This window comes from Lysobacter sp. TAB13 (assembly GCF_052113885.1).
Classification (GTDB): domain Bacteria; phylum Pseudomonadota; class Gammaproteobacteria; order Xanthomonadales; family Xanthomonadaceae; genus Lysobacter; species Lysobacter gummosus.
In genome coordinates, this window is sequence record NZ_JBFRDR010000003.1 from 282050 (window position 1) to 337838 (window position 55789).

General features: G+C 65.9%; 33 protein-coding genes (1 of these 33 only partly in view). 3 read left to right on the forward strand and 30 right to left on the reverse strand.

All coding sequences use genetic code 11. The features are described from left to right. From rfbA to galE, 10 genes are all read right to left on the reverse strand, one after another. Nucleotides 1–178, reverse strand: partial view of a glucose-1-phosphate thymidylyltransferase RfbA gene (gene rfbA / locus AB4Y92_RS05945; protein ID WP_441818784.1) — the beginning only. Its footprint begins 707 nt before the window's first position; 178 of the gene's 885 nt are visible here — the first part of the coding sequence; it begins with the start codon at nt 176–178; its stop codon lies off the left edge, out of view. 22 nt (nt 179–200) lie between these two features. Continuing rightward, the gene (gene rfbB, locus AB4Y92_RS05950; RefSeq protein WP_441818785.1) at nt 201–1253 is read right to left on the reverse strand and encodes a dTDP-glucose 4,6-dehydratase; all 1053 of its coding nucleotides are present in this window, start codon (nt 1251–1253) and stop codon (nt 201–203) included. Between the two features lie 346 nt (nt 1254–1599). Further along, nucleotides 1600–2715, reverse strand: a complete 1116-nt coding sequence (locus tag AB4Y92_RS05955; RefSeq protein WP_441818786.1) for a TlpA family protein disulfide reductase — start codon at nt 2713–2715, stop codon at nt 1600–1602. Between the two features lie 364 nt (nt 2716–3079). Next, complete coding sequence (glk, locus tag AB4Y92_RS05960) at nt 3080–4114, reverse strand: glucokinase (RefSeq protein ID WP_441818787.1); 1035 nt, start codon at nt 4112–4114, stop codon at nt 3080–3082. Further along, the gene (locus AB4Y92_RS05965; RefSeq protein WP_441818788.1) at nt 4114–5847 is read right to left on the reverse strand and encodes a cellulase family glycosylhydrolase; all 1734 of its coding nucleotides are present in this window, start codon (nt 5845–5847) and stop codon (nt 4114–4116) included. The genes glk and AB4Y92_RS05965 overlap by 1 nt, the downstream gene beginning before the upstream one ends. Then, nucleotides 5837–7369, reverse strand: a complete 1533-nt coding sequence (locus tag AB4Y92_RS05970; protein WP_441818789.1) for a tryptophan halogenase family protein — start codon at nt 7367–7369, stop codon at nt 5837–5839. Before AB4Y92_RS05970 ends, AB4Y92_RS05965 begins: the two co-directional genes overlap by 11 nt. 8 nt (nt 7370–7377) lie before the next feature. Next, nucleotides 7378–8403, reverse strand: a complete 1026-nt coding sequence (locus tag AB4Y92_RS05975; protein ID WP_441818790.1) for a cupin-like domain-containing protein — start codon at nt 8401–8403, stop codon at nt 7378–7380. Beyond that, nucleotides 8387–9100 (reverse strand): SapC family protein, encoded by a 714-nt coding sequence (locus tag AB4Y92_RS05980; protein WP_441818791.1) that lies wholly within the window; start codon nt 9098–9100, stop codon nt 8387–8389. Before AB4Y92_RS05980 ends, AB4Y92_RS05975 begins: the two co-directional genes overlap by 17 nt. Before the next feature lie 250 nt (nt 9101–9350). Next, nucleotides 9351–12428, reverse strand: a complete 3078-nt coding sequence (locus AB4Y92_RS05985; protein ID WP_441818792.1) for a TonB-dependent receptor — start codon at nt 12426–12428, stop codon at nt 9351–9353. Nucleotides 12429–12926: 498 nt separating this feature from the next. Beyond that, nucleotides 12927–13892 carry a UDP-glucose 4-epimerase GalE gene (gene galE, locus AB4Y92_RS05990; protein WP_441818828.1) on the reverse strand — a complete coding sequence of 322 codons (966 nt, stop codon included), beginning with the start codon at nt 13890–13892 and terminating at the stop codon, nt 12927–12929. Between the two features lie 310 nt (nt 13893–14202). On the opposite strand from galE, the gene AB4Y92_RS05995 reads away from it, so the two are divergent. Genes AB4Y92_RS05995 through AB4Y92_RS06005 form a run of 3 tightly spaced genes read left to right on the forward strand, consistent with a single transcriptional unit; the run spans nt 14203 to nt 17764 of the window. Then, a complete protein-coding gene (locus AB4Y92_RS05995) occupies nt 14203–15648 on the forward strand; it encodes a lipopolysaccharide biosynthesis protein (protein WP_441818793.1) in 1446 nt (481 codons plus the stop codon). Between the two features lie 11 nt (nt 15649–15659). Next, complete coding sequence (locus AB4Y92_RS06000) at nt 15660–16613, forward strand: hypothetical protein (protein WP_441818794.1); 954 nt, start codon at nt 15660–15662, stop codon at nt 16611–16613. Further along, nucleotides 16610–17764, forward strand: a complete 1155-nt coding sequence (locus AB4Y92_RS06005; protein WP_441818795.1) for a GNAT family N-acetyltransferase — start codon at nt 16610–16612, stop codon at nt 17762–17764. Before AB4Y92_RS06000 ends, AB4Y92_RS06005 begins: the two co-directional genes overlap by 4 nt. 20 nt (nt 17765–17784) lie before the next feature. On the opposite strand, the gene AB4Y92_RS06010 is transcribed toward AB4Y92_RS06005, so the two are convergent. From AB4Y92_RS06010 to AB4Y92_RS06105, 20 genes are all read right to left on the reverse strand, one after another. After that, entirely contained in the window at nt 17785–18894 is a 1110-nt protein-coding gene (locus AB4Y92_RS06010) for a glycosyltransferase (RefSeq protein ID WP_441818796.1), read from the reverse strand. 65 nt (nt 18895–18959) lie between these two features. Beyond that, the gene (locus AB4Y92_RS06015) at nt 18960–20399 is read right to left on the reverse strand and encodes a glucosamine inositolphosphorylceramide transferase family protein (protein ID WP_441818797.1); all 1440 of its coding nucleotides are present in this window, start codon (nt 20397–20399) and stop codon (nt 18960–18962) included. 94 nt (nt 20400–20493) lie between these two features. Continuing rightward, a complete protein-coding gene (locus AB4Y92_RS06020) occupies nt 20494–21936 on the reverse strand; it encodes a WecB/TagA/CpsF family glycosyltransferase (RefSeq protein WP_441818798.1) in 1443 nt (480 codons plus the stop codon). Next, a complete protein-coding gene (locus AB4Y92_RS06025) occupies nt 21933–23099 on the reverse strand; it encodes a glycosyltransferase (protein WP_441818799.1) in 1167 nt (388 codons plus the stop codon). The genes AB4Y92_RS06020 and AB4Y92_RS06025 overlap by 4 nt, the downstream gene beginning before the upstream one ends. Then, nucleotides 23096–24418 carry a VpsF family polysaccharide biosynthesis protein gene (locus AB4Y92_RS06030; RefSeq protein WP_441818800.1) on the reverse strand — a complete coding sequence of 441 codons (1323 nt, stop codon included), beginning with the start codon at nt 24416–24418 and terminating at the stop codon, nt 23096–23098. The genes AB4Y92_RS06025 and AB4Y92_RS06030 overlap by 4 nt, the downstream gene beginning before the upstream one ends. Next, nucleotides 24415–25551, reverse strand: a complete 1137-nt coding sequence (locus AB4Y92_RS06035; protein WP_441818801.1) for a glycoside hydrolase family 5 protein — start codon at nt 25549–25551, stop codon at nt 24415–24417. The genes AB4Y92_RS06030 and AB4Y92_RS06035 overlap by 4 nt, the downstream gene beginning before the upstream one ends. Continuing rightward, a complete protein-coding gene (locus AB4Y92_RS06040) occupies nt 25551–27047 on the reverse strand; it encodes a GumC family protein (protein WP_441818802.1) in 1497 nt (498 codons plus the stop codon). The genes AB4Y92_RS06035 and AB4Y92_RS06040 overlap by 1 nt, the downstream gene beginning before the upstream one ends. Before the next feature lie 12 nt (nt 27048–27059). Further along, nucleotides 27060–27782 (reverse strand): polysaccharide biosynthesis/export family protein, encoded by a 723-nt coding sequence (locus tag AB4Y92_RS06045; protein ID WP_441818803.1) that lies wholly within the window; start codon nt 27780–27782, stop codon nt 27060–27062. Nucleotides 27783–28136: 354 nt separating this feature from the next. Then, on the reverse strand, nt 28137–29582 hold the full coding sequence (locus AB4Y92_RS06050) for an undecaprenyl-phosphate glucose phosphotransferase (RefSeq protein ID WP_441818804.1): 1446 nt from the start codon (nt 29580–29582) through the stop codon (nt 28137–28139). 721 nt (nt 29583–30303) lie between these two features. Further along, nucleotides 30304–30870 (reverse strand): single-stranded DNA-binding protein, encoded by a 567-nt coding sequence (gene ssb / locus AB4Y92_RS06055; protein ID WP_441818805.1) that lies wholly within the window; start codon nt 30868–30870, stop codon nt 30304–30306. Nucleotides 30871–31347: 477 nt separating this feature from the next. Next, nucleotides 31348–31974 (reverse strand): ankyrin repeat domain-containing protein, encoded by a 627-nt coding sequence (locus AB4Y92_RS06060; RefSeq protein WP_441818806.1) that lies wholly within the window; start codon nt 31972–31974, stop codon nt 31348–31350. Between the two features lie 91 nt (nt 31975–32065). Then, nucleotides 32066–33133 (reverse strand): hypothetical protein, encoded by a 1068-nt coding sequence (locus AB4Y92_RS06065; RefSeq protein WP_441818807.1) that lies wholly within the window; start codon nt 33131–33133, stop codon nt 32066–32068. A 48-nt stretch (nt 33134–33181) separates the two neighbouring features. Then, nucleotides 33182–34024, reverse strand: a complete 843-nt coding sequence (locus tag AB4Y92_RS06070; protein WP_441818808.1) for a hypothetical protein — start codon at nt 34022–34024, stop codon at nt 33182–33184. Between the two features lie 2 nt (nt 34025–34026). Beyond that, on the reverse strand, nt 34027–34599 hold the full coding sequence (locus tag AB4Y92_RS06075; RefSeq protein WP_057943819.1) for an RNA polymerase sigma factor: 573 nt from the start codon (nt 34597–34599) through the stop codon (nt 34027–34029). A 116-nt stretch (nt 34600–34715) separates the two neighbouring features. Continuing rightward, nucleotides 34716–36965, reverse strand: coding sequence for a DUF5916 domain-containing protein (locus AB4Y92_RS06080; protein WP_441818809.1), 2250 nt, complete (start codon nt 36963–36965; stop codon nt 34716–34718). 177 nt (nt 36966–37142) lie between these two features. Further along, on the reverse strand, nt 37143–37832 hold the full coding sequence (locus AB4Y92_RS06085; RefSeq protein ID WP_441818810.1) for a HalD/BesD family halogenase: 690 nt from the start codon (nt 37830–37832) through the stop codon (nt 37143–37145). 68 nt (nt 37833–37900) lie between these two features. After that, complete coding sequence (locus tag AB4Y92_RS06090) at nt 37901–39010, reverse strand: hypothetical protein (protein WP_441818811.1); 1110 nt, start codon at nt 39008–39010, stop codon at nt 37901–37903. Between the two features lie 99 nt (nt 39011–39109). Beyond that, nucleotides 39110–40069 (reverse strand): TauD/TfdA family dioxygenase, encoded by a 960-nt coding sequence (locus AB4Y92_RS06095; protein ID WP_441818812.1) that lies wholly within the window; start codon nt 40067–40069, stop codon nt 39110–39112. Nucleotides 40070–40118: 49 nt separating this feature from the next. Next, nucleotides 40119–40886 carry a thioesterase II family protein gene (locus AB4Y92_RS06100; RefSeq protein WP_441818813.1) on the reverse strand — a complete coding sequence of 256 codons (768 nt, stop codon included), beginning with the start codon at nt 40884–40886 and terminating at the stop codon, nt 40119–40121. Further along, nucleotides 40883–55786: an amino acid adenylation domain-containing protein gene (locus tag AB4Y92_RS06105; protein WP_441818829.1), complete on the reverse strand. Its 14904-nt coding sequence runs from the start codon at nt 55784–55786 to the stop codon at nt 40883–40885. The genes AB4Y92_RS06100 and AB4Y92_RS06105 overlap by 4 nt, the downstream gene beginning before the upstream one ends. Between the last annotated feature and the right edge of the window lie 3 nt (nt 55787–55789).

A 55789-nucleotide genomic window follows, 5' to 3' on the forward strand; every position in this document is an offset into this window, starting at 1 on the left:
GCTCGTGCGGGGTGTTGATGATCAGCACTTCGCGGATGCCCGCCAGCATCAGCACGCTGAGCGGGTAATAGATCATCGGCTTGTCGTACACCGGCAGCAGCTGTTTGCTGATGCCCTGGGTGATCGGATACAGCCGCGTGCCGGAGCCGCCGGCCAGGATGATGCCCTTGCGGTTCATGCGTAGTTCCCCTAGTGCCGAATCAGGCCTGGCCGATGCGTTCGAGCCGGTAGCTGCCGTCGAGCACGCGCCGCACCCACGGCTGGTGATCGAGATACCAGTCCACGGTGCGGGCGATGCCTTGCTCGAAGCTCAGCGTCGGCTTCCAGCCCAGTTCGTTGTGCAGCTTGGACGCGTCGATGGCGTAGCGGCGGTCGTGGCCGGGACGATCGGCGACGAAAGTAATCAGCGATTCGCGCGCGCGCCCGTCGGCGAGCGGACGGCGCTGGTCGAGCAAGGCGCAGATGGTCTTGACCACGGTGAGGTTGGGACGCTCGGCCTCGCCGCCGACGTTGTAGGTCTCGCCGATGCGGCCGGCTTCCAGCACGCGCGCGATCGCCGCGCAGTGATCGCCGACGAACAACCAGTCGCGCACGTTCATGCCGTCGCCGTACACCGGCAGCGGCTCGCCGGCCAGCGCCTTGGCGATGACCAGCGGAATGAGTTTTTCCGGAAACTGGAACGGCCCGTAGTTGTTCGAGCAGTTGGTGGTCAGCACCGGCAGGCCGTAGGTGTGGTGGAAGGCGCGGACCAGGTGGTCGGACGCCGCCTTGGAAGCCGAGTACGGCGAGTTCGGCGCGTACGGCGTGGTCTCGGTGAACTTGCCGCTGTCGCCGAGCGAGCCGTAGACCTCATCGGTGGACACGTGCAGGAAACGGAAACCGTCGCGCTTGGGCGCGTCGAGCGATTTCCAGTAATCGCGCACCTGCTCCAGCAGGCTCAGGGTGCCGACCACGTTGGTCTGCACGAACGCGGCCGGGCCGTCGATGGAGCGATCGACATGGCTTTCGGCGGCGAAATTGATCACCGCCTCGGGGCGGTGCTCGGCCAGCAGGCGCTTGAGCAGGGCCGCATCGCCGATGTCGCCCTGGACGAAGACGTGATTGGCGTTGCCGTCCAGCGAGCTGAGGGTGTCGAGATTGCCGGCGTAGGTCAGCGCGTCGAGATTGACGACCTTCACGCCCTTGCCGACCGCGTCGAGGACGAAGTTGCCGCCGATGAAACCGGCGCCGCCGGTCACGAGCCAAGTGGACACTCAGGGAACTCCTTATAGGGGGAATGAACCGGCGAGACGAAGCCACGGCTCAGGCCGGGCCGCGCGACTCATTCATCCTGCACCGGCTGAAAGTCGGGGCCGATTGTAAGGCCTATCGGACGAGCCTCAGCGTCAAACCGGTCACGGCGATCAGCCGCGCGACAGGCAAGGTGTCTGATTTACCTCGTATTTGAGCGATCGGCCCACCGTAAATGTGCGGCGTGCATCGATTCGGCCTTGCCGCCGCTCACGACGCGGCTTCGCCCGCGCGCGGGCACGGGCGAAGGTAGCGATGGGCCGCTCGGGCGGCTACCGGCCATGCCGGGCAAAGTGCGCGGCCCGGCTCTCAGGGCTGACCGCCCTGCACCGCGGCGGCGGGCGCGGGCGACAGGAATCGATCCAGCGGCAGGCCCGAGCGCTCGCCGACTTCGACCCGGCGCGCCACCTTGCCCTGCGCATCGACCACGATCACCGCCGGCACCCGCGCGATCCCGAAACGGCGGAACACCGCGCCGTCGCGATCCAGCGCCAGCGGCACCGGGATGCGGTGCTGGTCGCGGTACTCGCGCAGATCCTGCTCCGACGCCCACAGGCCCGAGGCGACGCCGACCCAGCGCACGCTGCGGTCGCGCCCCAGCGCGACCAACTGCTCGCGCACGGCGCGGCACTCGCGCGAGGACTGCGGGCGGGTCTTGGCGAAATAGCTCTCGCACCACGGCGACAGGAACACCAGCACGCTGGAACGCTTGCGCGCCGGATCGCTCAGCGCCAGCCGATGCGATTCCAGGCTGCTCAGCTCGGAGTTCGGCACCGCCTCGCCGATCCGCAGCGCCGGCGTCGCGTGCGCGCCGGCCGATGCCGGCGCCGCCTGCGCGAGCGCGCCGCTGTCCGCCGAATCCGGCGCCTTGCGCGCCTGCGCCAGAGCGCTCTCCAGGCGCGCATCGACCTGATGGCCGACGTAGACGATGCGCCCGTCCTTGCCGATCACCACATGCTGCGGCGTCACCCGCAAACCGAACAACTCGCCCAGCGCGCCGTCGTCGCGCACCATCGGCATGGTCAGGCCGAGTTCGCGCCGGAACGCGCGGATCTGCTCGACGGTGTCGTCGAAACCGATATTGACCGCGACCACCTGCAGATCGGTGCCGGCATGGCGCTGGACCTGTTCGAAGTGCGGCATCTGCTGGCGGCAGGGCACACACCAGGTCGCCCAGAATTTCAGGTACACCGCCTTGCGCCCGCGCAGGGCGCCCAGGTCGAGGGTCTTGCCGTCGATGGTGGTGAGCGCCAGCGGCGGCACCACGCGGCCGAGCACGCGCGCGCCGGCCTGGCGCGCGAAGTCGTCGCCGCTCTCGGCCCGCGCTGGCCCGGCGCCGGACCAGGACACGATCGCGAGCAGCGTCAACAGAACCCACGAGCGCAGCCCATGGCGCGAAGAAGCGGTATCGATGTGCGGAGGCATTGCGATATCCAGGTCGGATGGAGGGACGGCTGCGCGGCCGGACACGGGCGCGGCTTCGGCAGGGTCGCGACGGCCATGACCGAACGGCGAGCCCGCCGGACCGCGCAGGCTTAACTTAGCCTCCGGCCGGCGGACGCGGCGAGCCAGTTGCGTCGATTTTTGAGGAACCAGTCGGACCGGCTGGCGTCCGCTGCCCGGCCGGCGCCGCGGCTTTGATCCCGCGGCAATCCGTCGGCCGCGTTGCGCTCGCTACGCAGTCATGAGTACGAAAGCGACATTCGACGCCGGAAGCAAATCGAAAGACGCGGCGTTGCCGCGTTCGTGGGAACAACGAATAAAAGCGGCGATCGCAGCCCGGCAGCACTCACCCGCCGAGGCGGTCCGCAACCGGCTGCGACGCAACCTGCGCGAACACCGGCGCAGCACGGTGATCGTAGGTTTCCGCCGCATGCGCGGCCGCGCCCAGCAGGCCGGCGCAGGTGTGCACCACCGCCAACGACGGCACTTCGGCCATCCCGGCCGAGAAGCGGCCCTTGGCTTCGAACGCCTCGCGAAAGCCGCAGGTCTGCAGCGAATCCAGCAGCTTCGGCACCACGCCGCCGGCCAGAAAGACACCGTCCCAGGCGCCGAGCGTGAGCACGAGGTCGCCGGCCATCGAGCCGAACGCCGCGCAGAACAACTCCACCGCCTGCTGGCAATGACCATCGCCGGAAGCCGCGCGCGCGTTGATCTGCGCCGGCGACAACGATTCCACCGCTACGCCTTCCACCTCGCACACCGACGCATACAGATTCACCAGACCCGGCCCCGACACCAGCCGCTCGCACGACACGCGGCCGAAACGGCGCATCAGGCATTCCAGGATGCGCAGGTCCTGCGGCCGCAACGGTGCGAAACCGGCGTGACCGCCTTCGGTTTCCAGCGGGAAACAGCGTCCGTCGCGCACCAGTAGCCCGCCCACGCCCAAGCCGGTGCCCGGGCCGATGACCGCAAAGGTCTGCGCGCGGCGCGGATCGAACCCCGGCCAGCCGGCCGCGCCGATCGCGACCACGTCGTCCGCGCGCAGACGCGAGATCGCCATGGCCTGCGCGGCGAAGTCGTTGATCAACGCCACCCGCGAGGTACCCAGCGCGGCGCCGATCTCGGAGGCGCGGATCTGCCAGGGATGATTGGTGATGCTCGCTTCCTCCAGCCGCACGCGCCCGGCCACGGCGAACACCGCGGCGTCGGCGCGTTCGCCCAGCTCATCGAGGAAGTGCCGCGCCGCATCGGCCGCGCTGGCGAAGCCGGCGGCCGGGTACTCGCGCACGCTGTCGTGCAAAAGCACTGCGCCCTGGGCCAGTTCCGCCATCGCGAATCGGGCATTGGTGCCGCCGATATCGCTGACAAGCACGCGCATCAGCGACTGTCTCCGCGCAACCGCAGCGCCGCCAGATCGGGCTTGCCCGACACCGCCTCGATCACCAGCGTGTTGCGGCCGCGCAGCAACATCACCGGCTGCGGTAGATTCGTCGACGTCGCCGACAGCGCATCGCCGTTGAGCTTCACCCGCAGCACGCCCGGCGAGCCGTCCAAGGTCAACACGTAGGCGCCCGCTGCCTCGACATCGATCGTGTACTTGAGCCACTCGCCGTCCTGCATCGCGGCCACGCGCGGGCCGTCACTGCCGCCGACCAGATCGACGCCGTCGTTGCGATACAGCTGCGAGGGGTTCCACTGCGCGCCGGGCTTGCCGCTCTCGTTGGCGGCGCTGAGATCGAAATAGGCCACGCCATTGCGGCCCAGGTCGAAATCGACCGCGGCGATCACGCCGCCATCGCGCGCGATCCGGTTCGGCTTGAACGGCAGGCTGCGATCGTCGCGCGGCGCGCGCAGCCAGGCATCGACCACGTCGGGATGGCGGGCGTTGTTCTGCATGCGGATGTCGTGCGTGGCCAGGGTCATCAACGCCTCGCGCGCCTGCTCGCGGCTCGGCCGCGGGCCCTTGCCTTCCCAGTACGCCAACACCCGCTCATAGCCCGGGTTGGCGATCACCTGCAGCGGATTGTTGTAGCGCAGTTTCTTCAGCGGCCAGTTGGCCCAACCGATGTCCTCGCCTTCCATGGTTTCCACGGTGCGGGTGAACCAGTCGTTGGAGTTCTCGCCGGTCTCGCCCAGCCACAGCGGCATGTTCCAGCGCGCGCGCAGGGCGAGCTGGTCCTTGATGCTGTCGCGGCCGGTGCCGTTCCAGTATTTGTGGAAGCTCAGCACGAGGTTGTCGTCCCACGGGCCGGCATCGAGCACGCCGCGGTAGTTGTTGCCCCAGCAGTTGCCTTCGATGATGACGATATGACGCTGGTCGATTTCGCGAATCGCCGCGGTGGTGCGCACCAACAACTCGCGCAGCGGCGCGTTGCCGGTTTCGACGCAGCCGTTCTTGTCGGCCGCGCTGGCGAAGCCCCAGTTGGGCTCGTTGATGATGTCGTAACCAGCGACCGCGGGCTCGTCGCGATAACGCTGGGCCAGATTGCGCCACAGCGCGACCATCTTGTCGCGGTTGCCGGCGTCGTCCCACAGCGACGGCGTGGACGGATCGCGGTCGGAAATATTCAGATCGTTGCCCTGTCCGCCGGGCGCGGCGTGCAGGTCCAGGATCACGTACAGGCCATTGGCCTTGGCCCAGGCGATCAAGTCGTCGGTGCGCTTGAAGCCGTCTTCCAACCAGGTCTGCTGGCCCGGCACCGGTTCCTTCGACAGCGGCAGCGTATACAGCTCGTAGTGCATCGGCAGGCGCACGGAGTTGAACCCCCACGCCGCGACGGAGTCGATATCGTCCTTGCCGACGTAGTTGTCCAGCCAGGCCCGATAGAACGCCTGCGTGTCCTGCTCGCCGATCAAATCGACGATGCGCTGGCGGATCGCGTGCTGCATGCCCGGGCCGCTGAGGCCCAGCATGTAGCCTTCCTGCAGCATCCAGCCGCCCAGGCCGACGCCGCGCAGGATCACCGGCCGGCCTTGTTCGTCGATGATCTGCTGGCCCTGCGCCCGCAGGAACTGCGCGGCGCCAGCCGGCGCCAGGCTCATCGCCAGACACAGCCCCGCCGCGGCCAGCCCAGCGCCCATGCCGCGCGCGCGGCTGCGATCACGCGACACTGGTGGACACCGTGGCGCGCGGACCGCTGGGGCAATACTGGTCGAGGTAAGCCTGATGCGACGGCAGCATGCGCACGGTGGTTTCCACATGCGTGCGGATGTCGTCGAGGAACCGCCGCAGATCGGCCTCGCTCATGGTGTCGGCGGTGGGATGATGGGTTTTCGGCGTGATCCCCTGCCCCATCATCACCTGAATCCACGAGTTCTCCGCGAACAGCTCGCCGGGAACATGAAACACCGTGCCGGTTTCGCGGAACAGCTCGATGCGGCGGCGCAGCGTCTGCGGCAATTCCATGTTCGCCAGATACTCCCAGTACGGCGTATCGCGACGCTCGGTGGCGTAGTAATGCAGCACGACGAAGTCGCGCACGTGCTGCAGCTCATCGGCCATCTGCGTGTTGTACTCGTCGATACCGGCCTGGCCGATCACCTGCGGGAACGATCGCATCAGATGGGTGATCCCGCGCTGGATCAGATGGATGGTGGTCGATTCCAGCGGCTCGATGAAACTTCCGGCCAGGCCGAGCGCGACGCAGTTGCGGTTCCAGCATTGCAGGCGCCGTCCCGGACGGAAGCACACCGGCCAGGGATTCTTCAGCACCTCGCCGTCCACCGTATCCATCAGCCGCTGCTTGGCTTCCTCATCGCCGACATGGCGGCTGGAATAGACGATGCCGTTGCCGACGCGGTGCTGCAGGGCGATCCGCCACTGCCAGCCCCAGGGTTCGGCGATCGCGCGGGTGTAGGGCACCGGATCGCATACCGAGGTGGTCTGCACGGCGATGGCGCTGTCGTTGAGCAGCCAGTGCGACCAGTCCTCGAACCCCACGCCCATCGTCTTGTCGATCAGCAGCGCGCGAAATCCGGTGCAGTCGATGAACAGGTCGCCTTCGATCACCTCGCCCCGCTCCAGCCGCAGCGCGGTGATGTAGCCCGAGTCCGCATCGGTCAGCACTTCGACGATCTTGCCCTCGATGCGCCGGCAGCCGTTGCGCTCGCTCATCGCGCGCAGGTACTTCGCGTACAGGCTGGCGTCGAGGTGATAGGCGTAGTTCATCCGGTAGTTCTTCAAATGGGCGAACTTGCCCTGCAGCGCGGCCTGCAGTTCGACGCAGTAGTCGTCGTAACTGCCGGCCAGCCCGAGTTCGTGGCCCCTGCGCCAGAAATGCTGGAAGCCGGCGCTCCAGTGATCGCGGCCGGTGGTGCCGAAGGAGTGGATGTAGCGATGCTGCTGGGTGCGCCAGTTCTCGAACGAGATGCCGAGCTTGATCGTGCCCCGCGTGGCGGCCATGAACTCGCGCTCGTCGATGTCGAGCAAGCGATGGAAGGTGCTCAGGGTCGGGATGGTGGCTTCGCCGACACCGACGGTGCCGATTTCCTCCGACTCGATCAGGCTGATCTCCAGCGTGCCGCCGAGGATCTTCGAGACCGCGGCCGCCGCCATCCAGCCGGCGGTGCCGCCGCCGGCGATCACCACGCGCTTGACCGGCTTGGCCGCATGGGTGTCGGCATCGTTATGCATGGCGTCTCTCAACGGTTCAGGGCCTGTAGCAGGCGCGCGCGCAGTTCGCGGGCGCGCAGTTCGTCGATCGGCGCGAGCATGCCGCGCGCGGCTTCCGGGATATGCGCCGCGGTCTGCGCGTCGGCATCGAAGACGTAATGACGGAACACCTCGCGCCAAACCTCGCGCTGCTCCGGCGGCAGATCGCGCACGCTCATGATCGCGAGCATCAGCGCGTTCATCGGCGTGTCCATCCACTTCGGCGATTGTCGCCACCAGTAGTTGACCAGCACGTTGAACGCGTCCAGCGCTTGAATGTGATGCCACCACATGCTCGGGATCAGCACCGCGTCGCCGGGCGCGAGTTCGGCGCTCTGCGCATGGCGCAGGGCTTCGGCGAACTTCGGGAAACGCTGCTCATCGTGCCGGTAATCGGGCGCGGCGAAATCGACCAGGCTCACCGCCTGCCCGGCCGGCGTGCGGTCGAGCGGCCCGATGTACAGGTTCTGCAATTGATCCGGCGGAAACAGCGTCACGCGGCGCCGGCCGGCGACCACGCAGGCGATGTTGTCCGGCACGTCCTGATGCGCGGGGATGCGGGTGCGGTTGCCGATCCAGATGCTCGCCAAGGGTTGCAGCGCGCCGAATCCGAAATCGTTGTGGTCGCGCAGGCCGGGCAGCCAGGTATCGATGGTAGTCGAGCCGACATACAAAGTCGGCGCCGCCGGATCGTCGAGTTGCCGCAGCAAGGTGTCGAGCACGACCGGCAGCGGCGCCCGCTCCTGGGTGAAGCTGAAGCCCTGCAGGCCTTCGCGATAGGAAATACGACCGCCGGCCTGCGCCGGCGCCACGCTCACCGTCACCGGCGTGTCGCGCGCGAAACCCTTGAGGTAGCCGATCGCCTCGCGCGCCGACGCGGCGCCGGCGCGGGCGATCGGCCAGTTCGCCGCCACGCCGCGCAGGACGTAGGGCCGGGTCGGGTGCAACAGTGCCGACGGCAACGCCGCCGCATCGATGCCGTGGAGTTCCTCGATGGCCTCAACGAGCGGCGGCATGACGGCGGTTCATCCGTTCGATCAGGTCGCGCAGGTGCGACATCGACGCCAGCGCCATGTACGCCGCTTCCAGATAACCGGCCTGCGACAGTTCATGCAACGCAGCGCCGTCGAGCCCGTGCAGGCGTTGTTCGTCGATGGTGTGGAAGCCGGACAGGCGGTGCTGCGAGCGATCATCCAGTTGAAAATCGAGCGCGAACGGTTCCAGCAACTCATGGCGCAGCAGCGCGGCAATGAAGCCGGCGTTGTCCTGCAGGCCGTCGTGCAGCGTGCGCAGCACCGAGGCCATGCGCTCCAGGAACGCGGTGGTGCCGCCGTGTTCGAGGAACAACGCCTCGCCCTGCGCGCCGCCGCGGGCGACGCGCGGGTGCGCCAGATCGACGTGGATCATCGGTTCTTCATCGGCGATGCCGATCAGGAACGGCAGGCGCTCGACCGCGATCGGCAGGTAGTGCGCGTCCCAGCGCTCACCATCCAGAAACAGATTCTCGTTCTGGCGCAGGCCGAGCAATGCCACCGGCAGGAAGCCGCCCTCGGCGGTCTTCTGGAACACCACCGGGTAACAGGCCTGCAGTTCGCGGAATTCGCGGAAGAAGGTCGGCGCCAACATCGTGTCGTCGCCGTAGCGCGCGCCGCGAGCGGTGATCACGCGCAGGTCGTGGTGATCGATGTTGTTGAGCAGTACGGCTTGGGACATCGCGGTTTCCAGGATCGGTGCGGACCGGGCGGGACTGCGCCCAGCGGCCCGCGTTTCCGCAGCGGCGAGGTTTCCGCGGAGGATGTACCCGCAACGCGCCGAGGGGAAGGCCTCGCCCGCCGCCCGGATGCGGGAACGGCGGGACGCGGCCGCGGACGATGTTCGCCGCGCCGCCGCTGGCGACGCCCGGGCCGGCCGGAACAACGGCCGCCCCGTGCGCACCGGCGGACAAACGCCGCGGTCGCCGCGATCAGAACTTGTAGCGCACCCCGAACATGTAACGCGGCCCGGATTGATCGTAGGAATACAGCTGGCGCTTGTTGCGACCGCGGGTCCGCATGGTCTCGTCGGTCACATTGATGCCTTCCAGCGACAACACCAGATTCTCCGTGACCGCGTAGCTGACGTTCATGTCCAGCTGGCCGTAGGCTTCCACGTAGATCGGATTGGCGCCCTTGCCGTCGCCCAACGAGGTCAGGAATTCGTCGCGCCAGTTGTAGGCCGCGCGCGCCTGCCACGGGCCCTTCTCGTAGAAGGCCACCACGTTCGCCGAATCGCTCAGGCCGGTCATCGCGAACTGCGTGCCCAGCCGGCCGTTGTCGTAGGTCAGGCCGGAATTGACGATGGTGTAGTTCGCCGCCAGGCCGAAGCCGCTTTCGCCGAACACGTGCTGGATGTTGAATTCCCAACCGTCCAGGGTATCGGCGCGGTTGTTGACCGGCTCGGTGATGTTGAAGGTAAGCACCGGATCGCCGGGCAGGCCGCTGATGGTGCCGGTGGGCGAGCCGTTGGCGTTGGTACCGGTCCTCACCACGCCGGGTTGGCCGTTGAAGGTGTTGAGGATGTAGTTGCGGATGCAGGGCCGGTCGGTGGCGGCGCAACCGCCCGCGCCGATGGCCGCGTTCCAATATGCACCGCTGGCGGGCGTATGCAGATCCGGATACGGCGTCTGGCGGCTGACCTGGTTGGCGATGAAGTTGTCGATGTTCTTGCGGAAATAGCCGACCGACAGATAGCTCGACTCGCCGTAGTACCACTCGTAAGACAGATCGAAGTTGCGCGATTCCAGCGGCTTGAGGGCGGGATTGCCCGCGCCGCCGCCGCCGCCGTCGAAGCGCGCCTGGCCGCCGACGCCCAGCGCCGGGTTGAGGTTGCTCCAGTTCGGACGGCCGATCGACTCGCCGTAGCTCGCGCGCAGCTTCATGTTCTCGGTCAGATCCACCGAGACGTCCAGGCTGGGCAGCCAATACTTGTAGTCGCCGTCGAGCTTGCGGAATTCCGAGCCCGAGTAGCGGATGATGAACTCGTTCTCCGAGACCCAGTCGATGCCGACCGGCGCCGGCTGCAACGCCTGCGCCTTGACCTTGGTGCGCTCGTAGCGCACGCCGGCGGCGACATTGACGGGCAGCTTCCAGTCGAAGGTATTGCTCCACTGGACGTAGAAGCTGCTCGACTTCTCGCGGACCTGGCTGTCGCCCACCGAGCGGTTGGCGGCGCTGCCGGGAACCTGCGCGCCGCTGTAGTCGAACGAAGCGCGGTAGTCGTCGCGGATGCCCTTGCCGTTCTTGACCCAGGCGTCCTCGGCCAGCTGCCGCACCGTGTCGAAGTCGAACAGGAAGAACGAATCGGTGAAGCGCGGATCGCGGCTGCCGCTGACGCCGTTGAAGTAGTCGCCCATATGCTGCAACTGCCAGACCGAATCGGGGTAATCGTTGACACTGGTGGCGCCGCCCCAGGTGTCGAGCTGGACGTTGGTGAAGGCCGAACGGTTTTCGTAATCGGTGCTGGCGACGCCGAAGTTGAGCTTGGAGTAGTCCTGGAACTGGTATTCGCCGCTGGCCTGGAACTGTTCGATCTCGGCGCGCTGGCGATCGTTGCGGAACACCGAACCGGTCACCAGCATCTGCGCCGGATCGATGGCGGTCATGCCCGCCGGCAGGTGCAGCGTCAGCACCGGGAAATCGCGACTGAAATCAATGGTGTTGCCGGCGCGGAAGAAGCCGGCGCTGGCCAGGGTGTTGCTGGAGCCGTACGGGCTGTCGGGCAGCGAATCGGCCGTGGAGCGGTGGTAATCCAGGTTCAGGCTGAACTTGTCGGTCACGTTCCATTCGACGTTGAGGCCGACGGATTTGTTCTCGCGCTTCACCGCCGACTTACTAGTGCCGTTGGCGAAGTCCGAATTGCCCGCGTAGCGCTCGTCATAGGTCAGCGGCGAAGAACCCGAACCCGGCGTCCAGGAGCTGACACCCGGTGTGAAGTTCAGCCACACCGACATGTCGTTGCGCATCTGCTCGATTTTGTTTCGCGAGTAGGTGTAATCGAGCGTTGCGGTGAGATCGTCGGTGGGCGCCCACTGGAAGGTGAGCTGGCTGTTGATGCGCTCGCGTTTCACCGAGTTGACGCTGTAGCCCAGGCTCTGCGGCATCGAATAGACGTCGTTCGGGCCAGGACGGTTGGTGATGTTCTCCGAACCGGGCCGGCCCGGAAGCGGCAGCGCCGAGCCGGAGCCTTCGCCGCTGGCCAGCGGGGTGTCGATGAACGGACGCCAGCCGTTGCCGGAGGCCACGAACGCCGACGCCGAGCCGGATTCGCGCTTCTGGTAGTTCGCGCTCAGCGACACGCCGAAGCGGCCGTCGCCGAAGGTGTTGCTGAAGATGCCCGACGCGTCGGGCGTGACCGAACTGCCGCGCAGGCTGCCGGGCAGATCGTCGTCGGAGCCGTCCCAGATGCCCTTGATGCCGGCATTGGCGTGCATGCCCGGATTGTCCAGCGGGCGCGCGGTCTTGATGTTGATCGTGGCGCCGATGCCGCCGGTGGGCGTGGCGGCGCGACTGGTCTTGTAGACCTCGACCGCGGAAATGGATTCGGCGGCCAGATCGCTGAATTCGAACGCACGGCCGCCGGTGGCGGTCGGCATCTGCCGGCCGTTGAGCAGGACCAGGTTGAAGTCGGGACCGACGCCGCGCACGGTCACGCGCGAGCCTTCGCCGTTGCTGCGGTCGATCGACACGCCGCTGATGCGCTGCAGCGCCTCGGCCAGATTGGTGTCGGGGAACTTGCCGATGTCCTCGGCGGCGATGCCATCGACGACGCCCTGCGCGTCGCGCTTGAGGTTCATCGACGAGGTCAGGCTTCCCTTGATGCCGGTAACGACGACAGTGTCGAGCGTCCTGGCTTCGTCCGCGGCGCCGGTGCGGCGTTGCGGTTGCGGTTCGGCGGCGGTGTCCGGCGCCGGTGTGGTGCTCTGTGCGTACACCGGCTGGGCAAGCGCCAACAGCAGTGCGGACGTCAACAGGGTGTGCCGCGGGGCAACACGCATTTGCTTCATCGAAACTCCTCCCCAGGATCGCACGATGGATATGCAGGCACGTCCTGCCACGCCCCTCTGTACTGCGGGGCGATTTGACACGCGCATGACAGCGCTGTCAATAAATCTGGACTCGCGGGACAAAGGATTGGAAAGAAAGCGGTTTCTTGGCCGTTTTATTTGTCGCGACGCAACATGGAGCGCGCGCGAATCGACCTTTTTCGGCGGCACCAACGGGCCGCGCGCGCATGCGCATGGTTCGGTGCGACGGTGTGTGACGTGCGACGGATTTCGAACGGGCGTCGGCGCGGTGAAGCGCCTGGTCAATTAGTTGAATCGGTGCGGCGAAGTGCGCTCGGCACCGCAACCGCGTTAGCGGAACGCTCGGGCGTCCGCACTCGCCGACCGGGCTCGCGATCGATCGGCGACGCTGGAACGCCGATCCTTCGCCGCATAGCCCTTGTTCCGCCCCGGCCGCCGCGACGCGCGTGCGGCAACTTCGTTGCCCGAGGCCGCCGATCAGAATCCAGGATCGCGATGCCAGCGGTACGCGCTCTCGATGATGCGTTCGATACCGGTATAGCGCGGCGTCCAGCCCAGATGGACGCGTGCGGCCTGGCTCGACGCGACCAGTACCGCCGGATCGCCGTGACGGCGCGGCAGCACTCGATATTCGATGTCCCGCCCCATGACTTGCGAGGCCGCGCGAATGACCTGCAGCACGCTGAACCCGGCATCGTTTCCGAGATTGAAACAGTGCGCGCCCTCGTTGCCGTCCATCCAGTCCAAGGCGCGGATATGCGCGTCGGCCAGATCCAGCACGTGCACGTAGTCGCGCACGCAGGTCCCGTCGGCGGTGTCGTAGTCGTCGCCGAAGACATTGAGCGCGGCGCCCTGCCCCAGCCCCGCGCGGATCACGTTGGGGATCAGATGCGTTTCGGGATCGTGTGATTCGCCGATGCCGGCCTCCGCCGCCGCGCCGGCCGCATTGAAGTAACGCAGCGACACCGAACGCAGACCGTAGGCCTGCGCGGCGTCGGCGAGGATGCGCTCGACCATCAGCTTGCTGGCGCCGTAGGGATTGATCGGCGCTTTGGGATGCGCTTCGTCGATTCTTTCGCCGACCGGATGGCCGAACACCGCGGCGGATGAGGAAAACACCAGCTTGCCGACGCCGTGGCGATGCATGGCGCGCAGCAGATTCAGACTGCCCACGACATTGTTGTCGTAATAGTCGTAAGGCGCGACTACAGACTCGCCGACCAGCGAGCGCGCGCAGAAGTGCATCACCGCATCGACCGGCCGCGCGAACGCGGCATCGAGCGATTGCGGCTGCAGCAGATCGGCGTCGATCCATCGTCCCCAACGCAAGGCTTCGCGATGGCCGGTGCTCAGATTGTCGAGCACGCTGACTTCGAATCCCTGCTGCGCCAGCGCATAAGCGGCGTGCGCGCCGATGTAACCGGCGCCGCCGCAGACCAGGATGTGGCGCGTGCGGCGCTTGTCGGCCGACGCAGGAACGCGGCGCGTCCCGGGCCTTAACCCGGGTGAAGAAAATGTCACGAAATTCCTTTGAATCTGAAGCGATTACCTGGTTTTCCGCGGCGAACGCTTGTCGCTCCGGGGCGTTGCATGGGAGTATGCGGCACGCTCAATTTGTGACGCAAATCACTTAAATATATTCAGACTTATGAATGAACTGGCTATCTAAGGACATGCGTCGGCCAGTGGGCGGCAAGCGTCCCCAACCGAACAGCGCGGACGCCGCGACGGACGCTGCCGGCATGGACGCGGCATGCTGATCCGTCAGACCGTTCTGTATCTGCCTGCGCAATTGCTCGGCCCTCTGGCCCAGCTCGCGGCCATCGTGCTGTGGACGCACTGGCTGGATCCGAACGAATTCGGCCTGTTCACCCTGGCGCTGGCGACGCAGGAAGCGGTGTACCTGCTGTTCCTGGCGTTCTGGTCGTACTTCCTGCTGCGTTTCCTGCCCGGCGCCGATACGGCCACGCGCGAACGCATGGATGTGATCGAGAGTTGGGTGTTCTTCGCCAACGGCGCGCTGCAGGCGGCGACGCTGTTGGTGCTGTTGCGCTACGTCGCGCACGAATGGCCCGACGCGACCTTGCTGCTGACCTTGTTCGTATTCGCTTTCACCCGCTCGTATTGCACGCACCTGGCCGAGCGCGCCAAGGTCGCCAACGCGATCGGCGTATACACCGCCTTGCAGAGTGTCGGCCCGCTGGGCGGATTGCTCATCGGCTGGACCTGGGCCAGTTCGATGTCGAACGGCCCCGCGCAGATCGGCCCCACCCAGGTGCTGGCCGCCTACGCGATCGCGCAGACCCTCTCGCTGGCGTTCGCCGTGCCCAGCCTGCGCCTGAAACTGCATCTGCACCGGCCCGACGCCGCGTTGCTGCGGCGGATCTGCCTCTACGGCCTGCCGCTCGCCGTCAGCGGCGTGCTGGCCTGGGTGCCCGGCAACGGCATCCGCTTCGTGGTGGAACACGGCATGGGCATCGCCGCGGTCGGCCTGTTCTCGGTCGGCTGGACCTTGGGCCAGCGCGCTTGCGCGTTCGCCGCGATGTTGGTCACCGCGGCCGCGTTCCCGATCGCATTGCGCCTGGAAGCCGACGGCGAAAAGCACCGCGCGCTCGAACAACTCGCGCTCAACGGCGCGCTGCTGTGCGCGATCCTGCTGCCGACCGCGGCCGGATTGATACTGCTCGCCGACCCGCTGTCGCGTTTGGCGGTATCGAGCCCGTATGTCGCCACGACGCTGAGCATCCTGCCTATCGCGACGCTCGCCGGGCTGGTCAAGAACCTGCGCAGCCACTTCGCCAATCAGCCGTTCCTGCTGGCGCAGAAAACCGGTTGGACCCTGGCGATCGACGCCCTGGAAACCGGCTTGTTCCTGGTCGGCGCGGCGATCGGCCTGCGCACGATGGGTCTGGCCGGCGCGGCCTGGGGCGCGTTCGCGGCGGTGCTGATCGGCGCGCTGGTGTCGTTCGTCATCGCCGTGCGCAAGCTCGACATGCCGGTCCCGCTCGCGCACTTGCTGCGCATCGTGCTGGCGACCGCGGTGATGGCCGCGACGCTGTCGGTACTGCCGCCGCTGTCGGGCTGGGCCGCGCTGATCGGCGCGGTAGTGCTCGGCGGCGCGGTGTACGCGGCCACGCTCGCGCTGTGCTACCGCGGCCATCTGGGCAAGTTGCGCGGCTCTCTCAATCCCACCTCCTGAAGACTCCCGACATGGATCGCACCGCAAGCGCGCCGTTGAGCGCACTCACGCCGCAATCGCCCGCGCAATGGCAACAGGCGCCGCTGTTGTTCGAACACCGCCTGCATACCGATCCCGGCTTCGATAAAGCCGCCATCGCCGATCTGATCGGCCGTTATCCGCGGCAGAGCTACTCCATCGTGCATATGGGCGAGCAAGGCGTGAACGGCAAGCGGGTGTGGCGCGAAGGCGAATTCGGCGGACTCGACGGCCATCGGGTGCTCGATGCGATCGAACGCGGCCGCCTATGGCTGAACCTGCGCGACGGGCATGACATCGACCCGTCGCTGCGCGCGGCGATGATGGCCTTGTTCGCCGAGGCCGGCGCGCTGGCGCCGCCGGTGTCGAGCTACGACCACCGCATGGGCATCCTGGTGTCCTCGCCGAACGCGCAGGTCTATTACCACGCCGACCTGCCCGGGCAGGGGCTGCTGCAGTTGCATGGCCGCAAACGCATCTACCTCTATCCGCCGCGCCAGCCCTTCCTGAGCCCGGAAGGATTGGAAAACATCGCGTTGAGCCAGCTGGAAGTCGGATTGCGCTACGAACCGGATTTCGACCAGGGCGCGCAAGTGTTCGACCTGGAAGCCGGACAAGGCCTGTTCTGGCCGCTCAATTCGCCGCATCGGATCGAGAACCACGACTGCCTCAACATTTCGATGACCCTGGAGTATTGGACGCAGGACATCCGCCGCAGCCATATGATCAACATGGCCAACGGCATTCTGCGCCGCTACTTCCACCACACGCCGCGTAATCGCCGCTTGAGCGGCCCCTCGTTCTACGCCAAGGCGGCCTTGCAATCGCTGTGGCGCCGCAGCGGCCGGCTGGACTCCCTGCGCCGCGCCGCGCGTCCAGTGGATTTCCGTCTCGACCCCGAGCATCCCGGCCGGATTGTCGATCTCGACGGCAATCTTTCCGCATGAACATCGACCGCGACACCTACACCGCGAGCATCGCAACCGATGTCGCGAAAGCGCTGCCGCGTTGGCAGGGCTGGATCGAATCGGGCGCGATCACCAGCATGTTCCAGACCACGCATTGGCTGGCGGCCTGGTACGCGACGCTCGGCGCCCAGGCCGGACGCACGCCCTTGTTGGCCAGCATCGCCCGCCGCTCCGATGGACGCACAGTAATGGCGCTGCCGTTGGTGCGCGAAGAACGCGACGGCCTGATCCGTATCGCATTCGCCGACGCCGGCGTGACCGACTATGCCGCGCCGCTATGGATGCCCGACTGCCCGGACGACGGCGAAGCCGTACGCGCGATGTTCGGCGCTCTGCGTCGCGCCCTGCCCCGCGCCGATCTGTGGATGATCGACAAGATGCCCGAGCGCATCGGCGATCGCCCGAATCCGTTGCGCCTGCTTCCCGGAACGCGCCAATCGGCTTTGTTCGGCAATCCGGCGACGATCGGCGAGGACTTCGAAGCCTGGCGTTTCAGCCGCGAAAAGACTCACCGCAAGGAGCTGGAACGATCCTGGCGCGTGTTCACCCGCCATCCCGATGCGCGCTTCGAGCAGATCGTCGATGTCGGGCAAGCGATGCAGGTCATGGATGCGCTGGAAGTTCATCAGCGCGGCGCGATCCATGGCAAAGGCTGGGCCTATATTCTCGATGAGCCGGGTTATCGCGAGTTCTATCGAACCCTGATCAGGCAAGGCCTGCCCAGCGGCGAGGTGATCCTGACCGCGCTGACGGCGGGCGAAGAAGTCGTCGCGGCCTTGCTCGGCCTGCGCCGGAACAACGAATACGCGATGATTCGAATCGGCAATGCCGCCGGCGAGTGGCGCAATTGCTCGCCCGGCCGGCTGGTGATCGAGCGCACGATGGCCGCGCTGCACGCCCAGGGCGTGCGTCATTTCGATTTCACCATCGGCGACTACGCCTACAAACGCGGCTTCATGCCGGACCAACTGGACTTGTTCGACTCGACCATCGCCCTGTCGTGGAAGGGGTTGCCCCAAAGCGGACAGGTCGCGCTCAAGCACCGGGCCAGGCAATGGTTGGCGGCCCATCCGAAGCTGCGCGAGCGGCTCTCGGCGATGAAATCCCGGCGCGCGAACCGGGCTCAATAAGATCCAGGAACTTCGTCGCGCTACGCGCCGCGGATCGGCGCGATGCGATCGAACAGCGCCAGATACTGGTCTACGCTGCGCTCGACCGTGAATTGCAGCGCATGCGCCTTGGCATCGGCCTGCATCTGAGCGTTGGGACGTTGCAGTTGGTTCTCGATGGCCGCCGTCAGCGCCGCCGTATCGCCGACCGCGACCAAGGCCCCGTAGAGCCCGTCGCGCAATATCTCGCGCGGCCCTACCGGGCAATCGGTACTGATGACCGGCGCGCCGCAGGCCATGGCTTCGATCAACACGTTGCCGAAGCCTTCGAACACGGAGGCCAACGCGAAGATGCGGGCATGGCGCATGTAGGCGTAGGGATTATCGCGCTGCCCCAGCAAACGCACGCGCTCGCCCAAGCTCAGATCGTCGATCAGCGCTTGCAGGACCGGTCGCTGCGGGCCTTCGCCGATGATCGCCAGATGCACGCGCATCGGCAGGCGCAGCCCGGCGTAAGCGCGGATCAGTCCGACGAAGTTCTTTTCCGGACTCAGGCGGCCGACCGACAGGATCACCGGTGTGCTGCCCGGCAGGAACCAGTCATCGTCCAACACCGCTTCCGACAGCACCTGCCAATCGTCGCGCAGGATCGGGTTGGCAATGACCGAAAGACGCGACCAATTGGCCGGCCCCAGCGGCCCGGCGATATCGTTCGATACGCCTTGCGATACCGCCACGATCGCATCGCTGAGCCGATAAGCCCAGGGCATCAATCGCAGCGTCGCGCGATAACGCCGCGACCGATCCAGCTGTCGCATCGACGAGATCGGCGCGTGCTCGGTCACGACCACTCGCGTTCGCGAGCCGGCCAGACGCGCGGCCAGGCAGGCGACGATATTGCTGTGCGTGAGCGCCGAAATAAGGATGTCGGGCCTTCGGCTGCGCAACAGCCGCGCCAATCGGTTCGGCACGCTCAAGGTCCGGCCGGCCTCCAGCGATATCAGCTCAATATCGCCCGCCAAGGCACGAGCCGCTTCGTCGGCGCGATGCACCACGAACGCGGTTTCGACGCCCCGCAGCCGTAGTCCCTGGGCCAGGCGCAGCATCGAAATCTCGGCGCCGCCCACCTTGAGCTGCGGCAGATAGACCATGACCTTACGCGCAGGCGCTAGTCCAGACCGATTCGCGGACAGGCCTGCCGCGGAGCCGATGAAACTCATTCGCGAACCGCCCGGCGAGAATCTTCGCGCCGATGCCGCAGCTTGCGGCTCAGCTCGTGCAGATTGAAAACGTAACGTTTCCCATCGATCAAGGTCCGCTCGCCCCAGGCCGACACGGTGTGCAGGCCGTGCGGATTGCGCCCGCCCGGATCGGGACGGCAATGGCGCACGGCTTCTTCGCGATAGCGTTGCGGCGTGCACAACAAGACCCGATTGATCACCACCGCCTGTCCGTAGCCGCTGCCGCAATCCTGCGCCGGCCGATACAGCACGCCCTCGTGAACGAACGGCGTTCCCGCCGGGCGCGAACTGCGGTGATCCACTTTGACGGGATTGCGCAGGTGCGGCTTCCAAGGGCCATGCAGTTCCCTGGAATAGCTCAAGCACAAATTGTCGAACGGTCCCAGGGCCAGATCGGAATAGGCCAGCCAAAACAAACCGTTCCACAGGAACAGGCTGGCATCGGCCGCCGCCACGCCGTCCAGCAAGACCGTAACGAAGCGCCACTGCCCGGTTTCATCGATTTCGTACAGCTCGCATTTTTCCCGAGCCGCGGTTTCTGGCACGGCGTACACCCGGCCCTCGTGCTCGAACAGATACGGATAGGACGTATGCCCGGGCAGTTTCAGCTGAGCCGGCGCTGCATCGACGATGCTCTGGCCGTCGCCGAGTTCGACGGCTTCGATGCGGCCGAAGCCGTCTCGGTAATCGTAGACCTCGCAATACACGCGGCGATCGTCGCCGGGGACGCCGAATGGATCGGCGCGATAGAACACCGACTCGCGCGGACCGAGCCACCGAACCCTGTCTTCCACCGGCTGGTCGATCATGTGCTGGATCGGCGCGTCGATGACTCCGATCATCCAGCTCTCGCTGAGCCACTGCGCCTGCAGACGCCTGCGCCAGGCCAACGCGCGGCCGCGGATTTCATGGACCGCTCGCCGCAACCGCGTCGGACGCGGCTGGCGCGAGAATACCGATGCGGGTTCGTCGCGGTCGGCGTAAGCCATATCCCGCACCGAGTTGCTCAGCAACGGGACGATCTGCTTGTAAAGGTTTTCCAGCGAGTTCGGGTAGCGCGGATCGGCGTAGAAGCGAACCGAATCGATGATCGTGTCGCCGTTGCGGACCAACAGCAGCTCGCCGCCGGTGCCGGAAGTGATAGAGGCCAGGCAGGGATAGGCGGCGGCCAAGTGGGTGCCCTGCGCATCCAACGGCTGCCATACACCGCGCATGCTGCATGCGCGCCACGCATTGGGATCATCGACGCCCGCCAGGTCGATCACCGCGTTCCAGAACGGGTCGCCGGGCTCGGGATCGAAACGAGGCGCGGAAGATTCGCGCAGGGCCGGCACTGCGGTCTGCAACCGTCGCCACTGAGCATCGCCGCTGTGCTCGACATCGACGCGACGGATTTCGACATCTACTCCGGGCAACTGTCGCAGAGCTACGACTGCGTGTTCCTGCCACACGCGACCGCGAACCGCAGGCAACAGAACGGCGATACGGACCCGTGCAGCCGATGAATCTTCAAAGTCGCTCATGCAACGCATACGGCAGATGGCTACGATGTTTGTTCAAGACCGATCCGAGCACGCGCGCGTTGACTCCGGCCAGATCGTCGAGCAACTTGCGCAGCAGCGAGGCGCGCGTAACCTCGGCTTCGACCACAAGAATCACCCCGCCGGCGTGCTTTGCCGTGGCCAGGGCGAAAGGCGAGCGCGCATCGACGACGATTTCGTCGAAGCGCTCGGCCAGTCCTTTCCAGACGGCGCTGTCGTCCAGCACCGCGTAATTGTCCTGATAGCTGCGCGTATCGCTGAACAACCGCATGCGAGTCACGCCCTCGCCGGCGGCCGATGCGACCGGATTGGAATCGCCCCCGCCGACTTCATCGACCAGGCACGCCGCGTGTTCGGCATCGTCTATGTCGTTGGAAAGCAGCAGCACCCGGCGCTTGCGCAGTTGCGCCGAGGCCAGCGCATAGCTGTAGGCCAGACTGCTGACGCCCTCGCCCGGCCGCGCCGCGATGAATTGCACGATGCGTCTTCCGCCTTCGCCCAGGCCCACATCCAGGCGCTGCACCAACTGGGCCAGACGCGTATCGGTCTGAGCGAACAAAGGCTGCATATCCATGGCCATCGAGGGCATCTCCCAGGTCGTTACGTTGGAATTCGCGGGGCGACTCATCCGGGCCGCGGACGGGTCCGGGCCATCGCCCCAACACAGCCGAACAACGCGCGACAGGAACTGCGCGCCGCCGAGCAGATAACGCCGCCACAAACGCCGCGGCTCGCGGGCCAGCCGGTACAGCCACTCCATCCGGACACCGCGAACCCACATCGGCGCCCGCGGGAAACGTCCGGCGAGAAAATCCAGAATCGCGCCGCCGTTGACGATGAGCATCGGATAGTCCGCCGCCGCGACCAGACGCGAAGCGATCCGCTCCTGTTTCGGCATCCCCATGCCGAGGATCACCAGATCCGGCCGGGATTCCGCGATCGCCGCCAGGTAACGCGCTTCATCGCCGAATCCGTCGAGCGCGCAGACGACATCGGCGCCGCGCTCGCGCAGGTAGTGACTGGCGCGTTCCAGATAGGGTTCGCGGGTTCCGATCAACGCCACGCGCCGGCCGGCATAGGCCGCGATCACCTGGGGAATTAAATCGGTGCCGTTCAAATTCATCCCGGGCTCGCGCGCGAGCAAACGCAGGCAGGCGGCCATGCCGACGCCATCGCGCAGCAGGACATCGCTGCGCAGCAGATCGGCGCCGAACGCGGGATCGGTCCATGCCAGATTGAAGGCATGCTGATTCAGAAACGAAACGACCCTCGCGCGCTTCGGCCGGCTCAGCTCATCGAGCAAACGGCGATGCTGGCGCGGGTCGGCGATGACGCGCACCCGTTCGAGCAAATCGTGAATCCGCGAAATCTTGCGGTCGCCCGAGGCGGACGCGGCCAGAACATCGTTCACGACTCAGTCCCCTGCAGCACTTCCTGGTACACCGCGGCGACCTGCCGCGCCATCGCGATATCGGAATAATGCTCGCGCTGCCTGCGCAGACCCGCGTGCGCCAGCGCTTGCGTGCGCTTGGGCTCGGCGATCATCGCGATCACCGCCTGGGTCAACGCGTCCGCATCGCCCGGCGGCACCAGCATTCCGGCGCCGCCATCGGCCAGCACTTCGGGAATGCCTTCGTTCGAGGTGRCGACGACCGGCAATCCGACCGCCAATGCCTCGATCAGCACCATCGGCAAGCCTTCGCCGTACAGGCTGGGCAATACGAACAAATCGACCTTGGCCAGCTCGCCGGCGATATCGCGGGTGAAACCGGTCCATACGATGGCCTCGGCCACTCCCTGCGCTTGCGCGAACGCGAGCACTTGCTGGCGATACGGCTCGCTTTCGAAACCGCCGATCGCATGCAAGACCACCGGATATCCGGCCGCTCGCAGCGAGGCCAGTGCCTGGATCAATACCTCGACACCCTTGCGCGGGCGGAATAAGGCGACCATGCCGAGCACCCATTGCGACGTGGGCGGCCGCCAGTCCCGCGGCGCGACCGCTCTGGGGACCCCGTTCGGGACGACCCGGATCTGATCGTCGTCGTAGCCGATCTTGCGCAGATAGTCGGCGGTTCCGTGCGACACCGCGATCAGACGCTTCGCGCGCCTGAGACTGAAGGTCTGAATCGCGCTGTTGATCCCGTTGCGCAGGGCGCTCTCGGTATCGAAGTCGGTGCGGCTGTGGACGTGGTGGACCATCGGCTTGCGCGCGCGTCGCGCGGCGAAGCGTCCGATCAAGGCCGAACGAACGGTGTGGGTGTTCAACAGGTCGTAGTTGCCCTCGCGCAGCAGGCGCGCGACCTGTCTTGCCGGCGAGAAATCCAGGCGCGAGCGCATGCCGAGCGTGGTTACCCGGCTCTCGACCGACTCGCGGACTTGCTCGAACACGCCTTGCTTGAGGCAGACGAAATCGGCCACCCAACCGAACCGCGGCAGTTGCTGCGCCAGCAGATCCTGCACGCGCTCAGCGCCGGCATAGTGCTCGCCGTTGATGAGGTGCAAGGCGCGCAGCGGTCGCGGCGGCCTGAGCTGCCATCCGTCGTGCGCGCTGATGACGGATAAACGGGTCATGCATGGACTCCCTGTCGCACGGACATATTCGGCCGTCTGACGGCCTGAGAAGTAAGCTGACGCGCCGAACGGTAGCCGGCCAGACCGCACAGCATCGCGAACAGCAAGGTCAAGGCGCTGGTCTTCGACGCCAACGAATTGGTGGTCGATGCGGTGATCACAAACACCAGCAAGGTCCAGCGCGCGCCGGTTCCGGCGCGACGCCACAGCAACCACAGGCCGCTGAACAGACCGATCACGAACGTCGCAAAACCGAATACACCCAACTGCAGCAGCATGAACAACCAGAAATTCTCGATGGCTTCCAGATTCCTGGACAGGCCGATGCGCGCCGACAACTCCTGGATCTGCGCCGGCGAAATGCCGAACAGGACATCGTAGAGATCGAGGTAATCGAATACCGAGAAGATGCGAAAGCGCACGGTGGCGCTGTCGTCCAGATACAGACCTTCGAAGATCCGCTCGCCCAGGCCGCTGCTCCAGACCAATGCCGCCAATGCCGGCAGCGCGAACAATGCCGCGACCGACGAACCGACGATATGCAGATAGCCGTAACGCCCGGCGCGCAACCCCTGCCCCGCGTTCAACGCCGAATAGGCCAGCAACGCCATGACGGTCAGCAGGAAACTGGTGCGCCCGCCGAAGGCGAGCAAGCCGAGCATCAGTAAACCGGTCAGCGTCCAGCGTCGCCACGGCGGCATCGGCATATCCAGGCAAGCGAGCAGCACGAGGCTGGTCAGCAAGGCGTTTTCCAGCGGATGGCCAAGCAAGGCGGTCGCGCGGAATTTGTCTTCGATGACCGGCACGCCGCCGGCCACGGTATAGGGCACCAGGTGGTGCTGGAACACCGCTTCGGCCAGACCGATCGCCGCGTTTACGACCACCAGAACCACAATGAGCCGGAAAATGCCGCGCAACTGCGCGTCGTTCAAACGGCTCGCGATCAGCACGACCGCCACCGGCATCATCAGGGTGTCGATGAAGAACGCCGAACCCGATGGACCGTAACGCAGCAGCGAGTAGACGAACGCCAGCGCCATCGCGGCCAGATAGAGGCTCAGCGGCGGCGATTCGCGCAACCGCGCTAGCAGCGCGACCAGGGGATTGCCCTGCCCGGCCATCGAAAACGCCAGTGCTGTTGCGAGCAAATAATCGCCCGGGTGCAGCTTGAACAGGAAGTTGCCGTAAGGCGCGTCGTAGGGAATTCCCAGCGCGGACAATAACGCTGGCGACAGGGTCAGATACGCAACCAGGGCCGACGCGGCGATCGCGTAGCTGATGCGTTGAAGGACACCGGCTTGCGCGCTGACCGTGTTCATCGCGCGGCCTTGTCCAGGCCCAACGCCTGCAGGGCCGCGGGCTCGAGTTCGCCGCGCGCGCTCCCGTCGGTGTTGCTGTTGGCGGTGATGCCGAAATCGTCGGCGTAATTCCACACCGACCAGCCCCAACCGTTCGCCTCGACCAGCCAGCGCACGTCGCCGATCCAGCGATACCGCGATTGCGCATCCACGCCGTTACGGATCACCCCGAACTCGCCGCAATGCACGCGGACTCGGTTGACTCGCGCCCAGTCGCGCAGCGGCTGCCATTGCTTGGCGATCTCCTCGCGGTCCCAGCCGGCCTGGAAATACTCGGTCAATTCGTCCCTGGCCCTGCCTACCGCGACTGTTCCGTCGGTACGCGGCAACTGTGCGCGTGCGAGCGCCGACGGGTAGCGCACGCGGTGCCAATGCCCGGCCGTGGTCCATTGATCGCCCTGCATCCAGCTCGCGCCTTGATGGGTGAAGATGTACGGCAGGTAGTAGTGGAAGCTGTAGATCAGATTGTCGTCGTCGAGCCGGGCCAGTTCGGTCAGGCCTTCCAGGCTGCCGCCCTTGCGGCCGCTGACGATCAGCGTGTGCCGCGGCAATACGCCGCGAACGGTCTTCACCAATCGCCTCTGGTATCGGCTCCAAACGAAGGGACCGGTCAGTCCGTAATAGCCGGGTTCGTTGAACAGCTCGAAAGCGACGCGCTGCGGCGGCAGCGGCTTGAACTCGCTCGCCAGCTGCTCCCACATCGCGACATAGCCATCGGCCCACGCCGCGTCGCTCTCGATCGACTGCTTCGTGTCCTGGCTGGGATGCATATCGACGATCACGTCCAATCCGGCCGCCAAGGCCGTGTCGATCGCGGCGCGCAATCGCGCGGTGCCGGTCAGTCGCGGGCCGCGGGCCGGCTGCCAGCCCAGCGCGACCGGATCGACCGGAATACGCACGTGATCGAAACCGGCATCGCGCAAGCGGCGCAGTTCGCGGCTTTCCACCGGCGCTCCGGCGCTGGCTTCGAACCATCGGCTCAGATTGACGCCGCGCTGAAACCCGGCCGCGCCCGCGCTGCCGCTGAGCAACAACAGCAGGAACATCAGGCCGCGCCACGCACGCCTTGTCAGCGGCGGACGGCCCGCCGCCATCAGCGCTCCACCAGCGGCATCGTCGCCAGCACCGGCAGGCCCAGGCTGCGTTCGAGCTTCTCCGGCGACAGGAAACTGGAGCGCAAGGCCTCGCACAGGAACGCGACGATCAGCGCCACGCCCAGACTGAAGAAGAAACCGATACCGATGATCGCAAGCCGCACGCTCTTGGGCTTGAGCGGCCAGCTCGCCGCCTGCAGCACGCTGACGCTGGTGCGCTGTTTCTGATCGCGCGCCTCGTTGATGCGGGCGGCTTCCAGTTTGCGCCCATAGTTGGCGTAGCTGTCTTCCAGCAGTTTCTGTTCACGGCTCAGCGCGCCCAGTTCGATCTGCTGCCGGCTCAGCTCGGCGGCGCGCTTGCGCAACTGGGTGAGGCGCTCCTGCAAAGCTTTGCGGCCGCCCGCCAGCGCCGATTCGTCCGACGTCGCACGCAGCAGATCCAGCTCGGCGGCCTCGCGCACCGGATTGCGGCCGGTGCGGACCGTGGTGGGCGGCGCGCGGCGCTGTTGCCGGATGAAGGATTCGGCGGTGGAAACATCCTTCTGCGCGTTCACCACCAACGGGTTGTCATCGACATAGCGCGAACGCAGGCTCTGTTCCTTGAGCTGAAGGTCCAACAGCTGCCGCGGCACCTGCGGATCGCCCAGGGTTTCGCTGTACTGGACCAGATTCGCCGGGGTCTTTCCGGCGATGCGCTTGAGCGTCTTGGCTCGCGCATTCGCGGTCTGCGCCTGCTGGCTTGCCTCGTTGAAACGGGTTTCCAGGTCGTTGCCCTGCTGCAGCAACAAGCTGATCTGCTGGTCGTAGTTGACGATGCCGTGGGTCTGCTTGAACGTGGTCAGGCGCCGCTCGGAATCTTTCAGACGCTTGTCGACCGCGGCGACCTGGCCGGCGAGAAAACGCACCTGATCGTCGGAGAAGATCGCGCGGCGGCGGTCGAGATAGGTATCGACCAAGGCACGCAACGCTTGTTGCGCGACAACCGGATCGGAATGGCTGAAGTTGATCTGGATCACCGTGGCGCCCTTGAGCAGGTGCGCGTCCATGTGTTCGCGGAAGGCTTGCACGGCCTGATCGATCTTGGGCCGACGCGGGTCTTCGCTCTGCCGGGCGATCGAGGGATACAGCCGGCCCAGACCGACGCGCGCGACTGCATCGCGGATCACGTCGCGGCTGGCGAGGATCTCGGTTTCCGCGCTCAATGCCTCGGTGCGGTCGAACATCAGCGGCGTGGCGCCGCCGCTGCCGCCGCCTTCGGAGGTATCGGCGAGATAGACGTATTCATGGCCCAGGCGCACCAGCAGGCTGGCATCGGAAACGTAGCGCGCGGTCGGCAACAGCGATGCCAACAGCACCAGGCCGAAGGAGATCGCGAACGCCATCGCGATGCGGCGCCGGTCCTTGAACGCGATCTCAAGCATTTCCCGCAGCGAAAAGGCCGCGGCTGGCCGGCCGCGGAATCCGCCGCCGGGCTCGGGGCCGGCGCCGTCGTGCATCGGCTTATCCATTCAATAACCCGACCGGTTGTCGTTGAGGTCGTAGGAGAAGCCCACATTGACCGGCAGGTTTCGGCGCACGTATTGGTCTATCCACTTGTTCAGACGCGAAACGCGCGAGGGAACCGCGAGCACCACGTCGAAGGGTTGCAGCAAAGGGTCGTTACCGTCGCTGGCGCCCTTGCGCGATTGCGAGGCGACGTTGACCTGGATGACCCGCGGTTTGCCGTCTTCGCCGCGACGCAGAATCACCACGCGGTTGGGCGCGGCGGTGTCCTTGAGTCCCTGCGCGACGATCAATGCGCGCATCACCGTCAGCGACGGCAGCAGCGGCTGCGCGCCTGGACGGGCGACTTCGCCGCCGACGAACACCTGTTGCCGGGCGAAGCCCTTCTGGACTTCGACCGAGACTTCGGGATGGCGCAGATTCGCGGCATACGCGCGCTTGAGCGCCGCGGCCAGTTGCTCGGGCGTGAGGTCGGCCGCGCGGATTTCGCCGACCAGTTGCAGATGAATCCTGCCGTCGGGCCGCACGATCGCGACTTCGTTGAGCTCGGGGACGTAGAAGAATTTCAGCGCGAGTTCGTCGCCCGGCGCGATGCGGTAATCGCCGGCAACGGCAGTTTCGGAAAGCTGCGCGTCGCGCGCCGACAACTGCATCGCGGCGTTGGCGTCTTCAGCCGGCGTGGTTTCGCCGAGGCCGCGCGCCGTTGCCGGCGACAGGACAGCGCACATCAGCATCACGCACAGGAACACCGCACGAATCGCGGCGGCAGCGCCGGCCGGCCGTGGGCGCGGGACTGAATTCCGCCCCGCCGCCTGCCTGCCGCAAGCCAATGGCCGCCCCCCTCCCAACCACTCGATCATGCCTTCCGTCCCGGCCGCGGCGTCGCCCGCAACGGCTTCGTAATAGACTGATTACAAAAGGAATCCGGTCATCCGCCGGATGATCCGCCTGCTGGCGGGGACATTCGGGCGACCGGAAATAATGTGACTTGCATCACATTATATGATCTGTATGTCACGGCGCCGTGGACGGGGTGAATGTGGCGTCCGGCTGTATGAACCCGATGAACCGGGCCGGCGATTTCAGTACGCCGCCTCGGCCGAAAGCACCGCCGGCACGGTGCGCAGCAGGATCGACAGGTCCAGCCACAGCGACCAGTTTTCGATGTATTCCAGGTCGTACTCGACGCGTTTCTGGATCTTCTCGATGGTGTCGGTCTCGCCGCGATAGCCGTTGACCTGGGCCAGGCCGGTGATGCCGGGCTTGACCCGATGACGCGCCACGTACTCTTCCACCGCGTCTTCGAACAACACGTTGGCGGCCTTGGTCGCGGTGGCGTGCGGACGCGGACCGACCATCGACATGCTGCCGCCGAGCACGTTGAACAGCTGCGGCAATTCATCCAGGCTGGTCTTGCGGATGAAACGGCCGACCCGGGTGACGCGCGGATCGTCGCGACCGGTCTGCCGGTCGGCATGTTCGTCGCGCAGATGGTGGTGCATCGAACGGAACTTGTAGACCTCGATCAGCCGCTGGTTGTAGCCGTAACGCTTCTGCCGGAACAGCACCGGACCGCGCGATTCCAGCTTCACCGCCAGCGCGATCAGCAGCATCAAAGGCGACAGCGCCAACAACGCCAGCCCGGACAGCACGATGTCCTCGCAGCGCTTATATAAAGGAGACCAGCCCTGCAACGGCGGCTCGGCGACCACGAACATCGGCACGCCGCCCATCGGCACCATGCGGCGATGGGCGAAACGGAAGGTGGTCATGTCGGGGATCAGCAGCACTTGTACCGGCAAACGGCGCAGCCGCTGCGCGAGCGCTTCATTGCGGCCGTGGGCCTGCGCCGGCAGCGCCACCAGGACCTGATCGACGCGGCCGTCGCGGATCAATTGTTCCAGCGCGCCGATATCGCCCAGGCGCGGCAAGGCGACCGGCGGCGCTTCGTGCAAACGGTGCGAGCGGCGATCGTCGATGTAGCCGATCAGGCCCGATATCACGTCGGCGCGGTGATGAATCTGTTCGGCCAGGCGCATCGCGTTCTCGGTCATGCCCACGATCACCGAACGCTGGATGAAATGCCCGGCGCGGATCCGGCGCTGGAAGAACGACAACATGACCAGCCGACTGAGCACGAACAGGCCGAAACTCAGCAAATACCACAGCACCAGGGCTTGGGGCGGGACCGGCGAGATGAACCGCGACAACTGGTGCAGCGTCATCAGCAGGCCGAAGGTGGCCGACCAGGCGAAGAAAGTCCGCCGGATCAGCAGCAGATTGCTGAACATGTCGCGGCCGTACATGTCGAAGGTGTTGAACACCAACACGCACAGCAGCCCCGCGACGAACGACAAGGCCAGATGATGGCCGGCCTGCGCGAACGGATCGGCCTGCATCCACGACAGAATCGCAAAGCCAGGGGCGGCGGCGATGGCGAAATGAGCCAATCGCGCCATGACGACGGTATAGCGGATGGCGGTGGGTCGCGCGAACGCGAACAGCGTGCTGGAGAACGGCAACCTCATCTGCTTACCACACGCCCCTGTACATGCTGGAAGACTGAATATTCAGCGAGTGATTCGTGTCTTCGACTTTAGCTTTCTTATGCGGAAAGTCTGAGTACGCATGCGTGATGAGGTCGCGAAGACCGCTTCGAAACCCGCGTTATCTGAATCGGCTAAACGAGTGGCGCTTCGCGCCGCTGTCTTGCGACGACTGATCTCCTGTCGGCAGCATCGTTTCGACTCAAGCCATCGAAGTGCTCTGCGCGTTGTCGTGAGGACTGTTTCTTGTAAGGCCGCTCTGTTCTTCGGCGGGCAACATCGAAAGGTGTCGGCCAGGAGCTATCGGGATTCAGCGAGCATCCGATCGGCGCGAAGTTCATCGTTTCGAGTTCATTCTCGCTGACATCATCGAGGCAGATCTTCTCAGCCCGATCTGTTGTCGGATAGGAAATCGACGCGACTGTTCACGCAGGCAATGCGTGGGATTCCAAGCGTCAATTGGACGCCGCACTCGACCCGACGCGCTTCACCGCTTACCTGCTTGCCTGGCCCAGCCTTGGGCCTTTTACGCTGACACAAGCACTGCTCTTCAGCTATCAGCTCGGATACCAGCAAGTGTTCACGAATTTCCGGCGACTCCATTGTGAGTCCCGGCCGCTGCCTGCAAAACGCACAGACAAAAGAAAAGGCCTGCAAAAGCAGGCCTTTTCACTAGACGCAACGTTTCAGCGCGTGGTCGATATCAGAACGGAATATCGTCATCGGCGAAATCGTCGCCGAAGTCGTTCGACTTGGCCGGGGGAGCCTCGCGGCGCGGACCGGCATCGCGGCTACCGCCACCACCACCGCCGTAACCGCCACCGCCGCCGCCAGCCGCACGCGCGGGACGCTCGCCGCCACCGCCACCGCCGCCAGCGCCACGGAATTCGCCGCGACCGCCGCCTTCGGAACGGCCACCGCCGCCACCGCCGCCTTCGCCGCCGCCGAGCATCTGCATCTCATCGGCGATGATGTCGGTGAAATACTTTTCGACGCCGTCTTGACCGGTGAACTTGTCGTAGCGGATCGAGCCTTCGATATAGACCTGACGACCCTTCTTCAGGTATTCGCCGGCGATCTCGCCGAGCTTGCCGAACAGCTTGACCCGGTGCCACTCGGTGCGTTCCTGCTGGTTGCCGTCGCGGTCCTTGCGGACGCTGGTGGTCGCCAGGCTGAGGGTGGTCACGGCCATGCCGCCCTGGGTGTACTTGGTCTCCGGATCGTTACCGAGGTTGCCGACCAGGATGACTTTATTGATGCCGCGTGCCATGAGATTCCTTCAAATTGCCGGGTGTACGGCCAAGATGATGGATTATAGCGCCGAGCCCCGCCATCGGTCCCGGGCGCGCCGGCGGGTCGGACAAATCCCAGGCGGCTGTAGGGCCCGCCGCGGCCGCAACCCAGGCTGGGAGCGGCTTTCGGGCTGGTCGCGGCCCCGGCCCGGCGCCTGAAATCGGCCGAGTCGCCTGGACTGGCCAATAGCCGAGCCCGGCCCCGACGCTGGCTGACGGTCCTCCCGGCACACGGCCCCGGCCCTTGCCGGCATCCAGCCCGGCCCGATCCCCCGGCGCCGACTCCACCCGCCAACCCGCGGCCCGATCGCGCCTTGCTTCGCCAACGCCCTCGCCCGCCGCGCGAGCCCACGCTCACGACGAAGATCCAACCCGCTCCGAACCGGCCACCAACCGCCACACAAAAAAAAGGCCTCCCGAAGGAGGCCCCTTTGCCCGAACCTGTCCCGACGCGATTACGGACGCGCGCCGTGCGCGATCAGATAGTCGCGAACCGCCTGAACCTTGGCCTGGTTCAAGGGCGAGCGACGCACGCCCAGTTCGGTGATCACCGCCAGGTTGACGTCGGCGCCGTGCTCGACCAGCGACTTGACGTTGGCCAGGCTGCCGCTGCGCGAGGCGTTGATCAACGCGGTCTCGTCGCCCGGAACGACGGTGTTGACGACCGCGCCCGCGCTCAGCAGGCGCTCGATCACCGCCACGTTGCCGGCGGCGCCCGAGGCCGCGATCAGCGGATTGCCGTCGCCGCGCGCGGCCAGCGTGACGTTGGCGCCCAGCAGCAGCAATTCGTTGACCATCGCCAGATTGCGCGAACGCGCGGCCACGATCAGCGCAGTGCCTTCGTTCTCGACGACCGAGTTGACATCGACGCCGCCGAGCACGAGTTCACGCACGGTCTCCAGATCGCCGGCCTGCACCGCTTCGAGCAACAGCAGCGCGCTGCCGCTGGTGGTGAAGCCCGAGGCCGTGCGCGCCTGCGCCTGCCGGGGCTGCGCTTCGAGTCCGAACGCGCCGAAGATCGCCATGAACGCGCCGAGTACGACGATGCGTCCGAACCACGTATTGAGCTTTCCCGTTTTCATTTACCTCTCCTTGTGTTGTGAATGTAATCGGATTCGTTGTCCGGCCGGTGGGCCGGCGATAGCCATCGCTATGTCGGGTCTGTCTGGCCGCTCAGTTCTCGGTTCCCTTGAGCGTGCGCAGCAACGCCTGCTTCTCTTCGGGGGTCTTCGCGTTCTTGTACAAGGTCAACAGGCCCTGATCGCCGCCGGCCACGCGCAAGGCGCTCAAGGCTTCCGCGCGCAATTCCGGCACCGCGGACAGCTTGGGGTACAGCTCAAGCAGTTGTTTCTGCCCGCCGGCCACGCCCAAGGCCTTGATCGCTTCGCGGCGAGTGGACAGATCCGCATCGCCCGCGGCGATCTGCGTCAGCGCGTCCACACCGCCGGACACGCCCAGGCCTTGCACCGCACCATGCCGCAGTTGCGTGTCGGAACTGTTGCGGGCCGCATCGGCCAGCGCATCGGTCGCGCCGGCCACGCCCAGCGCCTGCAACGCGCGTTGCTTTAGTTTCGCGTCGCCGGTCTTGGAATAGATTTGACGCAGTTGCGTTTCCGCACCGCTCACACCGAGCAGATGCACGGCCTGCGCCGACAGCGCGGGATCGCCGCCTTCGGCCGCCGCGGCGATCTGCGCCATGGCGCGCGGATCGTCGATCTGGCTGAGCACGAACAACACCCGGCGCTTGGCCTGCGGCGTCTTCGCATCACGCAGCAACTGCACCAGTTGCGGCAGCGACTTGTCGGCGGGCTGCTCGATCAAGGTCTCCAGACGATCCTGATCGGATTCGCCGCCGGCAACGGCCGCGGCCGCGCCGGCGGGCCGGCGCTGCAAGCGTTCGGCTTCGGCGATCCAGCGGCTGTTCGGATGCTCGCTGCGCAAACGCTTGACCAGTTCCTGCGATTGCGCGGCGCGGCCGGCCTGGGCCAGCGCATAGGCGCGCCAGTACAAGGCGGCATCGGCGCCGGCGCCGCCGTGCAGACGGCGCTCGAGTTCGGCGAAGCGCTGATCGGCTTCGCTCCAGTCGCCCTCGCCGATGGCCTCGTGACCTTGTTGGTACAGGGCCTTGATCTGCGCGGCGCCTGCCTCGTCCGCCGGCGCCGACGCGGCGCTGACCGCGAAGCACAGCGACAGCGCGAGCGGCAGTGCACAGGCAATCAGAAGACGCGATGGGGTTTTCACGATGACATACCTCGAATCGGGCGCAGGTCGAATCAGACGCGGTTCGAATCAGGCGCGGGTGTTGCCGCGTGACTGCAGGCGCTGCTCGACCACGCGCACCTGGAACAGCAGATCGGCATTGCGTACCAGTTCGCGCAAGCCCTCTTGTTGTAATTGGATGCCGCCGTCGGGAGTTTGGTTAGCAAGTTCGGTCAATACCGGTTCCAGGGTGCGCAGGAATCCGGCCAGCGCCTTGTCGCCGCGGCGCGCGGCGGCGGCGGCATAGAGCCGGTTGTCGTCGAGCAGGTTGCGGGCGTGGCCGTCGTCGCCCGCGGCCAGGCGCGAGGATTCGTCGTTGAGCACGCCAAGCAGGACGCTCTCGGTCTTGCGCAGATGGGTGGCGACGTAGTCGTCGAGCACGCGTTCGCGCGCGGCCGGCGACGGCGCCTGCAGCGGCGCCGGCACGGCCACCGGTGGCGCCGTGGTCAGGCCGTCCATCGGCAAGGAGCGCTCGCGCGGGGCGCGCAGCAGCGGCGAAGTGATCGCCAACACCAGCATGGCCGCCGCGGCGGTGCCGCCGGCCATCCACAGCCAGCGCCGCGAGCGCGGCCGTTCGCGATGGCGCAAGGTCGGCCCCGGCATCGCCCCGGGCAGCTGCGCCACCGGGCGAACCACCGGCGGCAACGCATCCAGGCGCGGCTGCAGGCGCTGCCACAGGCGGTCTTCGTAATCCGGCGGCGGCGACGGCATCGGCTCCTTGGCGGCCGCATCCAGCACCAGCTGCAAGGCCCGGTAACGCGAGCGCAGGCTGACCTCGCAGGCCAGCGCCAGCTCGATTTCGAGCATGCGCGCCATCGACAGTCCGTCGCGGTAACGGAACAGGATCAATTCGTTGTCGCTGATATCCGACATGACTACCTCACAGTTTCCAAAGCACCGCGCAACTTGCGCACGGCTCGGAAGATCGCCTGCTTGCACTGCCCGGTGTTCATCGACAAGGTCTGGGCGATCTCGTCGAGGCCGCGGCCCTCGCAATGGCGCAGCACGAACGCGGCGCGTTCGGACACGCTCAGCATCGCCATCTGCTCGCCGATCTGGCGCGCCACCTGTTCGCCGGAAGCGCGCGCCTCCGGGCCTGGGACTTCGTCGGCCAGCTCGGCGAGAAAATCCGACTCGGCGTCGTCCTCGTAACGGCTTTCGGTCTGCTCGTGCTGATGGCGCGCGTTGCGGCGCAGCTGCTCCAGCGCGGCGTTGGCGGCTATGCGATGCAGCCAGGTCGAGAACGCGGCGCGTTCATCGAACCCGTCCAGCTTGCGCCAGGCGTTGTAGAAGGCTTCCTGCACCGCGTCCTCGGCCAGGGCGTTGTCGCGGGTGATGCGCAGGCACAGCAGGTGCAGCTTGCGCGCGTGGGTCTGCACCAGGCACCGGAATGCCTGCTGATCGCCTTGTCTCGCCTGGGCTATCCATTGCGCTTCGCTGTCAGCCATTTTGACTTCGATGCGGGTTCCTGGCCCGCGGTTAGCCGACCTTGAGCCGATTTGTGACCGGCTCCGCAGCCCGAGTCGAAATCCTAGCCCGTCCGGACCATTTGCGCTGCGCCGGCTCAGAAGCGGTAACGGATCTTGGCCAGCAATTGGTCGGAGTCGCGCAGTTGCAGCGCTTCGTCGAACAGCTCGCCGCCGCCGACCCGATCGCGCTCCTGGCGCATCGCCCCGCCGCGTGAATAGGCCACGAAGATGTCCGACTGCGGCCCCAGCAGATAGCGATAGCGCAGCTGCAGGCCGAAGTTGTTGATGTCGAAGTCGGGCCGGACCTGGCCGTTGCCCTGCATGCGGCCGTTGTCCAGCAACAGATAGCGCTGGCCGTCCTCGGCCCGGATCGCCAGCCATTCCGACTTCAACCGCAGTTCGTGGCGGATTCCGGGGAACCAGCTCAGGTTCACTCCGACGAAATCGACCCGACGCTGGTAGCGGCCGAAATTGCGCCCGCCTTCCCAGATCAGCCAGTCGTCGGTCCATTCCGGGCCGATCTCGAACTCGGCGTTGAAGGCGTCGCTGGGATACCAATTGCCGATCAGGGTCAGCACCTTGGCCGGACGCGCCGACAGGCCGCGGCCGATCAGCTCGGCGGTGGCGCTGAACGACCAGTCGCCGTAACGCCGGCTGATCATGTCCAACTGCATGCCGTAACGCCCGGATTTATGCCACAGGCCGTTGCCGCGCGAGATCAGATCGTCGAAGCCGTCGGTGATCGCGCTGGTCTCCAGCACCAGCCGGTTGCCGCTGCGGAAGTTGAAGGCGTTGGTGAAGATCAGATAGGTGGGCAGACGGTCGCCGCGATCGTTGCTGCGCGCCTGCAGTTCCAGGTTCCAGCGGGTGCTGCGCAGGCGCGAGGTCTGGCTCTGCTGACGGTGCACGTACTCGCCGGTCAGCTCCAGTTCGTTGAGATTGCTGCGGCGCTGATAGCCAAGATCGTTGAAGTCGAGTTGACGGCCGAAGTGGGTGGCCTCCAGCTCGTAGCTCCAGTTGGTGGAGGGAATCCAGTTGATCCGCGTCCACGCGCCGGTGTCGTCGCGGCGCTCGCGCTTCTGGTCGATGAAGCTGCCCAGCACCTGCGCGTTGACGATCAACTTCGCATTCGGCCGCCAGCTCATGTCCAGCGCCTGCACCTGCGCCGAGCGGTCCAGATAAGGCCGTTCGGCATCGGTGCCGAGCCAGCCGATGTTGAGGCCGCGGCTGAGCGGATACTGCAATCGCGCCACGTAGAAGTCGCGCCCGGCCGCGCCGTCCTCGGACGCGGCCAGCACGCCGTAGCCCATCGCGCCGACCGAGCCGATCAGCTTGACCGCCGCGTCGATGTCGTTGGCGCCGGAGCCGTCGTCGGCCGGGCCGCCGATGCGGCGAGTGTGCACCAGCCGGCCTTCGTCGGGCGTGCGCAGATCGAAGATGCCTTGGTTTTCGGTGAAAAACGGGCGCTTGTCGCTGTAGAAGGTTTCGATCGCGTCGAAGTTCACCACCAGATCGTCGGATTCGACCTGGCCGAAATCCGGATTGATGGTGGCGTTGAGCTGGAAGTCCGGCGACGGCTTCCAGAACACGTCCAGGCCGGCGGTGTACTTGGTCCGGCCCTCGATCAGATCGTGGCGCGCGGTGAGATAAGGCCAGAAGTGGAACAGGCTCTTGCGGTACTGGGCGATCTCCAGGCGCTCGAAGCCCGACAGGAAGCGGCTGCGGTCGGCGGCCACCGCCGGAAACGCCTGGCGCTCGCTGGTGCTGCCCAGCACGCGGCCGAAATACACCGCCACGGTGCGGTTGGGCTGTTCGATGCCGCGCATCGGCGCCACCGACCACGGGATCAGCATTTCCACCTGCCAGCCGTTTTCGCTTTCGCTGACCGCCCAGGTCCAGTCGGTGTCCCAGTCGAGATTGAGGTCGCGTTCGTTGGTGAGCACGCCGTCCTGGATCGAGCCCGACAGGCCGACCGTGAAGCTGTACGCGGTACGGCCGTCGGCGTCGAAGTCGATCATGAAATTGACGCGATCGGCTTCGCGTTTCTGGTCGCGCTCCAGACGCGGCTTGAGCCGCGGCACCCCGGCCTTCTGATCGACCTGAAATGCGACCACGATCCCTTCCGGCGTGGACAGCAAGCGCGCCAGCGTGCCCATGCCCGGGTCCGGAGAGCTCAGCCGATACGGGTCGGTGACCTTGAAATCGCCGTAGCGCACCGCCTGCTCCCATTCGGGCTCATCCGCGCGGCCGTCGATGACGATGGCCGCCTGGGCGGGTGCGCAGGTCAACGCGATCAGCAGGACCAAGGTGGGGCGCGGACTGGGAAAGATGGCTCGCAGGGGCATCGTATAGCTCTAAGTAGCGTTCATGGTTTAGATGCAGCCAGCCGCAAAAAGTCATCTGCCGACGCGACGGCCGGCCGATGGGGCAGTCCGCAAGCGGCCGGCCCGAACACGGCGGCCGCGCGCTGCCGCACGACGACGCGCACCGGCGCCGTCATGCGGACCGCGCTGGACGCGGCATCAGGCCTCTTCCTCGGCGTACAGCTTGTTGGCCGAATCGGTGATCGCGCGCGGCACGAAATTTTCCGTGGTGTAGGCCAGGTTGATCGCCGTGCGCAGCACGTCGACCTTCAACGGCGCGACCCGGTGCGCGGTGGTGTCGGTCTTGAGCAGATACGCGTCGGCGGCCTTGAGCGGCAGCTTGATCGGATTGATGTCCAGATCCGACAGCGCGCCGTTGGGAACCATTTCCGCGTAGCCGCCGCCTTCGATGCCCGGCGATTCCATGATCAGCACGAACGACAGCGGATAGTCGTCGTAATGCGCGCCGAAGGTATCCGAGGACTTCTTGAGCTGGTTGATGACGTAGCGGTCGATGTCGTCGGTCAGCGGCAGCACCTTCTCGCCGACCACGTGCGAGAGGAAGTCGATGATGCGCTGGTCGTTGTAGATCTGCGGGATCAGCGTGGATAGGCGCTCGATGGTATGGCCGTTGACCACGTTCATGCGCCGCGGCGAATTGTCCATGCACTCCATCAGGAAATCACGGCGCTTGGACTGCTCCAGCAGGCGATCGACCTCGGCCTTGAGCTCGGGAAAGAACTCGGCCGTGACGAATCCGGGAAACGGCACGTGGTGCAGGCGCTGGTAATGCGACTTGAGCTCGTCGGCGATGTCGCTGCCGGGGTGATAAAGATCGGATCTGTACATGATCGATTACTCGCGATACGGAAGTGGCGCGCCGGCGCCGCGCGGCGCCGGCACGAAGGACGCGCGGCTCACTCGAAATACGATTCCAGGCCGCCGCGACGGCGCACATCGAGCGTGCAGCAATGGAAACCGCCGCCGAACCGGTTGAAGTTGATCAGCGAATACGGGATCGGCTCGAAACCCCAGGCCTCGAACTGGCGCAGCAGCGGCTCTTCGCTGGCTTCCACGAACACCCGCTTCTCGTCGAGCATGAAGGTGTTGGCGACGATCCAGTTGCTGCACATCGAGAACTCTTGCGTGATGTCGATGGTCGGGCGCGGCGGAACCAGCTTCTCCCAGTTGTCGAACATCGGCGGCAGCTCGTTGATGCGCTCGGGATTGATCAGCACCTTGCCCGGCGCCAGAGGCGTGAAAGTGGCGTCGATATGCATCGGATGGGTGTCCACTACGTCGATCACATGCACCCTGTAGTCGTCGCCGAGATGGCGCTGCAGCCAGGCGATGCCCATGTCGTTGGTCACGTTGCTCTTCTGCGCGAAGATATCGCGGCCGCAGCGGGCGAAGTCGGCGGCGTCGAACACCGGCTCGAACTCGGTGACCGCGTACATCATTTCCGCCATCGATTCGGGATGCTTGAAGTCCTGCCGGTACAGCTCGTCGCTCAGCTCGGGCTTGGGCGCCGAGGTCCAACGCGCGCCTTTCTTGAAATAGCCCTTGAGCAGCGGCCGGAACGCGTTGGGCTCGAAGTAGCGGTTGCGCCAGGCCATCGGCGCTTCGATGATGTCGTTGCCGACCACCAGAAAGGTATCGCGCGGCATCGCCGAGTACAGGCTGCCCTTGCTTTGCCACTGCGGCGTGGCGAACGGCAGTTGCTGATCGACCGGCCGCGGCCGCTGCACCACGATGCCCTCGTTGCGCAGCACGCGCACGAAGCCTTCGATTTCTTCCTTGGCCTTGTCCAGCATGTCCTGCGGGAAACGCTGCCCGCCGTTGCGGCGGAAGAAGTCCCAGGACACTTCCGGCATGGTCGATTCCAGCGTGACATGCCATTCGGGCACCACCGCGTCGTCGATGCGGCCCACCACCACTTCTTCCAGCGGGTCCCATTCGTTGTAGGAGCTCACCAGGCCGTATTCGGTTTCCGCCTCTTCGGCGATGTAGTGATTCGGATCGTCCATTTTCGTTTCTCCATTCCCAGATTTAGTCGGCCCGCGCCGGCTCGGCGAAGTCCGTCCCCATTGCTGCGCGAAATGCGCCAATCAGTCGTCGGCGCCCGCTCAGGTCGCCGACAGATACGCCAAGGTCTTGCGCTCGCCCTTGAACGACTCGCGCCCGTGCATCATCAAGATGTTGTCGATCATCAGCAGATCGTTGCGCTGCCAGTCGAACAGCAACTTGCTCGTGTTCAAGGCGCGGCGGATCTCGATCAGCACGTCGTCTTCGATCGGCTCGCCGTCGCCGTACTCGCATTCGTGCGGCAGATTGCCCACGCCCAGCGCCTGCTCGAACATGCCGCGGATGGCCGGATTCAAGGCCGAGGGATGCCACTGCTCGGCCTGGTTGAACCACACCTCCTCGCCGGTCTGCGGATGGCTAGCGAAGGCCTCGCAGCGGGTCGATACGCGCAGCGCGTCCTTGGCGCCCCAATGGCAGACCGAACCCTGGTCGGCGACGATGCTCTCGACCTCGGCGCGGTCCTGGGTCTGGTAGGTGGTCTGCCAGTTCTTGCCCAGCGGAATCTCGGTCTGGAAATTGCGGATGTAGTTGACCTTTTTGTCGCGGAATTTGGCGCGGATGTCCTCCGGCAAGGCCCGCAGCACGTCGCCGCTGTTGGCCAGCGAGGTCTGGCCGCCGGAAGCCGCCGGAATCAGGCTGTAGAAGAACAGCCGGCGCGGCCAGCTCGGCAGGTACGACATCTCGTTGTGCAGCGAAATCACTTCGCTGGCCGGGTATTCGGTCGAGGTGTAGACATCGGCGGACACGCGGCTGCGCGGCGAGTTGCCGCCGACGTAGTCGAACGGCCGCGCGCCCAGGCGCTCGGCGCTGCCGCGAAAACCCTCGGCGCCGTCCACGCCGAAGCCGCGGAACAAGATGCCGCCGTGGCGCAGCAACAACTGCTGGACCTGATCCTCGTTGTTGCCGAGGTAGTCGTGCAGCGCCTGCAGGCTGGCGTCCCCGTCCGGGGTGATCACCACGGGATGATGCTCGGTGGCGGAGAACAACGAATTCACTTTCATGGTCGCTTCCTTAAGACAGGTCGGGCGTGGTCGTGTGCGGGTGGTGGGTTCAAGCGCTCATGCGTCCGATCAGCTCGGCCAGTTCGATATCGACCTGTTCGAGCACCTGCGATCGCTGCGAATCGATGAAGAAATGACCGCCGTCGAACCACACCACGCGGCAGTCCTGGCTGGTTTCGCGGCTCCAGCCATCGACCTGGCCTTCGCCGCGGTTGTCGTCGCGTTCGCCGGCGAACACGCTGATCGGCAGGTTCAGCAGCGGCCCGGTGCGATAGCGGTAGTTCTCCGCGAGCGAGAAGTCGGCGCGGATCGTCGGCAGCACCAGCTCCATCAGCTCGCGGCTTTGCAGCACCTGCGGCGGCGTGCCGTTGTAGTCCCTGAGCACGTCGATGAGCGCATCGTCGGCGAGCGTGTGGTACTGCTTCGACGGGCTGCGATGCTGCGGCGCCTGGCAACCGGAGACGATCAACCGCGCCGGCCCATTGATGCCGTGCAGGCGCAGGTAGCGAGCGAGTTCGAACGCGATCAGGGCGCCGAGGCTGTGTCCGAAGAACGCGAACGGTCGGTCGTTGCGTCGCGCGATCAACGGTGCGATCTGCTGCAGCAACGCCGGCATCGACGCGATCGGCGCTTCGGCCATGCGCGCGCCGCGGCCGGGCAATTGCACCGCGCAGACTTCGATCGACGGGTCCAGCGCCGCCTGCCAGCCGTGAAACACCGAGGCGCTGCCGCCGGCGTAGGCGAAGCAGAACAAGCGCAGGCGGATGTGCGGGCGCGTCTGGCCGATCAGCCACGGCGTGGGGGCATGAGCGCTCATGCGTGGCTCCTTGCGGCGAAGAATGCCTGCAGCGCGTCGGCGATCGCGGCCACGTGCGGCTCGGACAACATCGCGTAGTGATCGGCTTCGATCCAATGCGTGCTGCGTGCGCGCACGGAGGTTTGCGCGGCGGTCGCCGCCTCGCCGCTGCCGGCCCAGAACGCCTGCGTCGGCGGGCGCGCCGGCGATTCATGCGCATACAGCGACTGCAAATGGCGCTGAGTGATCGCCAACTGCGCCTTGAGGTGCTCGAACGTCTCCACGCTCATCGCCGGGCTCAGCCAACGCTGCAACTGCGGCGCGGCCTGATCGAACGGCATCTGCAGCAGTTCGCGGATCGAGCGCGCGCCCTGCGCCGGCGCCTCGCGCAGTACGAAACCGTTGCCGCGCAGTTCGGCCAGGGCCGCTTCGGTCAATGCCCTGCCCTCGTCGAGCCCGTCGCGATGGGCCATGGCATGGGTATCGACCCAGCCCAGGTAATCGACCTGCGCGCCCTGCGCGATCAGTTCGTCGGCGACGGCCGAGGCGAACAGGCCGCCGGTCGACCAGCCCAGCAGGCGATAAGGACCTTGCGCCTGCTCGGCGCGGATGGCGTCGGCGTAAGCGCGCGCCATCGCCCGCAGATCGGCGTCGGCATCGCGCGCCGCCTGCACGCCATACACCCGCCAATGCGCTTGCAGGCGCTGCGCGAGCGGCCGGTAGAAGCCGATCTGGCCGCCGATCGGATGAATGCAGAACAAGGCCGGCGCATCGCTCGCGGCGTTCAACGGCACCACCAGCGACGGCGCCAGCGGCGACGCATCGTTGCCGCGCGCCGCGTCCACCGCTTCGGCCAGCGCCGCCAAGGTCGGCGACGCGAACACGGCCGCGAGCGGCAACGAAGCCTGCAGACGCTGCTTGAGCAGATACACCAGCTTGATCGCCGACAGCGAGTGCCCGCCCAGTTCGAAGAAATGGTCGTGGCGGCCGACGCGCTCGACGCCCAGCAGCTCGCTCCAGATCTGCGCCAGCGTGCGTTCGCTGTCGCTGGCCGGCGCGGCGTAGTCCCTGGACAGCAACGCCGCCATCTCCGGCGCCGGCAGCGCCTTGCGGTCGAGTTTGCCGTTCTGGTTCAACGGCAACGCCGGCAGCGGCACGAATGCGCTGGGCAGCATGAACTCGGCCAGTTTCTGCGCCAGACGCTCGCGCAGGAACGCGGCATCCAGAGCCACGCCTTCCTCGCCGACCACGTAGGCGACCAGGCGCGTGTCCTGGCGATCCTGGCGGGCGATCACCGCCGCTTCGCGCACGCCCTCGATCTCGCACAGGCGCGCTTCGATCTCGCCCAGTTCGATGCGGAAGCCGCGCAGCTTGATCTGGAAATCGTTGCGGCCCAGGTATTCGATCGTGCCGTCCTCGCGCCAGCGCGCCATGTCGCCGCTGCGGTACAGCCGGACATCGTTACGCCCGGTTTGCTGCGCGAACGAATCGGCGAACGGATCGGCGATGAAGCGCTCCTCGTTCAATTCCTCGCGCCGCCAATACCCCAGGCCTACCCCGCTGCCGCCGATGCACAACTCGCCGGGCACGCCGATCGGCGCCAGACGGCCATGTTCGTCGAGCAAGTGCACGCGGCAATGCGATAGCGGACGGCCGATCGGCACCGAGCCTTCGAACCGGGTTTCGCAGCGATGCGCGCTCGTGGCGACCGAGGTTTCGGTGGGGCCGTAGAAATTGAACACGCGATGCGTCGCGGCCCAGCGCTTGGCCAATGCCGGCGGCAAGGCTTCGCCGGCCAGCATCAGCGTTACGCGGGTCGGCACCGGTGCGTCGTCCCCGCAGGCCTGCAGGGCCGAGGACGGCAACACCACGTGAGTGATCTCGTAACTGTTCAGCGCTTCCAGCAAGGGCGCGCCGGGACGCAGGCTTTCGCGCGTTCCCAGACACACCGTCGCGCCGCTGGACAAGGCGCAGGTCAGTTCGAACACGCTGCCATCGAAACTCGGCGAGGCGAACTGCAGCATGCGGCTGTCGCGATCGACTCCGAGTGTCGCCACCGAAGCTTTCACCATCCCGGCCAGGCCGCGGTGATGATTGATCGCCGCCTTGGGGTGGCCGGTGGAGCCGGAGGTGTAGATCATGTAGGCCGGGTGTTCCGGACGCAGTGCCAGCTCATCCACGCTCAGATCGTGTTCGCGGGTTTCGCGCGCGATCGCGCCGTCGGCTTCGTCCAGGATCAACATCGGCCCGGCATAACCCAGCTCGCGCACCTTCCCGTGGCTGGCCAGCGTGGCCAGCACCACGGCCGGCTCGCTGTCGCTCAACATGTAGCGCAGACGTTCGGACGGGTAATCCGGATCGACCGGCAGATACACGGCGCCGGCCTTGAGCGTGGCGACGAAGGCTTGCACCATCGACCGGCCGCGCTCGCCGAACACCGCCACCCGCGCGCCGCCGCTGGCGCCGTGCGCGATCAGTTGATGGGCCAGGCGATTGGCGGCGCGATTGAGTTCGTCGTAGCTGCATTCGCCGGCGGCATCGCGCAGCGCGACCGCATGCGGACGCGCAGCGACCTGGGCTTCGAACATGCGGTGCACGAACGGCTCTTGCACCGGCTCGGCCGACACCGAAGCCTGGTTGAACTCGATCAGCAAACGTTCGCGCTCGGCCGCCGGCAGGATCTCCAAGGACTGCAATGCGATCGCCGGCTCAGCGTCGAGCGCGGCCAGCATGCTGTCCATCGCCGTGTGCAGATAGGCGACGATCCTGTCCGCGTCGATGCCGTGGCCGGTCTGCGCGGTCAGGCTGAAGCCTTCGCCGATGTCGTCCACGCAGATGCCCAGCGGGTAGTTGCTGCGCTCCTCGGTGCCGAGCGCGCGCACGCCTTGCCAGTTCGAAGCGGACGGGCTCTGCGCGTCGTGCAGCATCTGCGCGTGGCGGAAGTTGATCAACGTGGTGAACAAGGGCAACGGCGGCGCTACCGCGCTGCAGCGCTGCGCGAGGGTCAACGACGCCTGCTCGTGTTCGAGCAGTTCGCCCAGGCTGCGGTAGGCCTGCGCGATCGCCTCGCTCAAACTCACCCCGGCCAGGCGCACGCGGATCGGCAAGGTGTTGATGAACATGCCCACGACCTGATCGGCCGCTTCCGAGCCCTGTAAGCGTCCAGACAACACGGTGCCGAACACCACGTCGTCGCGGCCGCTGCACCGGCTCAGCACCAGCGCCCAGGCCACATGGAACAGCACCGCCGGGGTGACGCCCTGCTGGCGTGCGGCTTCGCGCACGCGCCTGGCCGTCGCCGCCGGCAGATCGATCCGCGCCTGCGCGCCTGCATCGCTGCCCTGCACGTTCAACACGCCGAACGGCGCGGTCGGCTCGTCCACGTCGCCGAGGCGTTCGCGGAAATAGGCCTCGTGCACGGAATCGGGCACGGCGTTAGTGCGCGCGATGAAATTGCGATACGGCTGCGGCGCGGTCAACAGGTGCTCCTGGCCTTGCAGGATCAGGCGCACTTCCTTGTGCAGCAGTTGCATCGAGTAGTTGTCGTCCACCAGATGGTGGTTCAACAAGGCCATCAGCCATTCGCCGGTGGCATAGTCCTCGACCACGTAGGCGCGCAGCAGCGGCGCTTTTTCCAGATCCAGCTTGATCCGGGTCGGATCGCTGGCGGCCAGCAGCGTCTGCATCGCCGGCCGGTCTTCGGCCGAGGTCAGCAGTTCCACCGGCATCGGTGCGCGGCGGTGCACCACCTGCACCGGCCGCGCCAGCCCTTGCCAGCGCGGCGCGCTGCGCAGGATGTCGTGGCGCGCGATCACCTGCTGCAGCGCATCGACGAACGAATCCACCCGCTCGCGGCTGTCGAAGGCGATCAGCGAACGCATCAGATATGCATCGCCCGGCCGCTCGCTCTCGATCAAGTGATGGAACAGGATGCCTTCCTGCAACGGCCCCAACGGATAGATGTCCTGGACGTTGCCGGTCCCGCCCGGCACCGACGCGACGATGGCGTCAATCTGTTCCTGGGTGAGATCGACCAGCGGCAGCAAGTCGGGCGTGATCCGGCGGGTATGGCTATCGATGACGTTGTCGGCGATGCGGTCGAGCGTCGGCGTGGCCTGGGTCAGCACGCGCTCGGCGAAGGCGCCGAGCACGGGCACGGTGAACACGGTGCGGACGTCGGCATTCAAGCCGCGCTGACGCAAGCGTTCGATCAGGCCGATCACCAGCAACGAGTGACCGCCGAGTTCGAAGAAATGGTCGTGGCGGCCGACGCGATCCAGGCCCAGCAGTTCCTGCCATACCTCGGCGATTGCGGTTTCCGTTTCGCCTTGCGGTTCTTCGTATTCGCGTTGGGATACAGCTGTTTGGTCCGGCGCGGGTAGCGCTTTCCGATCCAGCTTGCCGTTGGTCGTCAGCGGCAACGAATCCAGGGCGACGAACGCGCTCGGGACCATGTATTCGGCCAGATCGCGCGACAAGGCATCGCGCAGTTCCGGCACCGACCACGTCGCGCCTTCGCGCATCACCAGATAGGCGACCAGGCGCTTGTCGCCCGGCGTGTCTTCGCGTGCGATCACCACGGCATCGCGCACGCCCTCGCACGCGGCCAGTTTGGCCTCGATTTCGCCCAGTTCGATGCGGAAACCGCGGATCTTGACCTGGAAGTCGTTGCGGCCCAGGTACTCGATCGTGCCGTCCGCCAACCAGCGGCCCAGGTCGCCGGTCTTGTACATCCTTGCGTGCGGATCGGGGTCGAATCGATCGGGCAGGAAACGCTGCGCGGTCAGTTCTTCGCGGTTCAAATAGCCGCGTGCGACGCCGGCGCCTGCGACGTACAGCTCGCCGGTCACGCCCACCGGCACCGGTTCACCCTGCTCGTCCAGCACGTACAGGCGCAGGTCGGCGATGGCTTGACCGATCGGGCTGCCGCGCGGTGTCGCTACATCGGCTTCGGTGATCGGTCTATACGTTGCATGCACCGTGATTTCGGTGATGCCGTACATGTTGATGAGTTGCGTGCGCGATGTCGGGTTGCGCTGTAGCCACGGTGTGAGCGTGCTCAGCTCCAACGCTTCGCCGCCGAATACGATCGTGCGCAGTTGGTGCTCGTGTTCGCTCTGCGCCGCGATCAGGGCGCGGAACGCGCTCGGGGTCTGGTTCAGCACGGTCACGCCTTCGCGCACCAACAGTTCGTAGAACTCCACCGGCGAACGTGCGCACAGCGACGGCACGACGACTACGCGACCGCCGTACAGCAATGCACCCCACAGTTCCCATACCGAGAAGTCGAACGCGAACGAATGGAACAGCGTCCATACATCGGTTTCGTTGAAGCCGAACCAGTGGTCGGTGGAGGTGAACAAGCGGCTGACCTGGCCGTGTTCGACCATCACGCCCTTGGGTTGTCCGGTTGAGCCGGAGGTGTAGATCACGTAGGCCAGGTGATGTGGCTGCAGGTTGCTTACGAACGGCGTGTCGGTGCGGGCCTGTTCCCAAACGCCTGCATCGTCCAGTTCCAGAACCGGGCATGTTGCTGACGGCAGACTTGCGCTCAAGGCCGATTGGCTTAGCAACGCCACCGGTGCGCTGTCTTCCAGCATGTAGGCCAGACGGTCGGCGGGATACGCCGGGTCGAGCGGCACATAACCGCCGCCGGCCTTCAGGATGCCGAGCAGGCCGACCACCATGTCCAGACTGCGCTCGACGCAGATCGCGACGCGGTCGTCGGGTTTGACGCCCAGTTCGATCAAGCGATGCGCGACCTGATTCGCACGGCGGTCCAGTTCGGCGTAGCTAAGCGTTTGTTGCTCGTACGATACCGCCGGTGCATCCGGGGTGAGGGCGGCCTGGGCTTCGAAGCCGTGATGGATCACACCGCGCTCGAACTGGCGCGGCGTGTCGCCGTGGGCCTGGGCGTGGAAGCCCTGCAGCACCTGCACCCGCTGCGGCGGCGTCAGCAGCGGCAGACGTGCGACCGACGCCGAATCGTCGGCGACCATCGCCGTCAGCAAGGTCGTCCAGTGATCCATCATCCGTTCGACGGTGGTGCGGTCGAACAGATCGCTGGCGTAGGCGACGCTGCCGCTCAAGGCGTTGCCGTTGTCGTTCAACGACAGGGTCAGGTCGAACTGCGCGGTTTGCTGGCCGCTGTCGAGTTGCGACAGGGTCAGGCCGTGCAGTTGCAGGCCGCCGCCGTCGGGAGTGTTGTTCAAGCTCAGCAGCGCCTGGAACAGCGGGCTGTGGCTCATGCTGCGCGCCGGCTGCACGGCTTCGACCACTTGTTCGAAGGGCAGGTCCTGGTGTTCGTAGGCGGCCAGGGTCGTGGCTTTTACCTGGGCCAGCAGGTCTGTCACGCTCGGCGCGTCCTGCAGATCGACGCGCAGCGCCAGCGTATTGACGAAGAAGCCGATCAGCGGTTCGAGTTCGCTGCGCTGACGATTGGCTACCGGGCTGCCGACGACGACATCGGATTGGCCGCTCATGCGCGACAGCAGCACCGACCAGCCGGCCAGAAGGGTCATGAAGACGGTCGTGCCGTGACGCTGCGACAAGCTGCGCAACTGCGCGCTTAGATCGCTCGACAGCCGCACGGCAACTCGATCGCCGGCATAGCTCTGCACCGGGGGGCGCGGACGGTCGGTCGGCAGTTCCAGCACCGCCGGCGCTCCACTCAGTTGCTCGCGCCAATACGTCGTTTGACGCTGCAGGGTCTCGCCCTGCAGCCAGCTGCGTTGCCACGCGGCGTAGTCGGCGTACTGGATCGGTAGCGGCGGCAGCGGATCGGGCTGGCCTTGACGATAAGCGTCGTACAGCGCACTGACTTCCTGCACCAGCACGCCGATCGACCAGCCGTCGGAGACGATGTGGTGCTGGGTGACCAGCAGCACGTGTTCGTGTTCGCTAAGACGCAGCAGGCGGCCACGGATCAACGGGCCCTGGGCCAGATCGAACGGGGCGCGGGCTTCTTCGCGGCTCTGTGTCGCTACAGCCGAGGCTTGCGCGTCAGCGGTCAGCTCGCTCAGGTCGTGATCGATCAGAACGAAGCCAGTATCGGCCGGATCGATGACTTGCACCGGGGCGCCGGACTGGCTGACGAAGCGGGTACGCAGGTTTTCGTGGCGAGCGACGATTCTGTTCAGGCTGTTCTGCAGCGCCGCCCGGTCGAGTTCGCCGCTCAGTTGCAAGGCCACCGGCATGTGATAGGCCGCACCGGCCGAGTGATCGAGCTGATCCAGGAACCACAGGCGTTGCTGAGCCCAAGACAGCGGCAACGCGGCATTGCGGTCGGCAAACGTGATCGGCGGCTGCGATGCAGCTTGCGCGCCCTGCACGCTCGCGGCCAACGCGGCCGGGGTGGGACGCGAGAACAGGTCGCGCAGCGGAATCTCCAGGCCCAGCGATTGACGCAGGCGCGATGCGACCTGCACGGCCAGCAGCGAATGTCCGCCGAGTTCGAAGAAGTGATCGTGGCGGCCGACTCGTTCGATACCCAGCAGGTCTTGCCAGATGTCGGCGATGGCTGCTTCGATCTCGCCTTGCGGGGCTTCGTACTCGCGGCTTAGCACCGCGCCTTGATCCGGCGCCGGCAGCGCCTTGCGATCCAGCTTGCCGTTCGGGGTTAGCGGCAATGCGTCAAGCGCGACGAAGGCGCTTGGGACCATGTACTCGGCCAAGTCTTTCGACAATGCCTCGCGCAACGCCGCCACCGACAGTTCGGCACCGGGCTCCATGACCGTATAGGCCACCAGGCGCTTGTCGCCTTCGACGTCTTCGCGTGCGATTACCACCGCTTCGCGTACGCTGGCGCAGGCGACCAGTTTCGCTTCGATCTCGCCCAACTCAATGCGGAACCCACGAATCTTCACCTGGAAGTCGTTGCGCCCCAGGTACTCGATTGTGCCGTCCGACAGCCAACGACCCAGGTCGCCGGTCTTGTACATCCGCGCTTGCGGGTCGGCGCTGAACGGATCGCGGACGAACCGCTCCGCCGTCAGTTCCGGACGATCCCAGTAACCACGCGCCACCTGCACGCCGGCGATAAACAGCTCGCCTGCGACCCCAACCGGCATCGGCTCACCACGCGCATCCAGCACATACATCTGCGTATTCGCTATCGGACGCCCGATCGGCACTGCGCGCCGTTGCGACGGCCCCGCGCAGTTCCAATACGTCACCTCAATCGCGGCCTCGGTCGGGCCATACAGATTGTGCAGTTCTACCCCGGGCAAGGCGGTGAATACTTGTTGCTGCAGGCTGTAAGGCAATGCCTCACCGCTGCAGAACAGCTGCTTCAAAGTCTTGCAGCGGCCCGCATCGGCCCGGTCGATAAACACCTGCAACATCGACGGCACGAAATGCGCCACCGTGATGCCGGCGCTTTCAATCAGATCGACCAGATAATCCGGGTCCTGATGGCCCAACGGCTTGGCCAACACCAAGGTCGCACCCGACAGCAGCGGCTGGAAGAACTCCCAAACCGACACATCGAAGCCGAACGGCGTCTTTTGCAGCACCCGGTCCGAAGCGTTCCACGGAAACTGTTGAACACCCCAGTCCAGACGATTCATCACCGCGTGATGCTCGTTCATCACGCCCTTGGGCTGACCGGTCGAACCCGAGGTGTAGATCACGTAGGCCAGATGCAGCGGCGTCAGCCCGAGCGACTCAGGCTCGGGATCATGCTCGCTCTGTTCACCCAGCGACACGTCGGCATCCAAGGCGATACGCGGTGGCGTAACGCCTTCCGGCAGCAACTCGCGAGTAGCCGCATGCATTAACACCGCCGTCGGCGCGCAGTCTTCCAGCATGTAGGCCAGCCGATCGCGCGGGTAGCTCGGGTCCAACGGCACGTAAGCGCCGCCGGCCTTCAGCGTGCCGAGCAGGCCGATCACCATCTCCAGACTGCGCTCGACGCAGATGGCGACTCGTTCATCGGGCTTCACGCCGAGTCCGATCAGCCGATGGGCTAGGCGATTCGCACGTCGATTAAGTTCGCCGTAAGTTAGGCGCGCACCATCGAACTCCAGCGCGATCGCTTCCGGCGTGCCGCGGACCTGTGCTTCGAAACCGCGATGGATCAGTTCGATACGACGCGGCACGGCGGTCGCATTGAACGCCTCCACCACCCGCTCGCGCTCCCCGGCCGGCAACCACGGCAACGCATCTACCGTGGACGACTCCTGACTCAGATTCTGCAGAAGTACGGTCAGGCTCGCGACATAACGTTCCGCGGTCGCGCGATCGAACAAATCCGTCGAATACAGCAGCGCGCCGACGATGGACCCGCCGTTATCGCTCAACGACAGCTCCAGATCGAAGTGCGTCGTCGCCTGGCCGCTGTCCAGCGATTCGATCGACAACCCCGGCAGGTTCAGACCGCCGCCGTCTGGCGTGTTGTTCATGGTCAGCATCGCCTGGAACAGCGGGCTGTGGCTCATGCTGCGCGCAGGCTGCACGGCTTCGACCACTTGTTCGAACGGGAGATCCTGATGCTCATAAGCGGCCAACGTTGTCGCCTTTACCCGCGACAGCAGGTCGGCCACGCTCGCCGCGTCCTGCAGATCGACGCGCAGCGCCAAGGTGTTGACGAAGAAGCCGATCAGCGGCTCAAGCTCGCTGCGCTGGCGGTTTGCGACCGGACTGCCGACGACGACATCGGATTGACCGCTGAGACGCGACAGCAGTACAGACCAGCCGGCCAGCAAGGTCATGAACACGGTCGCGCCGTGACGTTGCGACAAGTTGCGCAACTGCGCGCTCAGCTCGCTTGACAGCCGCACGGGAACTCGATCGCCGGCATAGCTCTGCACCGGCGGGCGCGGCCGGTCGGTCGGCAATTCCAGTACCGCCGGAGCACCGCGCAGTTGCTCGCGCCAATACGTCGTTTGACGCTGCAGAGTCTCGCCCTGCAACCAGCCGCGTTGCCACGCGGCGTAGTCGGCGTACTGGATCGGCAGCGGCGGCAGCGGATCGGGCTGACCCTGGCGAAACGCGTCGTACAGCGCGCTGACTTCCTGCACCAGCACGCCGACCGACCAGCCGTCGGAGACGATGTGATGCTGCGTTACCAGCAGCACGTGTTCGTGCTCGCTCAGTCGCAGCAGGCGACCGCGAATCAACGGCCCCTGGGCCAGATCGAACGCAGCCCGCGCTTCTTCGCGGCTTTGCGCCGCAACCGACGCCATCTGCTCATCGGCAGACAGGTCGCTTAGATCGCATTCGCTCAACGCGAAGCCGACATCGGGCGAGTCGATCACCTGCATCGCGGCACCGGCCTCGGTGACGAAACGCGTGCGCAGGTTTTCGTGGCGGGCGATGATGCGATCCAGGCTGCCGCGCAACGCCGGGCGATCCAATTCACCGCTCAGCCGCAGCGCCACCGGCATGTGATACGCCGCGCCGGCCGAGTGATCCAACTGATCCAGGAACCACAGGCGCTGCTGGGCCCACGACAGCGGCAACGCCGCGCCGCGGTCGGCCAAACCGATCGGCGACTGCGATGCACCGCTGCTGCCTTGCAAGCCGGAGGCCAATGCCGCCAGCGTAGGCCGCGCGAACAGATCGCGCAGCGGAATCTCCAGACCCAGCGATTGCCGCAGCCGCGAAGCCACCTGCACCGCCAGCAAGGAATGTCCGCCGAGCTCGAAGAAGTGATCGTGACGCCCGACCTGCTCCAGACTCAGCACTTCCTGCCACACCGCAGCGATCGCATTTTCGATATCGCCCTGCGGCGCTTCGTACTCGCGGCTCAGCACCGCGCCCTGATCCGGCGCCGGCAATGCCTTGCGATCCAGCTTGCCGTTCGGCGTCAGCGGCAGCGAGTCCAGCGCTACGAACGCGCTCGGCACCATGTATTCGGCCAGATCGCGCGACAAGCAGTCGCGCAGCGCCGACACCGACAGCTCGACGCCCGTTTCCATAACTGCGTAGGCGACCAGGCGCTTGTCACCGGGCAAGTCTTCACGCGCGATCACCACCGCTTCGCGCACGCCCTCGCAGGTGACCAGTTTCGCTTCGATCTCGCCCAGTTCGATACGGAACCCGCGGATCTTCACCTGGAAATCGTTGCGCCCCAGGTATTCGATCGTCCCGTCCGCCCGCCAACGGCCCAGATCGCCGGTCTTGTACATCCGCGCGTCGGGATCGGCACTGAACGGATCGCGCACGAACCGCTCGGCGGTCAACTCCGGCCGATTCCAATACCCGCGCGCCACCTGCGCGCCGCCGAGATACAACTCGCCGGCAACGTCGATCGGAGCCAGCGCGCCAAGCGCATCGAGAACATAGACCTGAGTATTGGACAACGCCTTGCCGATGTGTGGTTGCGACTTCGCGTCTATCCGCGCGATCGTGCTGTCCACGGTGCACTCGGTCGGGCCGTAAACGTTATAGAACGAGATCGACGGGCTTGCGGATAAGCGTTCCCACAAAGCCGGCGAGATCGCCTCACCGCCGACGAGAACGCATCGGGGCTGAAAACCAGCATGCTCCAGCATCCGCTCCGCGAGCATCAGTTCCAACTGCACCGGAGTGCAATCGAACGCATCGACCGCCTGCCGATCCAGATAGTCGATCAGTGCCGACGCCGACGCGCGGATATCCTGCGGAATCAACACCACGCAACGCCCCGACAGCAACTGCGTCAGCGACTGGACCGAAGCATCGAACGACAGAGCCGCGTTCAGGCCGATCCGCGCCGACGGCGGCAGCGCGCCGAACGCGACGCGATCGAGCTCCCGCCAGAGATTGAGCACATTAGCGTGCTCGACCATGACGCCCTTGGGTTGGCCGGTCGAACCCGACGTGTAGATCACGTAGGCCAGATGACGCGATCGCAAATCGGCGACGACAGGCGCCTGCGTCGGCGCGTGCTCCCAGAGAGCAGAATCGTCCAGCTCCATCACCGGACACGCCGTCTGCGGTAGTTTCGCCCGCAGGCTCGACTGAGTGAGCAATGCGACAGGAGCGCTATCGCCGATCATGTATCCCAGCCGTTCAACCGGATAGGCGGGGTCCAACGGAACGTAGCCGGCTCCTGCCTTCAAAATTCCCAGCACCCCGACCACCATCTCCGCTCCGCGCTCGATGCAGATCGCGACGCGGTCGTCAGGCTGGATTCCGGTCGAAATCAAACGGTTCGCCACCTTATTGGCGAGCCTGTCCAGTTCGGCGTAACTCAGTTCCTGTTCGCCGAAACGCAATGCCGGCGCGTCCGGTGTGCGAGCGACCTGAGCTTCGAATTCGAGGTGGATAAGTCCCAAACGCGCTTCGGTCGGATTCACCGCGCTATCGGAGGCATTGAAGTCGCGCGTCAGCTGCTCGCGCTCACGCTCCGGCAGGATGTCGATGCGATGCACCAGCTCACCCGCGCCGCTATCGAGTCCCGCCAGAATGCCGGTTATCGCCGTGTCCAGGTAAGCGACGATCCGCGCCGCATCGATGCCGTGCATCGCCTGCACTGTGAGACTGAAACCTACGCCAAGATCGTCCACGCTCAGGGCCAGCGGGTAGTTGCTGCGTTCTTCCGTGCCCAACTCCCGGATGCCTTGCCATATCGCGCCGGATTCGCCCCGAGCACCCTGCAGCATCTGGCTGTGACGGTAGTTGATCAGCGTAGTGAACAACGGCAACGGCGGCGCCACCGCGCTGCAGCGTTGAGCTAAGGTCAGCGAAGCCTGCTCGTGTTCGAGCAGTTCGCCCAGGCTTCGATAGGTTTCGCCGATCGCATCGGCCAATGTCACCTTGCCCAGCCTCACACGGATCGGCAGCGTGTTGATGAACATGCCCACGACCTGATCGGCCGCCTCCGAACCCTGCAGGCGTCCCGACAGCACGGTACCGAATACGACATCATCGCGACCGCTGCATCGGCCCAGTACCAGCGCCCACGCCACGTGGAACAACACCGCTGGCGTCACACCGCACTGCCGCGCCGCCTCACGCAGACGCGTAGCCGACTGCGTGGCCAGATCGATGCGCGCGTGACTGCTGCGCGCATCGCCGCCTTGTACGTTCAACACTCCGAACGGCGCGGTCGGTTCGTCTATGTCACCGAGCCTGTCGCGGAAATAGGCCTCGTGCACGGAATCGGCGACGGCGTTAGTGCGCGCGATGAAGTTTCGATATGGCTGCGGCGCCGGAAGAAGATTCTCTTGCCCCTGCAGAATCAAGCTCACTTCCTTGTGCAACAGCTGCATCGAGTAGTTGTCGTCCACCAGATGGTGGTTCAACAAGGCCATCAGCCATTCGCCGGTGGCGTAGTCCTCGACCACGTAGGCGCGCAGCAACGGCGCTTTTTCCAGGTCCAGCTTGATCCGGGTCGGATCGCTGGCCGCCAGCAGCGTCTGCATCGCCGGCCGGTCTTCGGCCGAGGTCAGCAGTTCCACCGGCATCGGCGCGCGGCGGTGCACCACCTGCACCGGCCGCGCCAGCCCTTGCCAGCGCGGCGCGCTGCGCAGGATGTCGTGACGCGCGATCACCTGCTGCAGCGCATCGACGAACGAATCCACCCGCTCGCGGCTGTCGAAGGCGATCAGCGAACGCATCAGATACGCATCGCCCGGCCGCTCGCTCTCGATCAGGTGATGGAACAGGATGCCTTCCTGCAACGGACCCAGCGGATAGATGTCCTGGACGTTGCCGGTCCCGCCCGGCACCGACGCGACGATGGCGTCGATCTGTTCCTGGGTGAGATCGACCAGCGGCAGCAAGTCGGGCGTGATCCGGCGGGTATGGCTATCGATGACGTTGTCGGCGATGCGGTCGGGCGTCGGCGTGGCCTGGGTCAGCACGCGCTCGGCGAAGGCGCCGAGCACGGGCACGGTGAACACGGTGCGGACGTCGGTATTCAAGCCGCGCTGACGCAAGCGTTCGATCAGGCCGATCACCAGCAACGAGTGGCCGCCCAGTTCGAAGAAATGGTCGTGGCGGCCGACGCGGTCCAGGCCCAGAAGCTCTTGCCATACCTCGGCGATTGCGGTTTCCGTCTCGCCTTGCGGTTCTTCGTACTCGCGTTGGGATACAGCTGCTTGGTCCGGCGCGGGTAGCGCTTGCCGATCCAGCTTGCCGTTGGTGGTCAGCGGCAACGAGTCCAGGGCGACGAATGCGCTCGGGACCATGTATTCGGCCAGGTCTTTCGACAGCGACTCGCGTAGTGTGGCGACCGACAATTCGACGCCGGGCTCCATGACCGCGTAGGCCACCAGGCGCTTGTCGCCTGGGGTGTCTTCGCGTGCGATCACCACGGCGTCGCGCACGCCCTCGCAGGCGGCCAGCTTGGCCTCGATCTCGCCCAGTTCGATGCGGAAGCCGCGGATTTTGACCTGGAAGTCGTTGCGGCCCAGGTATTCGATCGTGCCGTCGGCCAGCCAACGGCCCAGGTCGCCGGTCTTGTACATCCTTGCCTGCGGATCGGGGTCGAATCGATCCGGCAGGAAACGCTGCGCGGTCAGTTCTCCGCGGTTCAAATAGCCGCGTGCGACGCCGGCACCGGCGACGTACAACTCGCCGGTCACGCCCACCGGCACCGGTTCGCCCTGCCCGTCCAGCACGTACAGACGCAGGTCGGCGATGGCTTGGCCGATCGGGCTGCCGCGCGGTGTCGCTACATCGGCTTCGGTGATCGGTCGGTAGGTGGCATGCACCGTGATTTCGGTGATGCCGTACATGTTGATGAGTTGCGTGCGCGATGTCGGGTTGCGCTGTAGCCACGGTGTGAGCGTGCTCAGCTCCAAGGCTTCGCCGCCGAATACGATCGTGCGCAGTTGGTGCTCGTGCTCGCTCTGCGCCGCGATCAGGGCGCGGAACGCGCTCGGGGTCTGGTTCAGCACTGTCACGCCTTCGCGCACCAGCAGGTCGTAGAACTCCGATGGCGAACGCGCACACAACGACGGCACGACGACTACGCGGCCGCCGTACAGCAATGC

What these genes read in the sequence shown, in the direction of transcription:
- AB4Y92_RS05955 (WP_441818786.1), bottom strand. Translation starts at nt 2,715, where the DNA reads ATGCCTCCGCACATCGATACCGCTTCTTCGCGCCATGGGCTGCGCTCG.
- glk (WP_441818787.1), bottom strand. Translation starts at nt 4,114, where the DNA reads ATGCGCGTGCTTGTCAGCGATATCGGCGGCACCAATGCCCGATTCGCG.
- AB4Y92_RS05970 (WP_441818789.1), bottom strand. Translation starts at nt 7,369, where the DNA reads ATGCATAACGATGCCGACACCCATGCGGCCAAGCCGGTCAAGCGCGTG.
- AB4Y92_RS05975 (WP_441818790.1), bottom strand. Translation starts at nt 8,403, where the DNA reads ATGCCGCCGCTCGTTGAGGCCATCGAGGAACTCCACGGCATCGATGCG.
- AB4Y92_RS05980 (WP_441818791.1), bottom strand. Translation starts at nt 9,100, where the DNA reads ATGTCCCAAGCCGTACTGCTCAACAACATCGATCACCACGACCTGCGC.
- AB4Y92_RS05985 (WP_441818792.1), bottom strand. Translation starts at nt 12,428, where the DNA reads ATGAAGCAAATGCGTGTTGCCCCGCGGCACACCCTGTTGACGTCCGCA.
- AB4Y92_RS05995 (WP_441818793.1), top strand. Translation starts at nt 14,203, where the DNA reads ATGCTGATCCGTCAGACCGTTCTGTATCTGCCTGCGCAATTGCTCGGC.
- AB4Y92_RS06000 (WP_441818794.1), top strand. Translation starts at nt 15,660, where the DNA reads ATGGATCGCACCGCAAGCGCGCCGTTGAGCGCACTCACGCCGCAATCG.
- AB4Y92_RS06005 (WP_441818795.1), top strand. Translation starts at nt 16,610, where the DNA reads ATGAACATCGACCGCGACACCTACACCGCGAGCATCGCAACCGATGTC.
- AB4Y92_RS06010 (WP_441818796.1), bottom strand. Translation starts at nt 18,894, where the DNA reads ATGGTCTATCTGCCGCAGCTCAAGGTGGGCGGCGCCGAGATTTCGATG.
- AB4Y92_RS06030 (WP_441818800.1), bottom strand. Translation starts at nt 24,418, where the DNA reads ATGAACACGGTCAGCGCGCAAGCCGGTGTCCTTCAACGCATCAGCTAC.
- AB4Y92_RS06035 (WP_441818801.1), bottom strand. Translation starts at nt 25,551, where the DNA reads ATGGCGGCGGGCCGTCCGCCGCTGACAAGGCGTGCGTGGCGCGGCCTG.
- AB4Y92_RS06040 (WP_441818802.1), bottom strand. Translation starts at nt 27,047, where the DNA reads ATGCACGACGGCGCCGGCCCCGAGCCCGGCGGCGGATTCCGCGGCCGG.
- AB4Y92_RS06045 (WP_441818803.1), bottom strand. Translation starts at nt 27,782, where the DNA reads ATGTGCGCTGTCCTGTCGCCGGCAACGGCGCGCGGCCTCGGCGAAACC.
- AB4Y92_RS06050 (WP_441818804.1), bottom strand. Translation starts at nt 29,582, where the DNA reads ATGAGGTTGCCGTTCTCCAGCACGCTGTTCGCGTTCGCGCGACCCACC.
- ssb (WP_441818805.1), bottom strand. Translation starts at nt 30,870, where the DNA reads ATGGCACGCGGCATCAATAAAGTCATCCTGGTCGGCAACCTCGGTAAC.
- AB4Y92_RS06060 (WP_441818806.1), bottom strand. Translation starts at nt 31,974, where the DNA reads ATGAAAACGGGAAAGCTCAATACGTGGTTCGGACGCATCGTCGTACTC.
- AB4Y92_RS06070 (WP_441818808.1), bottom strand. Translation starts at nt 34,024, where the DNA reads ATGTCGGATATCAGCGACAACGAATTGATCCTGTTCCGTTACCGCGAC.
- AB4Y92_RS06075 (WP_057943819.1), bottom strand. Translation starts at nt 34,599, where the DNA reads ATGGCTGACAGCGAAGCGCAATGGATAGCCCAGGCGAGACAAGGCGAT.
- AB4Y92_RS06080 (WP_441818809.1), bottom strand. Translation starts at nt 36,965, where the DNA reads ATGCCCCTGCGAGCCATCTTTCCCAGTCCGCGCCCCACCTTGGTCCTG.
- AB4Y92_RS06085 (WP_441818810.1), bottom strand. Translation starts at nt 37,832, where the DNA reads ATGTACAGATCCGATCTTTATCACCCCGGCAGCGACATCGCCGACGAG.
- AB4Y92_RS06090 (WP_441818811.1), bottom strand. Translation starts at nt 39,010, where the DNA reads ATGGACGATCCGAATCACTACATCGCCGAAGAGGCGGAAACCGAATAC.
- AB4Y92_RS06095 (WP_441818812.1), bottom strand. Translation starts at nt 40,069, where the DNA reads ATGAAAGTGAATTCGTTGTTCTCCGCCACCGAGCATCATCCCGTGGTG.
- AB4Y92_RS06100 (WP_441818813.1), bottom strand. Translation starts at nt 40,886, where the DNA reads ATGAGCGCTCATGCCCCCACGCCGTGGCTGATCGGCCAGACGCGCCCG.